The sequence below is a fragment of the Micromonospora sp. NPDC007220 genome (assembly GCF_040634035.1).
In the GTDB taxonomy this organism is placed as follows: domain Bacteria; phylum Actinomycetota; class Actinomycetes; order Mycobacteriales; family Micromonosporaceae; genus Micromonospora; species Micromonospora reichwaldensis.
Window position 1 is genome coordinate 1 of record NZ_JBEYEU010000026.1, and the last position, 57,671, is coordinate 57,671.

Here is a 57,671-nt window from a genome sequence, read left to right on the forward strand (position 1 = left end):
CGGCGCGCGGTGGGGCGCGGGGGGCCGCCCGGGGCCCGGGGGCGCCGCCCGGGGGGGGGCGGCCCCCCGCCGCCCGGCCCCCACCCGGGGTGCGGCGCCCTCCGAGGCATCGGCGGGCCGACCGCGATCGGGCCGACCACCATGCTCCGGGAGGGGCCTCATGATCTGCCTATACCTTCGGGTCGGAAGCAGCATAAGGCTCGACGCCCGCCCGCGAGGATCCGCGTGGCGGGCCGCCGCGACGGTGCGTGGGCGGTGGCGGGTGGCCGGTCAGGCGTCGTCGGGTCGGGGGATCGGTTGGGTCATGCCGTCGAAGTCCCGGGGCAGCCGGGCCACCATGTCGCGGAACTCGTCGACGGTGACCGCCTCCCGCAGGGTGGCGAAGACGGCACCGGTTCCCGCCCGGGCGGTGGCCTCGTCCGTCCCGGCCCGCTCCCCCACCCGACGCACGAAGTCCGCCGGACCGGGCGCGCCGGGCGGGCCGTCGCCGGCACCGGGGCCCGCGAGGTAGCCGTCGAGTTCGTCGGGGAGGTAACCGGCCGTACCGCCGCTCATCCGTTCCACCATGGTCTGCAACACGGCGCGGGCGATCGTGGCGGCCTGGGCGGTGGGTAGTCCGGCGCGGCGCGACACCGCGTCGACGAAGAGGGGGAACCGCACGGCAGCCTCCTGTCGTCAGCGGCCCCACGCTTACCCGCGCCCGGCACCGGCAAACGACCCCGCCGTCCGGCCGACCCCGGGCGCGGGGCGGTCGACGGACGTCGTACCCGCCGGCTGACCGGGGACGACCCGGCCGGTGTCAGCCGGCCGGGTCGTCGGCGAGGACGTCGAGCAGCAGCGCGGCCGTCCAGCCGAACGCCGGTGAGCCCAGCCCGGCCCCGGTGTCCGGGTGGAAGTACTCGTGGCAGCCGGAGCGGGCCACCAGCTCGATCATCGAGTCGCGCAGGCCGGCCGCCAGGTCCGGGCGGCCGTGGCGCAGCAGCCCCCGGCGCACCAGCCAGTTGACGTTCATCCAGCTCGGCCCGCGCCAGTAGCGCAGCGGCTCGAAGTCCGGCGCGGTGCGGTCGTGGCTGGGCAGCGGCCGGTCCATCCGGGCGGCCAGCCCGAAGCGCGGCGAGCAGGCCTCGGCGACCAGCGCCGACACCTGCCGCGCGGGCAGGTCGGGCAGGACCAGCGGGGCCAGCCCGAGCACCGTCCGGGCCGGCACGAGGCGGTCGGCGCGCAGGTCCCGAGGGTGGAAGGTGCCCGTCGTCGGCTCGTACAGCCGGCGCACCAGGGCCTCGGTGATCCGCGCGGCGCGCTCCCGGTGCGGGCCGGGGTCGGCGCCGACCAGCGGCGCGATCCGGGCGAGGGCGTGCTCGGCGGCGCCCATGGCGGCGTTGACCAGCGGACACTCCACCAGGAACGGGTGCCGGCCGGCGAGGTCGTCGTCGCGGTAGCGGCGCTCGCGGTAGGACGCCACGATCGCGACGTAGCGCGCGTAGTCGAGGTCCGTGGGCCGGTGCGCGGCGTCGGCGTGCGCGGTGTCGTGCCGGCGGTACGCGCGCATGACGGCCGCGTCGGCGGGCACCGCCGCCATCGGCGCGTCCCAGGCGGGGCTGTTGTCCAGCCCGGACTCCCACGGGTGGACGATGCAGGCCAGCCCGCCCCCGCCGACGTCCCGGCGGGTCGCGAGGTAGCGCTGCTGGGCCACCAGCCGGGGATAGAGCCGGCGCAGCGCGGCCCGCGCCTGCTCCGAGGGGCACCGCCGGTACGCGAGCCAGGCGGCGGGCGCGTGCACGGGCGGCTGGATCAGCCCGGAGGTGGCGGCCGCCGGGGCGCCCTCGGCGAGCCCCGACTCCCAGAACTCCGGCCCGGGGAAGTACGAGCCGACCCGCAGGGCCGGGTTGAACACGATGTGCGGCACCCGCCCGTCGACCCACTGGGCGCGGAACAGGCTGGCCAGCTCGCACCAGGCGCGCTCGGGGCGGACGTGGGACCAGCCGATCGCGATGAATGCCGAGTCCCAGCTCCACTGGTGCGGGTAGAGGGTGCGCGAGGGCACCGTGTGGTCGTGTTCCCAGTTGGCGTCGAGGGTGGCGACGGCGAGGCGGCGCAGGGCCCCCCGGTCGTGGGCGCCGGCGTCGACGGCGGTGGGCGGGCCGCCGGCGGTCCCGGTGCTCACGCCGCCGCCTGCCGGGGCTGGGCGTGACGCAGCACGGCGGCGGCCTGGTGCAGGGCGCGTACGGGGTCGCCGCGCAGCCGGCACTCCAGCGCCAGCCAGCCCCGGTAGTCGAGCTCCAGCAGGGTGCGGAGCAGCGCCGGCCAGTCGAGGTGCCCGGCGCCGGGCTGGTGGCGGTTGGAGTCGCTGACCTGCACGTGCCCGAGGTACGGGGCGGCGGCGCGCAGCGCCCGGTGCACGTCGTCCTCCTCGATGTTCATGTGGAAGGTGTCCGCCACCACCCGCACCGTGGGCAGCCCGACGGCCGCGCAGAGGGCGACCGCGTCGGCGAGCCGGTTGACCATGTGGTCCTCGTACCGGTTGAGCGGTTCCAGGAAGAGGGTGACCCCCTCGGCGCGGGCGTGCTCCCCCAGCTCGCCCAGGGCGTCGACGAGCACCTGCCGGTCGGCGGCGGGTGGGCGGGGCGGCTCGAACGGCGGCAGCCGCCGGGAGAACATCCCCCACGCGGCCGGGGTCATCGCGCCGACGCCGCCGAGCTCGGCCATCACGGAGAGCTGGGAGCGCAGGTTGTGTACGGCGTCGCGGGAGCGCTCGGGGTCGAAGTCGCCGATGAAGTGGTCCATCTCCACGCAGACGGTGGGCATGACCACCCCGGCGGCGCGGGCCCGGCGCAGCTCGGGCAGCCGGCGGGCGAGGCCGAGGTCGCCGGAGCCGCGCAGCTCGATCGCGTCGTAGCCGAGCGCGGTGGCGAGCGCGTACTTCTGGATCAGGTCGGTGCCCGGCAGGAGCTGCTCCTGGCAGGCCAGGGGAATCGTCATGGGAACCTCAGCACCACTTGGAGGGCGTCCGCGTCACCGCGGTCGAGCAGCGCCAGCGCGTCGGCCACCGCGCTCGCGTCGACGACGTGGCTCACGAGCGGCAGCGGGTCGACGCTGCCCTCGGCCACCAGGTCCATGAAGGTGTGTGCGACGCGGGCCCCGGTCCACCGGCCGGCCATGCCGGGCGCCGGGGTCGGCCCGCTGACCTGGGCCGCCACCAGCTGGATCCGGTTGTGGTGGAACTCCTCACCCAGGCCGAGCCCGTCGGCCTGTCCCTGGTAGAAGCCGGCGGCCACGACGCGACCGGCGTGAGCGGTGGAGCGGATCGCCTCGTGCAGCGCCGGGTACGCCCCGGACAGTTCCAGGCAGACGTCCGCGCCCCGGCCGCCGGTGGCCCGGCGCAGCACGGCCGCGGCGGACTCGGCACCCGCGTCGACGACGATCCGGGCGCCGAGTCGGCCGGCGTGCGCCAGCCGGGCGGGCACCCGGTCGACGGCGACCACGCGTGCGCCGGAGAGGGCGGCGAGCCGGGTGGCGAGCAGCCCGATGACGCCTTGGCCGAAGACCGCGACCCAGTCGCCCAGGTGCAGGTCGCCGGCGAGCACGGCGGTGAGGGCGATCGCCCCCGGGCGGGCGAAGACCGCCGCGAGGGGATCCAGCCCGGCGGGCAGCGGGTGCACCGTGTCGGCGGGCACGACGGCCTCGGCGCGGTGCCCCCAGATGCCCCAGACGACCTGCCCGGCGCGCCGGTCGGCCACGTCGGGCGCGACCTCGACGATCTCGCCGACCTCCTCGTAGCCGAAGCCCACCAGCGGGTACGGCACCGCGGTCTGCCGGGGCACGAACATCCGGCTGACGTCGTCCCAGTCCTTGCTCAGCCGGGGGTTGCTGCCCCGGTAGAGGGTGAGTTCCGTGCCGGCCGAGATGCCGGAGTAGCAGGTGCGGACGCGGACCCGACCGGGGCCGAGCGGATCCGGGGGGCAGGGCTCGAGGCTGATCCGTCGGGGCCCGGCGAGTGAGACAACCCAGTTGACCATGAGTCACATCCCGGTAGCACTGGGCTCCATCGTAGGCAATAAATCGGCATATGTCTTGTAATTGATCAATCGAAGGGGTTGAATCCCTTGTATACCCTTCGAGAGGAGTGCCACCGATGTCAGCACCTCCGATGCGGATACTCGCCGCCACCCTGATCATGGCAGTCACCGGGGCCGGTCTGCTGGGCTGCGGCGACGAAGAATCCGACAGCGACAGCAGGAAGATCACCGTGTGGAGCCTGGAGGACGTGGCCGACCGGGTCACCGCCACCAAGGCGATCATCGCGGACTTCACCGCCAGCACCGGCATCACCGTCGACCTCGTCACCGTCAACGAGGACCAGTTCCCCGCCCTGATCGCCACCAGCGCCGCCGCCGGCGAACTGCCCGACGTGGTCGGTTCGGTGTCGCTCGCCGGCGTGCGCACCCTCGCCGGCAACGAACTGCTGCACTCCTCGGCGAACGCGGAGGTCGTCGAGAAGCTCGGCAGGCAGACCTTCTCGCCGCGGGCCCTGGAGCTGACCGCGGACGACGGCACGCAGCTCGCCGTGCCCAGCGACGGCTGGGGCCAGCTGCTCGTCTACCGCAAGGACCTGTTCGCCGCCGCCGGGCTGCCCGCCCCCGACACGTACGAGAGGATCGCCGCCGCCGCGACGAGGCTCAACACCGGCGGCGTCGCGGGCGTCACCGCCGCCACCGCCCCCGGCGACGTGTTCACCCAGCAGACCTTCGAACACCTCGCGCTGGCCAACAACTGCCAGCTCACCGACGACTCCGGGGCCGTGAAGCTGGACTCCCCGGAGTGCGTCGAGGCGTTCCGGTTCTACGGCGACCTGATGCGCACCAGCTCGGTCAGGGGCGCGCAGGACGTCGACACCACCCGGGCCACCTACTTCGCCGGCAAGGCGGCCATGCTGGTCTGGTCGCCGTTCATCCTCGATGAGCTGGCCGGCCTGCGCGACGACGCCAGGCCGACCTGCCCGCAGTGCCAGGCCGACCCGGCGTTCCTCGCGAAGAACAGCGGCTTCGTCACCGCGATCAAGGGCCCGAACGGCGCCGAACCCGCCCAGTACGGCGAGATCAGCTCCTGGGCCGTGCTCGACGGCGCCGCCGCCGACCCGGCGAGGTCCTTCGTGGAGCACATGCTCGGCGACGGCTACCCGCGCTGGTTCGGCATGTCCCCCGAGGGGCGCTTCCCCGTCCGCAAGGGCACGCTTCAGGAGCCGGAGAAGTTCCTCACCGCCTGGAACACCAGCCAGGCCGGCGTCGACACCAGGAAGCCGCTCGCCGAGGTCTACGGCGAGGAGGTGCTCGCCAGCCTGCGCCGCAGCCCCGACACCTTCCAGCGGTGGGGGCTCACCCAGGGCCAGGGCAAGCTCGTCGGCGCGATCCTCGGCGAGCTGCCGGTGCCCAAGGCCCTGAACGACGTGGTCGCCGGCAAGACCGACGCCGCAGCGGCCGCCGGACGGGCGAAGAAGGACGTGGAGGCGATCAAGGCGGGCGTCAATTGACCACCGCCCCACCGGACACCGGCCGCTCCCCCGCCCGGGAGCGGCCGGCCCCGGCCCGCCGCCGCAGACCACTGACCCTGCGCCGCCGCGAGTCCCGCGCCGGGCTCGCGCTGGTCGCCCCGACCCTGCTCGTCGTGGTCGCCGTGATCGGCATCCCCATCGTCTGGACCGTCGTGCTGGCCTTCCAGCGGGTACGCCTGGCGACGCTGCGGCGTACCGGGCTGTTCGGCGAGTTCACGATGGACAACGTCCAGCGGGTGCTGAACACTCCCGGCTTCGCCGACACGCTGTGGACCACGCTGGTCTACGCCGTGGCCAGCACCGCCGGCTCGATCGTGCTCGGCCTGGTGGCGGCGCTGGTCGTCCGCCGGCCGTTCCGGGGTCGCACCCTGGTGCGCGCGTCGATGCTGCTGCCGTACGTGGCGCCGGTGGTCGCGGTCACCTTCGTCTGGCAGGTGATGCTCGACCCCCAGCTCGGCATCGTCAACGACTGGGGCCGGCGGTTCCTCGGCTGGGACACCCCGGTGCCGTTCCTGTCCCAGGAGTCGACGGCTCTGGCCACGGTCGTCGCCTTCGAGGCGTGGCGCTACTTCCCCTTCGCGTTCCTGTTCCTGCTCGCCCGGCTCCAGGCGGTGCCGGGCGAGTTGGAGGAGGCGGCCCGGGTCGACGGGGCCACGCCCACCCAGCGGTTCCGGCACATCCTGCTGCCGCAGCTGCTGCCGGTGATCGGCCTGCTGGGGGTGCTGCGCTTCATCATGACGTTCAACAAGTTCGACGACGTCTACCTGCTCACCGGCGGGGCCGCCGGCACCGAGGTGGTCAGCGTCCGGGTCTACGAGTTCCTGACCGCGCGTACGGACATCGGCGCGGCGGCGGCGCAGGCGGTCGTGCTCGCCGTGGTGCTCATCGTGTTCGTGGTGGTGTACCTGCGCTTCTTCGGCGGACGGAGGGACGGCTGATGGACCGGGACCGGATCGAGACGGTGGGCCTGCGCTGGCTGCGCCGGCTGGTGATCGCCGCGTTCCTGCTGGTCACCGTCTTTCCCTTCTACTACATGCTGGTGCTCTCGGTGCGCCCCATCGAGCGACTGCTGCTCGACCCCGGCTCGCTGGTCGTGGGGCTGGGCGAGCTGACCTTCGACACGTACGCCGAGGTGGTGAAGGCCGTCGACGACGGCGGCCAGGGATTCCTGACCTTCATGCGCAACAGCGGCCTGGTCGCCGTCGCGGCGACGCTGCTGACGCTGGCCGTGGCGATCCCCGGCGCGTACGCGGTCGCCCGGCTGCGGTTCTTCGGCCGGCGGCAGGTCGACTTCCTCTTCCTGGCGGTCTACCTGTTCCCGTCGATCGTCATCGCCATCCCGCTCTTCGTGGTCTTCACCCGGGCCGGGCTGCGCGGCTCGCTGCTCGGCCTGGTGCTGGTCTACATCTCGCAGACCCTGCCGGTCTCGGTCTACATGCTGCGCAACTACTTCGAGACGATCCCGGTCAGCCTGGAGGAGTCGGCCGCCATCGACGGCGCCGGGCGGCTCGGCATCATCCGCCGGGTAAGCCTCCCCCTGGCGGCGCCGTCCATCATGGCCGTCGCCCTGTACGACTTCATGATCGCCTGGAACGAGTTCCTCTTCGCCCTGCTGTTCCTGGTCGACAAGCCGCACCGGTGGACGGTGTCGCTGGGGCTGGCGCAGCTCGCGGACGGCGTCGAGGTGCCCAAGACGGTCCTGATGGCCGGCTCGGTGATCCTCACCCTGCCCATCGTGATCCTCTTCTTCGCCAGCGAGCGCCTGCTCACCGAGGGGCTCACCAGCGGGGCGGAGAAGGGCTGAGGCGGCGGGCGGGGTTGCCGCGCGGTGGGCGCTGACCGAGGATGGGCCGGGTGGATGCCTCCCCCGGCGCGGTCCCCGACGACGACGCGCCCACGGCTGCCCCGCCCGCGGTCGGGATGCGGCTGCGCGACGTGGAGCCGGGCGACCTCGACGCGTACGTGCGGATGCGCTGCGATCCGGCCGTGATGGCGGAGCTGGGCGGCCCGCAGCCGCGTGAGCGCGTGCCCGCCCAGCTCCGGCGTGACCTCGAGACCGTCCGGGACGGTAGCGCCTGGATCAAGATGATCATTACCGGCGACTCCGCGCAGGTGGCGGGGACGGTGACGCTGTACTCCCACGGGGGCGTCTCCGAGATCGGCTGGATGGTCGTGCCGGAGTTCCAGGGCAGGGGCCTGGCGGGCAGAGCCGTCCGCGCCGTGCTCGCCCTGGCCTGGGCGGACGGCCGGTGGGGCCTCGTCCACGCCTTCCCCGCCACGACCAACGCCGCGTCGAACGCGATCTGCCGGTCGGTCGGCTTCGCCCTCGTCGGCGAGGAGCAGACGGAGTTCGCCGGCCGCCTCTTCCGCACCAACCACTGGGTCGTCGATCCGTCGGCCGGCGCTGCCGGCTCGCCGGTGGGAGGCCCGGGCGGCGACGTCCCGCCGGCCTGAGCGGCCACGGTTTCCCCGGCCCACGGCACCGGCGGGGCATCGCCCCGTCCGCCCCGCCCCCCGGGGAGCACCGGGGACCCGGCTACGGTGGCGGCATGGCAAACCCGACCCGTTGGGAGACCGAGACCGGTCCGGAGCACTCGCAGTGGTACATCGACCGGTTCCGCCGGCTGGCCGCCGAGGGGGCCGACCTGGCCGGCGAGGCCCGCCTGCTGGACGCGCTGGTCGCACCCGGGTCCCGGATCCTCGACGCCGGCTGCGGCACCGGCCGGGTGGGCGCGGCGCTGGCCGCCCGGGGCCACACCGTGATCGGGGTGGACGCCGACCCGGCGCTGGTGGATGCCGCCCGCACCGACCACCCGGGCCCGCGCTGGCTGGTCGCCGACCTGGCCGAGCTGGACCTGGCGGCGGCCGGCGAGCCGGAGCCGTTCGACGCGGCGGTCGTGGCCGGGAACGTGCTGGCCTTCGTCGCCCCCGGCACCGAGCGGGAGGTGCTGCGCCGCGTCGCCGCCCACCTGCGCCCCGACGGCGTGCTGGCGGTCGGCTTCGGCACCGACCGGGGCTACCCGCTGACCGGCTTCGACGCCGACGCGGTGGCCGCCGGCCTGCGGCTGGAGCACCGCTTCGCCACCTGGGACCTGCGTCCGTGGCGCGACGACGCCGACTTCGCCGTCACCGTGCTGCGCCGCCCCGCCGACTGAGCCCCGCCCGGCCGAGCCCGACCGGTTCGCCCTCGCCGAGGCCACCCGAGGTCGCGGCGCGGCTCCGGCGGGGGGCACGGTGCCGGACCAGCCGGCGGCGCGACTCCGGCAGAGGCACGGCACCGGCCCAGCCGGCGGCGCGGCTCCGGCACTGGCACCGGCCCAGCCGGCGGCGCGCTCAGGCGGGGGCGGCGACGACCCGCGCGGCTGCCGGGTCGAGCGTGGCGCCGGCGGGCACCAGGGCGACCAGGCTGGCCGGCAGCCGCACCGGCCGCACGTCGCGGTAGCCGAGCGTGCCCAGCACCTCGCCGCCGGCAAGGACGTAGCGTCGGCCCAGGTCGGTGACCACGGAGACCGCGCCGCCGGTCGCACCGGGCGCCGCGACCGCCTCGACCACCGCGCCACGGCCCGGCTCCACCACGACGTGGTCGGCGCGCACCCCACCCCCGGCCGCCGGGACGGTGCGCGGCGCGGCGGCGAGGTCGGGCAGCCGTACGCCGAGCCGGACCTCCGTGACGCCACCGTCGTCGCCCACCCGGGCGCAGAGCCCCGCCCCGTCGGAGGCGGCCAGCCGGGGCGGCGCGGTCGGCGGTGCCGTGGGCCCCGTCGGGGCCAGGTCGGGCAGCTTGGGCAGCGCCGCGAACCGCCCGAGCGTGATCGGCTCCGGCTCGCCCTGGCCGGTGCGGGCCAGCAGCAGGCCAGCCTGCAACTCGGTGATGCCGGCCAGGCCGTCCCGCAGCGCGACGGCGTACTGCCGGCCACCCCCGGAGTTGCGCACCAGGTAGACGTCGCCGATCCGCGCCCCGGACACCCGCGCGGAGCGCTCCCCCTCGGCCGGCAGGGCGAGCGGGGCGAGGTCGACGCCGGCAGGCAGGCTGTTGAGCAGGGCCGGGGCCGCCGGGACCGCCCGGGCCCGGGTGGCCGCCAGGGCGGCCAGCACCCGGTTGGTGTCACGCACCAGGTAACGGCGCTGGTGCCAGACGAGGTGCAGCCCGCCGTCGGGGTGGCGCAGCAGCAGCGCGTCCTCGCCGAGGGCCCGGCCGCCACCGGCGGTCACGCCGATCAGCAGCGCGGAGCGGGGCGTCGTCCGGTCGGCCTCGCCGGCGGCGGAGCAGACCGTCCACGGCGCGGTGGAGAGCCGGCCCCTGGCGGGCAGCGAGTCGGGGGCGTCGGCGATGCCCAGCGGCAGCCCGCGCGGCACCCCGTCGATGGCGCGACGGGAGACGAGCACCGTCTTCGGCCGCTCGGCACCGATGATCAGCAGGGCCGAGGCGTAGTTGAGCACCGGGTGCAGCTTCTCCTCCCGGTAGACGAACCGGGCCCCGGACTCCTTCTCCACGATCACCGCGCCCGGGTCGCGCCACGTGCTGCCGCCCCCGGTGAAGAGGCCGTAGAGGGCGAAGCCGCCCAGGCCGATGGCCGCGACCAGCACGCTGGCCAGGCCGGCGCCGGCGAGCCGTCGGAACGGCGACTGCGCCGGGTCGGTCTCCCGCATCACCAGGGCGGCGACGGCCCGCTGGACGGTGAACTGGTACGAGTGCAGCTGGTCCTGCCGCGACGGCATCGCGTCCCTTCCGATGGGCGGTCGGGGCACAGGATAAGCGTTGCGTCGATGCCCCGAGGACCCTGCGTCGCGGCGGCGCCGGGATTCCCGGTGCCTGGGCCCCGCCGGAGCGACCAGGATCACCGCGCGGACGCGTACGCCTCTCGCTTAAGGGGATAGCATGGGCACGTACGGGTACCCCCGGGGGTATGCCGGAGAGAGGGAGGAGGCGCGCGGTGAAGCTGCGACCCGAGATGACGAGCGACGCCCTGACCCGCCTGAAGCGGGCCCGGGGCCAGCTCAACGCGGTCATCGAGATGATGGAGACCGGCCAGGACTGCCGCGAGGCGCTGACCCAGCTCGCGGCGGTGTCGAAGGCGATCGACCGGGCCGGCTTCAAGATCATCGCCTCCGGCATGCGCCACTGCACCGCCGCCCGCGAGCGGGGTGACTCCCCGGAGATGACCGAGGAGGAGCTGGAGAAGCTCTTCCTCGCCCTCGCCTGACCACCACCGGAAGAAACGCACCGCACACGTTGCGTGACAGCGCCGTGTGCGGGTAGACAGATTGCACACGTCAACACCCCCGACGTGTGTCCGCCGCATACCCCCCGGGGTATTTGATCCCACAAGGAGCACGGCAATGGCAGTTGAGGTGTCCGTCATCGCGACGTCCTCGCTCGGCGACCGCAGCTACCTGGCCTCCGACGGCACGGTGGCGATCGTGGTCGACCCGCAGCGCGACATCGACCGGATCCTGTACCTCGCGGGCGAGAAGGGCGTACGCGTCACCCACGTGGTGGAGACCCACATCCACAACGACTACGTCTCCGGCGGCCTGGAGCTGGCCCGGCTGACCGGCGCCCGCTACCTCGTCGCCGCGGACGACGAGGTCGACTTCGACCGGACGCCGGTCGCCGACGGCGACACCGTGCCCGTCTCCGGCGCGCTGCGGCTGCGGGTGCTCGCCACGCCGGGACACACGTTCCACCACCTGTCGTACGTGCTCGACGAGGCCGACGACTCCGGCTGGCGCCCGGTCGGCGTCTTCACCGGCGGCTCGCTGCTCTTCGGCACCACCGGGCGCACCGACCTGCTCGGCGGGGAGCACGCCCACGAACTCGCCCACCACCAGCACGCCTCGGCCCGGCGCCTGGCCGACCTGCTGCCCGACGGCGCCGAGGTGTGGCCCACCCACGGCTTCGGCAGCTTCTGCTCCGCCAGCCAGGCCGACGCGCCCGAGTCGACAATCGGCCGGGAGAAGCGGGCGAACCCCGTGCTGCGACTCGCCGCCGACGAGTTCGTCACCGAGACCCTCGCCGGGCTCGACGCCTACCCGGCGTACTACGCCCACATGGGGGTGGCGAACCTCGCCGGCCCGGCGCTGGTGGACCTCACCCCGGTCGCCAGGGCCGACGCCGCCGAGCTGCGGGAGCGGATCGCCGCCGGCCAGTGGGTCGTCGACCTGCGCCACCGCAAGGCGTACGCCACGTCGCACCTGGCGGGCACGGTCGCCCTCGGACTCGACGGCCCGATGTCGACCTGGCTCGGCTGGCTCATCGACTGGGGCGCGCCGCTCACCCTGCTGGCGGAGACCGAGGAGCAGGTCGCCGACGCCCAGCGCGAACTGGTCCGCATCGGCATCGACCGGCCGGCCGCCCAGGCCACCGGCGACCCCGACCGGTGGACCACCGGGCCGGGACAGCTCCGCGAGCTGCGGATGGCCGACTTTCCCGCGCTGGCCGCCGCCCGGGCCGGTGACACCCCGGCGGGGCTGCCCACCCCGGACGTGGTGCTCGACGTCCGGATGACCAACGAGTGGACCGCCGGTCACGTCGAGGGCGCCGTGCACATCCCCCTGCCCGACCTGCCCGGGCGCCTCGCCGAGGTGCCCGCCGGCACCGTCTGGGTGCACTGCGGCTCCGGGTACCGGGCCACGGTCGCCGCGTCCCTGCTGGCCAACGCGGGCCGCGAGGTCGTCGTGATCGACGACAAGTTCGGCCGGGCCGGAGCCGCCGGAGTCGCCATGAGCCCCGGCGACGCCTGACCGACCCCGCACCGCCGACCCCGCCCCCTGCGTACGCCACCGGTCGTCCGCGCGGCGACGCGCGCCCGCCGCCGAGCGGCGCCGGTCCGGCTCACCCTGCCCTTCCACGGGCGATCGACCCCTGAACGAGGAGCGATGACCACCTCACCGAGCGCCCTGCCCACCCTCGACGCCGCCACGCTGCGCGAGCTGATCGACTCCGGCCGCGCTCCGCGCATGCTGGACGTGCGCACCCCCGCGGAGTTCGGGACGGCCCACGTCCCCGGCGCCCACAACGTGCCGCTCGACGTGCTCAGGGAGCACCGCGAGGAGCTGCGGCGGCACCTCGACGAGACGGTGGTGCTCATCTGCCGCTCCGGGGCCCGCGCCACCCGGGCCGGGCAGGCTCTCGCGGGCGTCGGGCTGCCCGACCTCAGGATCCTCGACGGCGGGATGACCGCGTGGCAGGCCGCCCGGGGACCGGTCCGACGGGGCACGCCCCGCTGGGAGCTGGAGCGGCAGGTCCGCCTCGTCGCCGGCTCGATCGTCCTGCTCAGCGTCCTCGGTTCGGTGTTCGTACCCGGCCTGAAGTGGGTCGCCGGCCTCATCGGCGCCGGCCTCACCTTCGCCGCCGTCACCGACACCTGCGCGATGGGCATGCTGCTCGGCAGGCTCCCCTACAACCGCGGCGCGAGCTGCGACGTGGAGACCGTCGTCGGTCGGCTCGGAGACCACCCGACGCCCCGGCCCCTGCCGTGACCGGCAGCCTCGCGCTGACCGTCGGGCTGGCCGTCCTCATCGGGACGAGCCTCGGCCTGCTCGGCGGCGGCGGGTCCATCCTCGCCGTGCCGCTACTGGTCTACGTGGCGGACCTGCCGGCCCGCGAGGCGATCGCCACCTCACTGCTCGTCGTCGGGGTGACCAGTGCCGTCGGCGCGCTGCCGCACGCCCGGGCCGGCCGGGTCCGGTGGCGCACCGGCCTGCTCTTCGGGGCCGCGGGCATGGCCGGCGCGTACGGCGGCGGACGCCTCGCCGCGTTCGTCCCGCCCGCCGTCCTGCTCGCCGGCTTCGCCGTCATGATGATCGCCACCGCGACGGCCATGCTGCGGGGCCGACACGACGGCCCCGGGCGGCAGCGGCGCGAGCTGCCCGTGGCGCGGGTGCTCCTCGACGGCGTCGTGGTCGGACTGGTCACCGGGCTGGTCGGCGCGGGCGGCGGGTTCCTGGTGGTGCCGGCCCTCGCGCTGCTGGGCGGCCTGCCGATGCCGGTCGCGGTCGGCACCTCGCTCGTGGTCATCGCGATGAAGTCGTTCGCCGGGCTGGCCGGCTACCTGTCCACCGTCGACATCGACCCGGGCCTGGCCACCGCCGTCACCGCCGCGGCCGTGCTCGGCAGCCTGGCCGGCGGCCGACTGGCCGGACGCGTCCGCGAGGACGTGCTGCGCCGGGCGTTCGGCTGGTTCGTGGCGGCGATGGGCGTGTTCGTCCTGGCCGGGCAACTGCCCGCACACCTGCGGACGGACCCCCTGCTGTGGACCGTCGCCCTGGTGACGGCGGCTACGGCGGTCGCGGTCGTGCGGTGCCGCCGCTTCGGCCGACCCGGCCACCGGGACCGGCCCGACCATCGGAGCCCACCCGACCGGCGGGACCGGCCCGACCGTCAGAGCCCACCCGACCATCGGGACCGGCCCGACCGGACGTAGCGGAATTGCACGTCCGACAGGCAGACCTCCGCCGCCTCGACCCTGACGCGCACCTGACCGTTCTGCGGCCCGGGCACCGGCACCGACTCCATCCGCAGCGCCCGTTCCGTCAGGTGCAGCCGTCCGGCCAGCGTGTCCGCCACCGCGCGCCCCCTGCCCGGCCCCCGGTCGGGTGGCCCTCGACGGGTGGGCATACCCGGCCGGGCGGGAGGAATGGCGTGCCGGCCGCCGGCGCCCGGGGCGGCGGCGGGTAGCATCCGGGCCCGTGGGCGTGCGATTCGAGGAACTGGCCTGGCGGGAGACCCCGATCGGCCTTATCAGCCTGCGCCGGCGCCGCGACCCGTCGCTCGACGTCGAGGTGTACGAGGTCAAGCTCGACGACGAGTACCTGATGTCCAGCCTCTTTCCCGTCGCGGAGATCGAGCTGGCCCGGCTGGGCCTGGCTCCCCTGTCCGGGCAGGGGCTCGACGTGGTCGTCGGCGGCCTCGGCCTCGGCTACACCGCCCGCACCGCGCTCTCCGACGACCGGGTCGGCTCGCTGGTGGTGGTGGAGGCGATCGAGGACGTCATCGACTGGCACCGCCGGGGGCTGCTGCCCTTCGCCGCCGGGCTGGCCGCCGACCCGCGTACCCGGTTCGTGCGGGCCGACTTCTTCGCCGCGGTGGCCGACGGCACCGGCTTCGACCCGCGGGAGCCGGGGCGGCGGTTCCACGCCGTGCTGCTCGACGTGGACCACTCGCCGCGCAACGTGCTGCACCCCGGCCACGCCCCCTTCTACACCCCCGACGGCCTGCGCCGGCTCGCCGCCCACCTGCACCCGGACGGGGTGTTCGCCCTCTGGTCGGACGATCCGCCCGATGCCGACTTCGAGGCCGTCCTCGCCGAGGTGTTCCGCACCGCGCGGGCGCACGTCGTCCCGTTCGCCAACCCGCTGACCGGCGGGCAGTCGGCCAACACCGTCTACGTCGCCCAGCGCTGACGCGGTCACGGGCGCCCCGCCGAGCGGCGCCCGGAACGCTGCGCCGCTTGGACGAGAGCCGCGGAAACGGGACGGCCCCGCTGCCCCACAGGGCGAGGTACACCGACCTGAACAGCGGACGCCGCGCCTGATCGGGACGGACGCTTGCCGCCCGCACCGCCACATCCATTCGTGATCTTGGACAGTTGTCGTTACCTGAGGACGACAACTGTCCAAGATCCATCCTGTCGGCCGGCGGCGGAGCGGCCGGCCGACACACGTCCGCCGGCACCGACGAGCCAGGTAGCCGGATGGTCGGCGGACCGCCGAGGCCTTCCGGCGCGGAGGAGGTCGGCGGACCGCCGAGGCCTTCCGGCGCGGAGGAGGTCGGCGGACCGTCGCGGCCCTGCGGGCGTGCGCGGCGTACTCCCGTACCGCCGGTCTCCGGGCGGCGCTGGACGCGGTGCTGGCCGACGCGGCGGCCCGGACCACGACGGTGATGTCAGCGAAATGTGCGCCACCGGCGTGCCGCGCGAGGACTTCGCCGGTCGTGGCGGCATGGCCGGGTGCGGGCCGGGAAGGCAGACGGCCAGGCCGCGCCGCGCGGCCGGAGTCACGGGAGGTGGACATGCGAGCCATGCTCTGGGCCGTCGGCGTCGTCGCCGGCGCGCTCATCCTGCTCGGGCTGCTGCTGGAGGCGGTCCGCTGGCTGGTGATCATCGGCGTGGTGGCGCTGGTCGCGGTCGTCGTCATGGGGGTGGTCAAGGGCCGGCGGGCGGTGCGCCATTCCGCCGGGCACCGCTGACGGCGAGCGCGGCGGCCAACTCCTCGTCGTAGGTCGCGATCGGGCGCCCGTCGGCCGCGTAGGCGACCAGCCGGCCGTGGGTCATGGTCGCCGACCGGAACGAGAACGTCCGGGGGCCCGGGTAGGGCGCGAGCAGTGGAATGGCCCGGGGCGCGCCCCCGGGGGCGGAGTGGTATTCCAGCCGGGCGACGGCGGGCGACACCACCCCGTTGACGCGGACCTTGGTCTTCTCCCTGCGGGTGCCGAAGGTGACCGGCGCGTCCGTGCCGTATGCGGCGCACTCCGCCGGGCCCCGGCAGACGAAGAAGTAGCGCGGGTTGGCGACGTCGGAGAGCGCGTACGCCTTGAAGGTCGGATCGGCGCCGGCGGGCAGCGGCTGCACGGCGAAGAACGCCACGGCCAACGCGGCGGTCGTGCCCACCCGCAGCCAGCCGCGGGTCGCCGGGGTCCGTCGGCCCGCGCCGGCCGCGGCCAGCGCCGCCCCGCCGAACCCGGCGAGGCAGAGCACAGCGACGCCGAGGGCCCGGGCGTTCTCGAGGAGGAACTGCACCCCGGACGTGGTCGAGACCGGCCTGAGCGCCACCCCCAGCGAGACCACCATGGTCACCAGCAGGGCGCCGCCGGCGACCCGCCGGGCGACCCCGTCGGCCCCAATCAGCAGCATCGCCGCCAGCACCGGCCAGATCTGGTGGTGCGTCCAGGACACGGGGGACGCGGCGACGGTCGCGCAGCCGACGAGCACGGCGGCGTGGCCGGGGCGCCCGTGCGCGGCCAGGTGCCGGGCCCGCAGCAGGGCCACCGCGCAGACGGCGGCCACCAGGGCCGCCCAGAGCAGCGGGAGCGACGCCTGGTCGAGGCCGAGGCGCAGCAGCATGCCGTGCACCGACTGGTTGCCCAGCGAGGCCAGGTTGCCGATCCGGGACGTGTTGCGCACCGCCTCGGTCCAGTAGGTCCAGCTCTCCGCCGGGAGAACCACCGCGCCCAGCGCGGCGCAGGCCAGGAACGTGACGACGGCCCGCCCGGCGTCCCGGTAGCGGCCCGTGACGAGGAAGTAGACAACGAACAGCAGCGGGGTCAGTTTGATCGCGGCGGCCACCCCGACGAGGACGCCCCGCAGCCGGGCCGGGGGGACGCCCATGCCGTCGAGCAGCGCGAGCAGCACGATGAAGACGCTGACCTGGCCGAAGCGCAGATTGCTCTGCACCGGCGCGGAGAGCATCAGGGCGCAGGCGACGGCCGGCACGACCAGGTGCCGCCGAGGCCCGCCGGCCAGTACGCGGCCGACCGGCACCGCGATGGCGACCACCGCGAGGCAGATCAGCGCCAGCCAGACCCCCTGCACGACCCCCTCGGCGACGGCCGAGACCGGCCAGAGCACGAGCGCGGCGAACGGCGGGTAGGTGAAGGGGCCGCCGTTCTCGGCGGCGAACTCGTACAGCGGCCGGCCGGCCTGCAGGTGCAGCAGTGCGCCACGATAGATGTGCAGGTCGGAGAGGCGGTCGGGGCGGAGCGTGACGAGCGCCGACGACGCGGCGGCGAGCAGGGCGAACACGGACCAGAGCGCCACGACCCGTCGATCCCGCACCGTCGGAGTCTACGGCCGGGGCCGGTCGGACGGGGGGATCCACCAATACCTACGCAGCCGTAGGTTACCGTTAAGTAGGAAGCGGTCCGGCGCGGGCGGAGGAGAGACATGGACCTGAGTGCCGAGCGGCCCTGGCTGCGCAGCTACGCCCCGGGCGTGCCGGCGACCGTCGCGCCCTCCGACGAGTCGCTGGTCGACCTGCTGCGCGACGCCGCCCGCCGCTTCGGTCCCCGGATCGCCCTGGACTTCTTCGGCGCCACCACCACTTACGCCGACCTGGACGACCAGGTGGGCCGGGGGGCCGAGGCGCTGCGCCGGCTCGGCGTCGGCCGGGGCGACCGGGTGGCGCTGGTGCTGCCGAACTGCCCGCAGCACGTGGTCGCCTTCTACGCCGTGCTGCGGCTCGGCGCGGTGGTGGTCGAGCACAACCCGCTCTACACCGCGCAGGAGCTCACCCGGCAACTCGCCGACCACGGAGCCCGGGTCGCGGTGGTCTGGGACAAGGTGGCCCCTCTCGTCCGCGACAGCGCGGGCGCGACGGCCGTCGAGATCGTGGTCGCGGTGGACCTCACCCGGGCCCTGCCCCGGCGCAAGCGCTGGGCGCTGCGGCTGCCGCTGGCCCGGGCGCGGGCCACCCGCGCGGCGATGACCGGGCCCGCGCCCGGTGCGCTGTCCTGGGAAGGGCTGGTGGCCGCGGCCACCCCCCTCGACGCCGCGCATCCCGCCCCCGGGCCGGACGACACGGCGCTGTTGCAGTACACGGGCGGCACCACCGGCACGCCGAAGGGCGCCATCCTGAGCCACCGCAACCTGCGGACCAACGCGGCGCAGGGCCGCGCCTGGGTGCCGGGCCTGCGCGACGGCGAGGAGACGGTGTACGCGGTGCTGCCGCTGTTCCACGCGTACGGGCTGACGCTCTGCCTCACCTTCTCGGTGGGCATCGGCGCCACGCTGGTGCTGTTCCCCCGCTTCGACCTGGACCAGACGCTGGCGGCGGTGCGTCGCCGGCCGCCGACCTTCCTGCCCGCCGTCCCGCCGATCTACGAGAAGCTCGCCACGACCGCCCGGGAACGCGGGATCGACCTCTCCTCGGCCCGGTACGCCATCTCCGGCGCCATGGCGCTGCCCCCGGCGACGGTCGAGCTGTGGGAGTCGGTCACCGGCGGGCTGCTCGTCGAGGGCTACGGCATGACCGAGACCTCCCCCGTCGCGCTCGGCAACCCGGTCTCCCCCGCCCGCCGGCCGGGCACGGTCGGCGTGCCGTTCCCGTCCACCGACATCCGCATCGTCGACCCCGAGGACCCGTCGCGCGACCGCTCCCCGGGTGAGGCGGGCGAGCTGCTGATCCGGGGGCCGCAGGTGTTCGCCGGCTACTGGAACCGCCCGGCGGAGACGGCGGCGGCGCTGCTGCCCGACGGCTGGCTGCGCACCGGGGACGTCGTGGTGGCCGACGCCGACGGCTTCGTCCGCGTGGTCGACCGGATCAAGGAGCTGATCATCACCGGCGGGTTCAACGTCTACCCGTCGGAGGTGGAGGACGCGCTGCGCCGCGTTCCCGGCGTCCGCGACGCCGCGGTGGTCGGCCTGCCCGGCGAGCACGGCGGCGAGGAGGTGGTGGGGGCGGTCGTCCTGGACGAGGGCGCCGAGCCGCCTGACGAAGCGAGCCTGCGGGCGGCGTGCCGGCGGCACCTGGCCGGGTACAAGGTGCCCCGCCGCGTGGTCGTCGTCGAGGACCTGCCCCGCTCCCAGATCGGCAAGGTCCTGCGCCGCGAGGTCCGCGACCGGCTGCTCGTCGACGGCTGAGACCGCCGGGCCCGGCGCTCCGGTGGTGGGTGAGGCGGTGTCGTGGGCCGGGCGGTGCAGCCGCGGGTGGTGCGGATCGGGGCGGGCGGCCGGCAACCCGTCGGGCGGCACGGTCGCCCCGGCTGCCGCGCGGTCAGGCGACGGGTGGGCCGGCCCGCAGGACGCGCCGGGCCCGGCGGCGGTCGAGCCACCGTGGCTCGGGCGGGTCCGTCGGATCGACGCCGGTGACAAGATCCAGCAGGATCAGCGCCCAGAAGCCGGCCGCGCTGAGCATGTTGCGGGCCCGGCCCGGCTCCGGCGCTCCCGGCGGCAGCACGACCTGCGCCCACCGCCAGGCCACCCAGGCGGTCTCCCGGTCCGGGTGGTGCCGACCGGAGCGGCTGAGCAGCCGGACCTCGCGTCGCGCGGGAGCCGGCAGCCGCCACCAACGCCGCAGGGTCTCCAGCCGTTCCTCGGCTCCGTCTGCGGGCGGCGGAACGGTCACGTCACCGGGGTTCATGGCTGGCAAGGATAGGCGGGCCGCGCACCGACCAACCCGGCGGGACCGCGCTCCCTGCGGGGGCCGGTGGGACAGCGCTGCCTGCGGGGCGGCGGGACCGGCCGGGGGCGGCGGGACCGGCGAGGGCGGGTCAGAACCAGTCGTCGCGCATCTCCAGCGTGGTCCGGTCGAGGCTGTCCAGCAGGTCGAACTGCGGCCCGGTGCGGGGCAGCTCGTGCCGGAAGAAGTACCGGGCGGCCTGCCGCTTGCCGGCGTGCAGGTCGGCGTCCGGGCCGTCACCGGGGCCGCCGGCTGCCTCGACGACGAGAAGCTGCTCCAGCCACATCCACGCGATCACCACGTGGCCGACCGCCTCCAGGTAGACGCTGGCGTTGGCCAGCGCCACCTCCGGATCGCCGGTGCTCCACAGTCGCCGGGTGACCAGGGCGACCCGGTCGAGGGCGGCGCCGAGCGGGGCGGCCAGCTCGGCGGCCTCGCCCCCGGCCTTCCACGCGCGGCTGGTCGTGGCCCGGACCGTCTCCACCAGCAGCGCCAGCCCGGCCCCGTCGCGCATGGTGACCTTGCGCCCCAGCAGGTCCAGCGCCTGGATGCCGTGGGTGCCCTCGTGGATCGGGTTGAGCCGGTTGTCGCGCCAGTGCTGCTCGACGTCGTAGTCGCGGGTGTAGCCGGAGCCGCCGTGCACCTGGATGGCCAGGTCGTTGGCGGCCAGGCACCACTGCGACGGCCAGCTCTTCGCGATCGGGGTGAGCACGTCCAGCAGCAGCCGCGCCCGCTCCCGGTCCGCCGCGTCCGGCGCGGTCTTCTCCTCGTCGAGCAACCGACCGCAGTACAGGACGAGCGCCAGGGCGCCCTCCACGTAGCTCTTCTGCGCCAGCAGCATCCGGCGCACGTCCGGGTGGGCGACGATGGGCACCTGCGGCGTGGCCGGGTCCTTGTCGGCCAGCGGTCGGCCCTGTGGCCGCTGGCGGGCGTACGCGAGGGACTTGAGGTAGCCGGTGTAGCCGAGGGCGGTGGCGCCGGCACCCACCCCGACGCGCGCCTCGTTCATCATGTGGAACATCTGCGCCAGGCCCTGGTGCGGCTCGCCGACCAGGTAGCCGACCGCGCCGGGGCGCCCGCCGGGCCGGTGCACGCCCTCGCCGAAGTTGAGCAGCGTGTTGGTGGTGCCCCGGTAGCCCATCTTGTGGTTGAGGCCGACCAGCACGACGTCGTTGCGGGGGCCGAGCGCGCCGTCGTCGCCCAGCAGCACCTTCGGGACGATGAACAGCGAGATCCCCTTGACCCCGGGCGGGCCGCCGGGGATCCGGGCGAGCACCAGGTGGACGATGTTCTCCGACAGCTCGTGGTCGCCGCCGGAGATCCACATCTTGGTGCCGTGCAGCCGGTACGTCCCGTCGTCCTGCGGCTCGGCGCGGGTGGTGATGTCGGCCAGCGAGCTGCCGGCCTGCGGCTCGGACAGGCACATCGTGCCGAAGAAGCGCCCCTGCACCATCGGGCGGACCCAGGTGTCGATCTGCTCGGGGCTGCCGTGCGCCAGCAGCAGATTGGCGTTGCCGAGGGTCAGTAACGGGTACGCCGAGGTGCCGGCGTTGGCGGCCTGGAGCCAGGCGAAGCAGGCGGCCCGTACGACGTGCGGCAGTTGCATGCCGCCGACGGACGCGTCCATGCCAGCGCCCAGCAGCCCGGTCTCGGCGAAGACGTCGAGAGCCTCCTTGACCTGCGCGATGGTGTGCACCCGGCGGCCGTCGAAGGTGGGCTCGGCGAGGTCGGCTGCCCGGTTGTGCGGGGCGAACCGCTCGACCGCGACCCGCTCGGCGAGCTCCAGCACGGCGTCGAAGGTCTCCCGGGAGTGCTCGGCGTAGCGGTGCCGCTCGGTCAGCCGGGTCACGTCCAGCCAGTCGTGCAACAGGAAGCGCAGGTCGCGACGGGAGAGCAGGGTGGACGACACGGGTCTCCTTCCGTCGACGGGCGGGCCGTCGGCCGCGGCGCGGCCCGGCGATGCCCTCGCGCAGGTCATCCTGTCTGATCCGGCCGGCCACCGCATCACCCGACGCCCATGCCCCCGCTACCGGCGGCGGCGCGGACGGCGGCTGTCGTGATGGGCGGAGCAGGGCATCACACCGCAATCCGGACAGGTTCTTGCCATATCGATAGACAGGTCCCTATCCTCGCTGGAAAGCGCTTTCCGGGCACGGGCGACGGCATCACGACAGGCGGAACGGGCGGAGCACGATCACGGCGGCCTCGCGGCCGACGACCTCGACGGTCGAGGCCGGGCGGAACCGCCGACCCGCTCCACATCGAAAAGAAACACCCCCACAGCCGGGTCGACGAGCGACCCGTCCGGCGGCCGGCGGCACGGCGGGAGCCTCGACGGCCCCGCCGGCCGGACGACGGCACGTGGCAGCAACACCCGGCATTTCATACGAAGGTGAGGCAAGGATGAGACGACCAGTCGCACTGCGACTCCAGGTGGCACTGGCCACGACAGCCGTCGGGGCCGCGCTCGGCGTGGCGGTCCTGCCGATGCAGCAGGCGTCGGCAGCCGCCGGTGCCGCCACCGGCTATGCGACCCAGAACGGCGGCACGACCGGCGGCGCGGGCGGGCAGACGGTACGGGTCAGCACGGGCACCGGGATCCACACGGCCCTGTGCACCCGGGCCAGCAGCAGCACCCCGATCATCATCGAGGTGCAGGGGACCATCAACCACGGCAACACCGCCAAGGTGTCGGGCGACAGCTGCAACACCGCCGCCGGCGTGATCGAGCTCAAGCAGATCAGCAACGTGACGATCATCGGGGTCGGCAGCGGAGCCGTCTTCGACCAGCTGGGCATCCACATCCGTGACTCCAGCAACATCATCATCCGGAACGTGACGGTCCGGAACGTCAAGAAGTCGGGCTCGCCCACGTCCAACGGCGGTGACGCCATCGGCATGGAGAGCACCGTCCGCAACGTCTGGGTCGACCACGCCACCCTGGAGGCCTCGGGCGGGGAGTCGGAGGGGTACGACGGCCTCTTCGACATGAAGGACAACGTCCAGTACGTGACGCTGTCGTACAGCATCCTGCGCAACTCCGGCCGTGGCGGCCTCATCGGGTCCAGCGAGAGCGACCGCTCGAACGGCTTCGTCACGTTCCACCACAACCTGTACGAGAACATCGACTCCCGTACGCCCCTGCTGCGCGGCGGCATCGCGCACATCTACAACAACCACTACGTGAGCCTCCACGAGTCCGGCATCAACTCGCGGGCCGGGGCCAGGGCCAAGGTGGAGAACAACTACTTCCGGAACTCCAAGGACGTCCTGGGCACCTTCTACACCAGCGAGGCCGGCTACTGGCAGGTCGCCGGCAACGTCTTCGACAACGTGACCTGGTCCAGCCGCAGCGGCGACCACAACCCGGCCGGCCCGAACCCGGTGTCCAACACCAGCGTCAGCATCCCGTACTCCTACAGCCTGGACGGGGCCGCCTGCGTGCCGGACGTCGTCCGCCAGACGGCGGGCGCCAACACCGGCCTGCGGGAGTCGAACGGCAGCTGCTCGCCGCAGACGCCGGCACCGACGCCGACCACCCCCACCCCGGGGCCGACCACCAGCCCGACGCCCGGGCCGACCAGCAGCCCCACCCCTGGGCCGACGAACCCGCCCAGCGGGAGCAACCTCAGCATCGGCGCCGGCTCCGACGGCTCCAGCAAGGCCGACGGCACGAGCTACGGCAACGTGCGCGACGGCAGCCTGAGCACCCACTGGTCGCCGTCGGGCGCGACCGGCGACATCTCGATCAAGTGGGGTTCCGCCACCAGGGTCGCCCGGGTCGTCATCCGTGAGCCGTCGGGCACCCAGGGCAGCATCGGGTCCTGGCAGCTCGTCAACAACGGCACCGGCGCCGTCCTGGCCTCCGGCAGCGGGGCGGGCGTCATCACCTTCACCGCGACGTCCCTGACCAAGATCACCTTCAGGATCACCGGTTCGAGCGGCGCGCCGAAGGTCGCCGAGTTCGAGACCTACGCCAGCTAGTTGCCAGCTCCCGCTGCCGTCCGGGACCGGCGACCCGGGCCCGGACGGCAGCGGCGACCCAGTCCCCGGACGGCAGCGACGGCCCGGGCCCGGACGGCAGCGGCGACCCCTCCGGCGTCGGCGCGGCGAGCGCCGCCGCCACCTGTCCCCCGGGCAACGGGCGACGGGCAACGGGCGAGGAGGTCAGGCCACCTCGGCGAGCAGATTGTCGACGAGGTCGCGCGGCAGCCCGTGGGTGTCGTGCAGATCGCGGTAGTCCGCCTCGGTCAGCGGTCCCCGGGACCGGCGCCGGGAGACCACCGGCCGCCCGCGTCGCAGCAGCTCCCGGAACCGCCGTTCCTCGACGGAGAACACGTCCCGCACCTCGGCCACGCCGACGGACTGGCGGAACCCGTCGAGGGTGTGCCGTACCGGCCCGGTCGGCAGGTCGGACAGGGTCCTGGACGCGTCGTCGCGCCACAGCGTGGTGAGCGTCCGGCGCAACAGCCGGCGCAGCACGTAGCCGCGGCCGGTGTTCGAGGGCCGTACGCCGTCGCCGACCATCGCCACGCCCGTGCGCAGGTGGTCGCCGACGAGGCGCAGCGACGCGTCGCGCAGGCCCCACACGTCGGACACGTCGTGAACCCACGGCACGAGGCCCTCGCCCTCGTGGACCGAGCGGTGCCCGCGCAGCACCATCTCCAGCCGTTCGAGGCCCATCCCGGTGTCCACGTTGGGCTGCCGCAGCGGCGTCAGTCGGCCGTCGCCGTGCCGGTGGTAGCGCATCCCCACGTGGTTCCAGACCTCCATCCACCGCTCGTCGGTGCCGGGGGTGCCGTCAGGCGGGCCGTCGCCGGTCCAGACGAAGATCTCGGTGTCGGGTCCGCACGGCCCCGTCGGGCCGTTGGACCACCAGTTCTCCTCCCCCGTCAGCTCCACGGGCACACCCAGCTCACCCCACGTGCGCAGCGAGGGCTCGTCCGGGCCGACCCGGTCGTCGCCGCCGAAGACCGTCACGTGCATCCGGTCGTGCGGCACGCCGAAGCCGTCGCGCAGCAGCTCGTAGCCCCACCGCACGCTGCGGGGCAGGTCGTAGTCGCCGAGCGACCAGGAGCCCAGCATCCGGAACAGGGTCAGGTGGGTGGAGTCGCCCACCTCGTCCAGGTCGGTGGTGCGCAGGCAGCGCTGCACGTTCACCAGCCGCCGGCCCAGCGGGTGGGGCCGACCCTCCAGGTAGGGGGTCAGGGGGTGCATCCCGGAGGTGGTGAAGAGCACCGGGTCGCCCGGCGGCGGGATCAGGGAGCCGTCGGGCACGAGTTCGTGGCCGCGCTCGCGGAAGAAGTCGAGGAAGGTGCGGCTGATCGGGTCGTACGTCATGGTGGTGGCCTTTCCGGGTGGGACGACCGGAAAGGGTCCGCCGGGGACCGGCGGGCCGACGGGAACGAGAAGCCGGCGGACCGTTTCCGGTCGCCGGCGGGTGATGGTGAGGTCAGGCGGCAGCGACCGACGAGCGCGAAGCTCGCGCGGCCGCGGCGGCGAAGAAATGCCTGATCTCCATGCCCCGACTGTACGGGGACGCCGCGCCGCCGCCCAGCGCGTTTCGCGGCGGGCGGCGGCGTCGGGGGCGGGTCAGACGCCGGACGTGGCGAGCGCCGGCGCGGGGCGGTCGTCGACCCGGCGGGGCGCCTTCCGGTTCGGCAGCGACAGCCGGACGACCTTCTTCCACGCGGAGAAGACCTGCCGGGGCAGCGAGCCGGTGGTGTACTTCAGCCCGTAGCGGTCGAACAGGGCCCGCACCTCGGGGGCGATCTCCTGGTAGCGGTTGCTGGGCAGGTCCGGGAAGAGGTGGTGCTCGATCTGGAACGACAGGTTGCCGGTCATGATGTGCATCAGCCGGCTGCCGCTGATGTTGGCCGAGCCGAGCATCTGGCGCAGGTACCACTCGCCGCGGGTCTCGCCCTCGATCGAGCGCCGGGAGAAGGTCTCCACGCCCTCCGGGAAGTGCCCGCACATGATCACCGAGTGGCTCCACAGGTTGCGCAGGAGGTTGGCGGTGAAGGTGGCGGCCAGCGTGTGCAGGAACGAGGGCCCGGACAGCAGCGGGTGCAGCACGTAGTCCTTGAGCACCTGCCGGCGGATCTTGCGGCCCACCGCGCGGGCCCGGGCCCGGAACTCCGGCTTCTTGTGCCGGCCCTTGCGCAGGTTGCGCCCCAGCTCCAGGTCGTACGCGGCGATGCCGTACTCGAAGAAGCAGGCGTTGATGAAGTTCCACAGCGGCTGCCCCAGGTGGAACGGGTGCCACCGCTGGTCCTCGTCGACGCGCATGATGCCGTAGCCGAGGTCGTTGTCCTTGCCGAGGACGTTCGTGTACGTGTGGTGCAGCTCGTTGTGCGAGTGCTTCCACTGGTCGGCGGGCGAGACGTGGTCCCACTCCCAGGTGGTGGAGTGGATCTTCGGGTCGCGCATCCAGTCCCACTGGCCGTGCAGGACGTTGTGGCCGACCTCCATGTTCTCCAGGATCTTGGCCGCGGTCAGGCCGGCCGTGCCCACGATCCAGGCGGGCGGGAAGAGGGAGAACAGCAGCACGACCCGGCTGCCCAGTTCCAGCTTGCGCTGCGTCGAGATGACCCGGCGGATGTACGCGGCGTCCCGCTCGCCCCGGTCGGCGACCACCCGGGCGCGGATCGCGTCGAGTTCCCTGCCGATGGTCTCGATGTCCTCGGCGGTGAGGTGGGCGATCGGGTTGTCGGGCTTGTTCTGGATCACGGTCACGTCAGGTACTCCGGTCAGTGGTCGATGTCGCAGGGGCCGGCCGCCGCCGACACGCAGGTCTGGATGCGGACGCCGTCGCCGGGCACCGCCGTGGTCAGTTCCCCGTTGCGCAGGTCCCGGACCGCGCCCTGGCGCAGCGGCAGGACGCAGCCGAAGCAGATGCCCATCCGGCAGCCCGAGGGCATCAGCACCCCGGCGTTCTCGCCGGCGTCGAGCAGCGGGGTGGCGCCGTCGGCGTCGACGGTGACGCCCGAGCGGGCGAAGGTGACGGTGCCGCCCTCGCCGGGCGAGATGACGGTCGGCCGGAACCGCTCGGTGTGCAGCCGGTCGCCGCGCCCCCCGGCCGTCCAGTGCTCCTCGAGGGCGTCGAGCAGGCCGAGCGGGCCGCAGGCCCAGGTCTCCCGGTCGAGGTGGTCGGGCACGAGGCGGTCGAGGTCGGCCACGGTGAGCAGCCCGTCGGCGTCGGTGTGCCGCTCCACCAGCCGGATCGCGCCCCGCGCGGCCAGGTCCCGCAGCTCGGCGCCGAAGATCACGTCGGCGGGGGTCGGCGCCGAGTGCACCACGACGACGTCGGCGTCGCCCGCCACGCCGGCGCGCAGCATCCCCATCACGGGGGTGACGCCGCTGCCCGCGGTCACGAAGAGCACCCGGGCCGGCGGCCGGCCCGGCAGCACGAAGTCGCCCTGGGCCTGGTCGAGCTGCACCAGCGTCCCGGGCCGGGTCCGCCGGACGAGATGGTTGCTGACGACCCCGTCGGGGATGGCCTTCACGGTGACCGAGATCGGCCCGCCCCGGCGCGCGGGGGGCGAGGTGACCGAGTAGGCCCGCCACTGGCGTACGCCGTCGACGTCGACGCCGAGGCGGACGTACTGCCCGGGGGTGTGCCCGCGCCAGTCGCGGCCGGGCCGGATCACCAGCGTCGCCGCGTCGGCGGTCTCGGGCCGCACGGCGAGGATCCGGCCGCGCAGGTCGGCGCCGGAGCGCAGCGGGGCGACCAGGTCGAGGTAGTCGTCGGGCAGCAGCGGGGTGGTGACCGACGCGGCCAGCCGAAGGATCCGGCCCCGCAGGGCCGCCTTCCCGGAGGGGTTCGGGACGGTGGTGGTCATGATTCGATGGTCGCGGCAGAATGGCATAAAATCTTGACCTGCGAAGGTGAACCGGACGAGGCTTTTTGTGCGGAGGGAACAAACGTGTCCGAACGCTCGGAGGCCACGCGGCGCGCGGCCCGCCTCGAGTTGGACGTCCGGGTGGCCGGCGCGCTGCACGACCGGCTGCCCCTGCTCGCCGAACGCACGGTGACCGCCATCACCGCCGAGGTGCCCAGCTACTCCGGCGCCCTGACCGGTCAGATGCGCGAGAAGATCGAGACTGCGGTGCAGATCGCGCTCGGCACGTTCCTCCAGCTCATCGGCCGTTCCCACGGCGGCGACCCGAGCACCCCGCTGGTCGGCGCACTGGAGGCCGCGTACGCCCTCGGCAGCGGCGAGGCGCGCTCCGGCCGGAGCATGGACGCCCTGCTCGCCGCGTACCGCGTCGGCGCCCGCGTCTCCTGGCGGGAGATGTCCACCACCACCGTGCAGGGCGGGTCGTCCGCCGCCACCGTCGCCGAGTTCGCCGAGCTGATGTTCGCGTACATCGACGAGCTCTCCGCCGCCAGTGTGGCCGGGCACGCTGACGAGCTGGCCAGCGCCGGCCGGGCCCGGCGACGCAACCTGGAGCGGCTCACCCAGCGGCTGCTCGCCGGGGAGCCCGAGGAGGCGCTGCTGCGCAGCGCCGAGCGGGCCGACTGGCCGCCGCCGCAGACCCTCACCGTCGTCCTGCTGCCCCGGGCCAACCTCCGCGCGGCGCTCGCCCGGCTGCACCCGCACACCCTGGAGAGCGGCGACGACCTCCCGGCGGGCGGGGCGGGCGAGGACCTGGCGGTGCTGCTGGTGCCCGACACGCACGGTGAGCGGCGGCGGCAGCTCGCCCGGGTGCTGCACGGCCGCCGCGCCCTGCTCGGCCCCGCCCGGCCCTGGGCCCTGGTCGCCTCCTCCTACCAGCGGGCGGTCCGGGCCCTGTCGCTCGGCCTGCGTCCGGCCGACGACGGGCCGGCGCTGGACACCGAGGAGCACCTGGCCGAGCTGGTGCTGAGCACCGACCCGGAAGGGCTCGCCGACCTGCGCGCCCGGGTCCTGGCGCCGCTCGCGTCGCTGCCGCCCGGCACCGCCGACCGGCTCGCCGAGACCCTGCGCTCCTGGCTGCTGCACCAGGGCCGGCGCGACGACGTGGCCGCCGACCTCTTCGTGCACGCGCAGACCGTCCGCTACCGGATGGGCAAGCTCCGCGAGCTGTACGGCGAGCGCCTGACCGACCCGGCGACCGTCCTCGACCTCACCCTCGCCCTGGCCTTCCCACCCCGGGCCGAGGCCGACGACCCAGCCCCCTGACCGGACCGGCCGCTCCCCTGCGTGGCCGACCGGTGACGCTCAGGTCAGATACCGGACAAACGCGTGCCACCCGTGCAGCCGCGGTGCCACCCTGGTCCTCCCCCGCCCGCGATCACCCACCTGCTATCGGACTCCGCCGCAGGCCACCCGGGTGACCGCCCGGCGGGGCGGACGGGGCCGCCTCCGGTACCGCGACGCCTTCCGCCAGGAGGCCGCCGGAGGCCCCGGCGAGCGGGAGGACGGGCATGGCGTCGCACACGGGGGACGAGCCCGGGGCCGACCGGCCCGCCCCGGCCAGCGGGCCGACCCGCTCCGTCGGCACCGGCCGGCTCCGCGACGCGCTCCGGACGACCCCGGCGCTGATCGTGCTCAGCGGCGCCGTACTGGTCGCCGCGCTGGCCGCCACCGCCGCCGTCGCCGTGCAGTCCCGCGCGTCGGCCACCACGCTGGGCGAGCGGTCCGCGGCGACCGCCGTGGGCACCAGCACGACCGCCCGGCAGATCTACCAGGGCCTCGCCGACGCGGACGTCGCGGCCAGCGCCGTCTTCCTGCTGCCGCCGGCCGAGGACCGACGGGCCCCGCTGGTGGCCGCCTACGACGCGTCCGTCCACGAGGTGGAGCGCACGCTGACCGACTCGATGGGCAACGCCGTCGGCGACCCGGACCGGCTCACCCGGCTGGCGACCATCGCCGCCCGGTTGAAGGTCTACCGCGACGTGGTGTGCGCCGCCCTGCGGGTCGCCGGTCCGCTCTCCGCGACGGCCACGGGCAACCGGCAGCCCTGCCCGCCGGCCGGGGCGGCGGAGCAGGCCGGGACGGGCAGTCCGGCGGCCCGCGCGGTGCTCGCCTCGGCCTACGCGCGGGAGGCGTCGCACTACATGTCCACCGAGCTGCTCACCGCGGCCCAGGGCCTGTGGAACTACGACACCAGGCTCCTGCTCGACGCCCGCGCCGACGCCCGGCCCTGGCTGGCCGCGTCCGTGCTGGTGCCGCTGGGCGCCCTCGCCGCCCTGGTGGTGGTGCAGGTGTGGCTGCGCCGGCGGACCCGGCGCCGGCTGAACGCGGGCCTGCTGCTGGCCTCGGTGGCCACCACGGCCGTGCTGGCCATGCTGGTCTCCTCGTGGTGGCACTGGCCGGACGCCGACCGGGGGTTTCCGGAACTGGAACGGGCGATCGACGCGCAGAGCGCCACCCAGCAGCGGCTCGGCGCCCTGCTGGCCGGCCGGGCCGACGTCTACCTGGGGCTCGGCGCGAGCGTCGATCCGGCCGGGCACAAGGCGGACTTCGACAGCCGGGACCTCTGCCTCGAGCCCGCCGGGGGGCGGGAACCACCGAAGGACCGGATCGACTGCACCGCCCTGGCGCGGGACGTCTGGCCGGCCCGGCAGATCAAGACGCCCGACGCGTTCCGCGACGCGGTCGACACCGTGCTCGCCGAGGGATCGGCGGGCCGGGCGTTCGTCGCGGCGGAGGGCCACCTGCTGACCGAACTGACCACCCGCAACGAGGAGGTCACCCGGATGGTCGACGGGCTGCCCGAGGCACGCCACCACCTGGGCGGCCCAGCCGCCTGGGTCACCCTGCTCGCCGCCGCCGGTGTGGTGGCCGGGCTGCGCCAGCGCCACCTGGAGTACCAGTGACCACACCCCGGCGGACCCCGACGCGGCCCCGGCGCCGGGCCGCGTCGCTCGCGCTCCTGGCGGCGCTGGCCGGGTGCGCCGCGCCGGCGGCACCCGCTCCCGCGCCCCCCGCGCGGCCACCGGGGGTGGCCACGACGCCGACCACCGACGCGACCGGCGGGGTCTGCCCGGTACGCCGCAGCCTCCCGCCCGACCCGACGCCCCCGCGCCAGATCCTCGACAGGGGCGAACTGGTCGCCGGCGTGGACCCGTCCGACGCCACCATGAGCCACTGGGACGCCAGCACCCAGCGGTTCGAGGGTTTCAACATCGAGCTGATGCTGGCGGTGGCCCGCGCCCTCTGGCCGGCCGACGACCCGCGCAACCGGCTGACCTTCAAGGCCGTGCCGCCCGGCCAGGGCGCCTTCGCCATGCTCGACAAGGGGGAGATCGACGTCGTCGCCACGTCGCTGACCGCGTCCTGCGAGCGGGCCCGGCGGGTGCTGTTCTCCAACGACTACCTCGACTCCGGGCAGACGGTGCTGGTCCGCAGGAACGCCGACGGCACGCCCGAGTTCGCGGGCATGGAACAGCTCGGCGGCCGGCGGGTCTGCGCCGCCACGGACACCACCTCGCTGGCGATGATCGCCGGCTACCGCACCGCGGGCGGCCTGCGGCCGGTCCCGGTGCACGCCCCGCACCCGGTCGACTGCCTGGTCATGCTGCGTCAGAAGCAGGTCGACGGGGTCAGCACCGACGACAACATCCTGCTGGGCTTCGCCCGGATGGCCCCGGACACGACGTTGGTGACCGAGGCGCCCCGGCCGGAGAGGCGGTCCTGTGACCAGCACCGGGACGAGGAATGCACCTGGTTCACCGACGAGCCGCACGCCTTCGCGTTCCGCCTGACCGACGGCCGGGAGCTGGTCGCGTTCGTCAACCACGTGCTGGCGCAGCCGCGTACGGCGGTGGTGTGGCAGCAGGCCCACGACCGGTGGCTCGCCGGGCACCGGGACCGGGGCATGCCCTCGCCCGGGCCGGTCGCCACCGGGTGGCCGCCCCCCGACCCCGCGCCGGCCACCCCCCGGCCGGCCGACTGATGGACGGTGGGCGGATGGCCGTGCGGGAACGCCTCGACGCCACCCTGGCCGCGCACGCCTGGGTCTGCGAGCACCTGCTCGACGTGCAGCAGTTGGTCACGGACGCCTTCCGGCAGCCCGACGGCCCGGCCGCCGCGCCCGCGCAGGAGGCCCGGGACCTGCTGCACCGGCTCGGCTGCCTGTCGCTGGCCCTCGACCGGCTGGTCGACGACCTCGACGGGATCGACCGGTCGACGGACGCGGGCGAGGAGGCCCTGGCCCGGCTGCTGACCGGCCCGTGCGAGGTCCGGTTCACCGCCGCCACCGGCGAGCCGGTGCAGGTGCAGGCGATGGACGTCCAGGAGATCCTGGTCGCGGCCCGCGAGCACGTGGCCCGGATCCGCCGGATCGTCGACGCGTACGGCCGGGACCGACTGGCGGTCCGGGCGCAGCGGCTGCGCTCCTCGGTCGAGCGGCTCCGGCAGCTCGCGACGGAGGCCGCCGGCGAGGGGCTGGGCGACGGGACGGATCCCCTGGCGGCGCTCGCGCTCGACGGGCTGCTGGACCGGCTCACCGCCGCCGAGGCGGCGGGCCGTGGCCAGTGGTGGCGGGGGGACGTCCAGCCGGAACGCGACGACGGCTCGCTGCGGGCCGCCGTCGACCGCGCGGTCGAGCGGACCGACACCGCGCGGCGCCGGCTGCGCCGGGGCTGCCACGTGGAGCTGACCGGCCGGCTGGAGGCGTACCGGCAGAAGGCCGCCGACGAGGGCCGGGCCGAGCACCCGCAGGTCGAGCTGGCCTACCGGGAGGCGCTGGCCGCGCTGCGCCCCGACGCCTTCACCGTGACCGCCGCGAGCCGCGCGGTGCGGGCCTACCAGCAGGCCGTGAACGGGGGTACGCGATGACGGCGAGCCGCGGCTGCGCGGAACGCAACTGCCCCGGCACCGTCGACCAGGACGGGTTCTGCCGGCTCTGGGGGCACGAGTGCGTCGGGGCCGGCGCCGGGTCCGCAGCCGCCGGCGGGCCGGTACCGGCTGCGGAGGTCGGCCCACGGCCGCTGCGTACGACGTCCCGGCCCTGGGAGCGACCGGCCGTGCTGCCGACCGCCCGGCCGCACGACCCCCTGACGGCGGTGGTGTCGCAGGCGGTCGTGCCCGAGCACTCCCGCTACTGCGGCAACACGAGCTGCCCCCGCCACCGCGGTCCCCGGCTGCCCCGGGTAGCCGGCTTCTGCCCCGACTGCGGCACCCGGTACTCCTTCACCCCGCCCCTGGCCGACGGCGACCTGCGCGCCGGGCGGTACCGGATCGAGGGCTGTCTCGGCAACGGCGGCGTCGGCTGGGTGTTCCTCGCCCGGGACGAGGACATGGACGGCGCCTGGCGGGTGCTGAAGGGGCAACGCAACCCGGAGGACCGGGAGGCCATCGCGGCGTTCGTCGCCGAGCGGCAGGCGCTGATCGCGCTGAACCACCCGAGGATCGTCACCATCACCCACGCGCTGCGGCCCGAGTCCGACCGGGACGCCGGCTACCTGGTGATGGAGTACGTCAACGGCGGCACCCTGGAGGAGGCCCGCAGCGCGGCCGGCCCGGGCGGCGGTTCCACCGCCGTGGACGTGGCGCAGGCGCTGGGATACGCCGTGCAGATCCTCGACGCCTTCGAGTACCTGCACGACCAGGGTTGGCTCTACTGCGACCTGAAGCCCGAGAACGTGATGCGGGTCGGCGGCCAGGGCACCAACGACCCGATCAAGCTGGTCGACTTCGGCGCGGCCCGCCGCATCGACAACACGGTGAGCCCGGCGTGGGGCACCGCGGGCTACACCGCGCCGGAGGTGGAACGGCTGGGGCCCGCCGGCCCGAGCGTGCGGTCGGACCTCTACACCGTCGGCCGGACCCTCGCCGCGCTGACCCTGGTGCCCCGGTCCACCGAGGTGACCCGGATCCCGCCGGGGCAGGACGTGCTGCGGCTGCCCGTGCCCGCGCGGCTCGACCCGTTCCTGCGGCTGCTCGCCCGGGCCACCGCCGCCGCGCCGGAGGACCGGTTCGCCGCCGCCGCCGAGATGCGCGAACAGGTCCGGGGCGTACGACGGCAGGTCAGCTCGGCGGCCGACGGCGTGCCCCGGCCGACCCGGTCCACCCTGTTCAGCCCGTCCGCGTGCGCCTTCGCCCTGCACACCGACCGCGACGCCCTGGACGTCGTGGAGATCATGCTCGGCCTGCCCGTACCCCTGGTCGACGGCGCCGACCCGGCCGCCGGGTTCCTCGCCTCGCTCGGCGCCGCCGACCCGGCCGAGCTCATCGAGCTGTTGCGGACCGCCCCGGAGCAGACCGCGCAGGTGACCTACCGCGCCGTCCGGGCCCACCTCGCCACCGGGCGGGTGGACGAGGCCGGCCCGCTGCTCGCCGACTTCCCCGAGGAGTCGCGGGACTGGGCGCTGTGGTGGCACCGCGCCCTGGTGGCCCTGGTGGGGCGGGACGCCGGCACCGCCCGGCGCTGGTTCGCGCAGGTCTACGGCTGGCTGCCCGGCGAGGTGTCCACGCGGCTCGCGTACGCGGTGGCCTGCGAACTCGACGGTGACCCGCGCACGGCGGCCGACCACTACCAGGGGGTGTGGGACGCCGACCCGGGCGTGGTGGGCGCGGCGTTCGGGCTGGCCCGCTGCCTGCTGGCGACGGCGGACGCGCGCAGCGCGGCGGACGCCCTGCTGCGGGTGCCGGAGTCCTCCCGCGCCTCGACGGCGGCGGTGACCTGTGCGGTGCGCATCCTGCTCGACGCGCCGGACGACGGGCACCGGCTCGACACGGCGCTCGACGCCGCCGCGATCGTCGACAAGCTGCCCCCGTTCGGCGAACGCGAGGAGGTGGAGGCGCACATCCTGCGGATCGCGCTGCACTGCGACCTGACCGAGGAGCGCCACGGCGGCCGGCGGCTGTTCGGTCACCGGCTCGACGAGGACGCCCTCCGTCGCGCCTTCGAGCGCCGCTGCCGCTCCCGCGCCCGGCGCACCGCCGACCGGCGCGAGCGGATCGCGCTCGTCGAGCTGGCCAACGCGTACCGGCCGGTGACGTGGTGGTGATCCCGGCCGCCGGCCCCGACGGAAAGAGGTCACCCGTGTCCCCCGCCAACGATCTGCCGCTGCGGCTGCGCGCGCACCACACCGAGTGCGTCTCCGCCGACGGGGCGGTCCTCGACGTGGTCGCCACCGTCCGGGGCGAGGAACCCGTCCATGCCGACGTCCGGCACGACGACCTCGCGGAGGTGATCCTGCTCGACTCCTCAGGCTCGATGGGCGCGCCCCAGGCCAAGATGCGCGCCGCCCGGCGGGCCACCGCCGCGGCCATCGACGCCCTGCCCGACGGGGTCGCGTTCGCTGTGGTGGCCGGCACCGCCCGCGCCACGATGGTCTACCCGAGCGACCGGCGGCTGGCGGTCGCCGACGAGACCACCCGGGCCGCCGCCCGCAACGCGTTGCGGCACGTGACGCCGCACGGCGGCACCGCCATCGGCACGTGGCTGCTGCTGGCCCGCCACCTGCTGGCCACACGACCGGACGCGATCGGGCACGTCATCCTGCTCACCGACGGACGCAACGAGTCCCAGCTCCCCGCCGACCTGCGGGCAGCGGTGGACGACTGCGTCGGCCGGTTCACCGTCGACTGCCGCGCCATCGGCTCCGCCGACGGCGTGCACGACTGGGACGCGGCGGAACTGCTCGGCATCGCGGAGGCGTTGGGCGCCAACCCCGTCGTGCCGGTCGAGGACCTCACGGGGCTCGCCGACGACTTCCGGGCGGTGCTGACCCGCGCGATGTCCCGGCGGGTCCCCGACGTCCGGCTCCGGGTGCGCACCACCGGACTGGCCCGGGTCCGCTTCGTCAAGCAGGTGCACCCGGCGCTGGCCGACCTGAGCGGGCGCGGCGAGCCGGCCGGCGAGCTGGGCACCGACTACCCGGTCGGCGCGTGGAGCCCGCACGACCAGCGGGACTACCACGTCGCCCTGGAGGTCGACGCGATGGCGCCCGGGGTGAGCCGGCGCATCGGCTGGTTGAGCGTCCACGCGGGCGCGGCCACCACGCCGGTCGAGGTGCCACTCGACGTGGAGTGGACCGAGGACGCACTGCGGTACTCGGAGATCAACGAGAGCGTCGCGTACTACACCCGCCAGCAGGACTACGCGGCGGCGGTCCAGCGGGGGCTGGCCGCCGCCCGGGCGGGCCGGGTCGTCGAGGCGGAGGAGCAGCTCGGGCGCGCGGTGGCGCTCGCCCACGCCACGGGCCGCGACGACGACGTCGCCCTGCTCGCCCGCGTCGTGGACGTCCTGGACGCCGCCGACGGCCGGGTCCGCCTCAAGCCCGACGTCGACGTCCGACTCACGCAGTCCTCCCTGGTCGTGGCGCACCACACGTCCCGGTGGGGACCGCAGGAGCCGCCGGCGCAGCGGGTCGCGCCGGCCGGACCGCCCGCGCCGTGGCGGCACTGCCGCGAGGAGCAGACCGGCGCGTACTGCCAGGGATGCGGCACCCACCACCTGTCGGCGGACCGGCCGGGCGCGGGCCGGTCCTGACCGCCGATGGACCTGGACGTCTCGGACAAGGTCGCCAGCGTCGTCAGCGGCACGCTGGCGCTCGTCACCGCGGTCGTCGCCGTCCGCCGCCACTCCCGGGGCCGGCGCGGCTGGTGGGCCGCGCTGCGCCCGGTCTGGCGCGGCGAGGCCGACGCCGGCATCGTCCACCCGCACCGCTTCGGCGGCTACGTCAAGCCGCTGTCCGAGGTGTACGTGCCGCGCCGCGCGGTGCCACGGCTCGCCGCGTCCGGCGACGGCGACGGCGTCGACGTGGCGGACCTGCTCACCGGCGCCGGCAACGTGCTGCTGATCGGGGAGCCGGGCAGCGGGAAGACGGCGCTCGTGCGCTACGAGAGCGCCCGCTCGGCGCAGCGGTGGCTCGCCGGGCGCGGGCGGCGACGGCGCTGCCCGCCCGGGCCGGTGCTGGTGAGCCTGCCGGCCGCCGCCCTGGTGCGCCAGCCGCTGTCCGCGGCGCTCGCCGAGGCGTACCCGCGCGACGGCGCCCCGCTCGACGTCGAACAGGCCCCCGCCCCCGGCCGGCGGTGGCTGGTCTGCGTCGACGCGCTCGACGCAGTGGCCGACCCGGACGAACGGGCCGTCGTCCTGAACCGCCTCGCGGAGCTGGCCCGCTCCCCCGGCCCGGCCGGCCCGTCGAGGCCCTGGCGGGTCATGGTGACCACGCGGCACCTGGCGGAGGACGAGCTGGCCGTGCTGGGCGACGGTTATCCGGCGTACCACCTGGCGCACTTCACCGACGCGGACGTGGCGCTGCTGGCGGCCCGCTGGTTCCCCGACGCCGGCACGGCCCGCAGGTTCCTGGACTGGACCCACGCCCAGCGCATCACCGGGCCGGTGCACAACCCGCTCACCGCCACCGTCGCGGTGCTGGTCTGGGAGGGCGGGCAGGCGGAGGCGGCCACGCCGGCGGGCCCGGCCGCCCTGCTCGACGAGTTCGTCCGCGCCCTGCTGCGCGGCGGCCGGGCCAGCCTCGACGCCGCCTGCGCGGCGCTGCGGCACCGCCCGCCCGACGGCGAGGCGGTCGCCGCCTGGCTGGACACCCGGCACACCGACCTCGTCGAGGTGGCGGCGACCGCCGCCGTCGCTGGCGCCGACCCGGTGGCGGCGGTCGTCGACTGGTCGGCGGCCCACGCCCCGGCTGTCCCGGCGACGGTGCTGCCCGACTGGCCCGCGCGGGTACGGCAGATCCTGCTCGCCACCGACCTCTTCCGGGCCGACCGCCACGCCCTGGCCTCGGTCTGGCCCAGCCTGGTGGAGTACCTGGCGGCCGGGCCGCTCGCCCGCGACTGGCGGCCGGACGAGTGGGTGACGCTGATGAACACCGGCTCGGCGCGGTTCGTCGCGTTGCAGGCGATCAGCCGGGCCGCCGTCACGCCGGCCTTCCTGCGCGCCCGGCTGACCGAGCCGGTCGGGGCGATCGCCGCGGGTCACCTGCTCGCCGGCCGGGGCACGGCCGCCGCTGGCGCGCCGGCGTTCCGGGCGGACGTGCTGGCGGCGCTGCTCACCCACTGGTCCGGCGGCGCGGACGGTCCCGGCGGCCGGGACGCCGCCCGGGAGTGCTTCTCGCTGCTGACGACGCTGGCGGCGGACCGCGCCGACCGGGACCTGCTGCACGAGATCGCCGCGGATCCCCGGCGGTCGGGTGAGGTCCGCCGGGCGGCGGCGCTCTTCTTCGCCCTGCGCACCCGCAACGCCCACCGCTCCCGCGCGGTGCGATGACCGACGCAGCGGTGGGCGTCGCGGGTGTTCGCCTACGCCGCCCGCTGCGGGCCGACGACGGTCCAGCACAGGCCGGCGGGATCGCGCAGCGTCACCTGGCGCGACGGATCCGCCGGCGTCTCGACGCGGGCACCGGCGGCCACCGCCCGCCGCAGCACCGACTCGGGGTCGGTCCGCTCGATGGTCAGCACGTCGTCGCGGCTCTCCACCGCCGACGGCGCGCCCGCCTCGTACCACTCGCTGACGGTCAGGCGGTGGCCGCCGACGGCCAGTTCCGCGTGCAGGACGTGCCCGTCGAGCAGACACTCCCGTACGATCGCGACGGCGTCGAAGACATCCGTGTAGAAGGCGATGGCCTCGTTCGTGTCGCTGACCGTCAGGTGGGGACCCGGCCGGTGGTTCTGTGCCCTCATGTGACTGGTGCCGCCCTTCCCCTACTCGGCGATCCGGGTCCGACCGGTCCAGCGGAAGACCACCGGAAGGTCGACCGCCGGCGGGGTGGCGCCCCGTTCGAAGTGCTCGTACCCGCCGTAGTGCAGGACCTTGATCTTCTCCTCCACCCGCGCCACCTGGCGGCTGCGCAGGTCGGTCGGCAGATCGACCGGACCGCCCTCCAGGACGACGTCGATGACGCCGACTGCGTCCCGGGTGACCGGATCAGCTTGCGAAACGTCCTTCATGGCACGACCTCCGTCGCATTCCGCACACCTCGGACGAGCCGCCGCACGGCGGCAGACACGTCCACACAGGCCTGACGACACCCGTTGCCGGGTGAACGGACGCTTCGCGGTCGAACGTCCTTGTCCGGTGACCGGGCGCCCGTTCTGCTCCGAACGTAATCCAGATCACATTCGGCGGACACCCTTAGGCCACCCCTAGGAACGGCCCTGGGCAGCGACGACGTCCCCCGCACCGGCCACGCGGGTGCGGAGGATCACTCCCAGCGGAAGAACCGGGTGGCCGCCGCGGAGCCGACCACGGCCGTCACCGCCAGGGCGATCAGCTGCGGCAACTCCGGGTTGGCACCCGCCCACGCCGCACCGAGGGTGTCCACCGTGGCGCCCAGCGGCGAGTAGTCGGCGATGGCGGCCAGCGCGCTCGGCATCCGGTCGCGGGGCAGCCAGGCGCCCGCCAGGAAGAGCAGCGGGAAGAACAGCGCGGGGCCGATCGACTGCGCCGCCCGGGCGGACGGCGCCAGCGCCGCGATCAGCAGACCGACGGCGAAGAGGCACGCCACCCCGAGCAGGAAGGCCAGCACGAACCCGGGAACGTTGGCCGGCGCCGGCTGGTCCAGCAGGAACCGTACGGCGATCGCGGTGACCACCGCGCCGAGGACGCCCATCACGAGGTTGACCACCACCTGCGCCACCAGCAGAAGGGCGGGCTGCACCGGAGTCGTCGCCAGGCGGCGCAGCACCCGGCGTTCCCGGTAGATGCCGAGCGCCATCGGCAGGGTGAAGAGCGCGAGCATGCCGATGGTGAGGGCAAGCGCCAGGGACGGCAGGAAGGTCTGCTCGGCGTGCTGCCCGGTGTCGGCGGCCGTGCCGGCGCGCTGCGGCAACCCGAAGACGAGCATCAGGCCGATCGGCAGGGCGAACACGAAGAACAACGACACCGGTTCCCGCAGGAACAGCTTCGTCTCGACGGCGATCAGCTTGGACAGGGCGCTCACGACGACCTCCCGTCGGTCGGGGACTGCGCGGCGGTCCGGCCCGAACGGCCGGTGAGGGAGACGAACGCGTCGTCGAGGGTGGGCTGCTCGACCCGCAGCCCGTCGTAGCGGATCCCGCGCCCGTTGAGCACGGACATGACCGACTGGAGCACGTCCTTCGTGCCGGTCACCGTCACCTCGTCGCGGTAACGGGACACCCCCGTCACGTCGGGCGCCGCGAGCAGCAGGGCGTCCTCGACCGGCTCGGCGGGACGGAAGTGCACCCGGTGCTCGCTGCCGACCCAGGTCAGCAGGCCGGCGGGGCTGTCGATGGCCACCACCCGCCCCTTGTCGATGATCGCGAGCCGGTCGCAGAGGCGTTGCGCCTCCTCCATGAAGTGGGTGACCAGCACGACGGTGACGCCCCGGTCGCGAATCCGCTCGACCAGGTCCCAGGTGTCCCGGCGGCCCTGCGGGTCGAGGCCGGTGGTCAGCTCGTCGAGGATGGCGACCTCCGGCCTGCCGACCAGTGCCAGAGCCACCGACAACCGCTGCTTCTGCCCGCCGGAGAGCTTCTGGAAGTAGGTGTTGCGCTGCTCGGCCAGGCCGAGGTCGGTCAACAGCTCGTCGATGTCGGCCCGGTTGCGGTAGAAGGACCGGTACAGGTCCAGCGCCTCCCACACCCGCACCTTGTCCGGCAGCTGGCTCTCCTGGAGCTGGGCGCCGACGCGCTGCCGCACCTCGGTGCGGTCGCGGATCGGGTCGAGCCCGAGCACCCGGATGGTGCCGCCGTCGGGACGACGCAACCCCTGCACGCACTCGACCGTGGTGGTCTTGCCGGCCCCGTTCGGGCCGAGCACGCCGAAGATCTCGCCCTGTTCCACGGTGAAGGAGACGTCGTCGACCGCGATCTTCTCGCCGTACCGTTTCTGCAGATGATCGACTTCGATGACCGGCATTGGGGGTGGTCCTCCTTCACGTGCGGGTTGCCGTCGAGAAGGGCGGGACCCCTCGGCTGATCGCGGCGTCGGCTTGCGGGAACGGGCCGGGTCGGCCGGAGCCGGCCGACCGACGCCCGACATCATCCGGCCAACCGATGCGCCGATCAACTGATCGGCTGACAAATCGGGGGTATCGAACCGGGAATCGGCCCCGGACAGGGGTGCCGACCGCGAACGTGGCGCGGGGGCAGGGGTGCCGGCCGGTCACCGCAGGTGTCCGTCCACGCGGGTCGGTCACCGGCGGGCCGGGCAGAACGGCAGCAGCTCGTCGAGTCGGGTCAGGACGACGTCCGGGCCGGCGGCGCGCAGGGTCTCCTCGTCGGACTCGCCCCACAGCGCGGCCACCGCCAGCACCCCGGCCGCCCGCGCGCTGGCCAGGTCGCTGGGGGCGTCGCCGACCATCAGCGCCTCCCCGGGGCGGGCCCCGAGCAGGCGCAGCGCCCGCCGCACGATGTCCGGAGCGGGCTTCGGCCGGGGCACCTCGTCCGAGCCCACCACGTGGTCGACCAGCGGCAGCAGACCGAGCCGGCCGAGCAGGTCGCGGGCGCGGACCCCGCTGCGGCCGGTGGCCACGGCCAGCCCGATCCCCCGCCGGCGCAGGGTGCGGAGCAGCTCCGGCGCCCCGTCGACGGGGGCGACCCGGTGCGCGAGGCGGTTGCTCTCCCGCACGAACGGTCCGGCCAGCGTCGCCGGCAGGCCCATCAGCTCCAGCACCTCCGGCAGATACCGGCCCGGGTGGCGGCAGTACTCCTCGACCGGGGCGACGCCGTCGCCGACCACCTCGGCGTACGCCAGGGCGAACGCCTCCCTGGCCACGGCGAGGCTGTCGACCAGCACCCCGTCGAGGTCGAGCACCACGGCCCGGACACCGCCCGGCACCGCCGTCCACGCCGTCGCGTCCGCGACCACCGACGTCACCTCCCGCCCGTCCGACCCGGCGCGCCGCCCGGTAGGGGTGGCAGGCCGGGGTGCCCCCGACTACGGTCAGGACCGTCGTTCCGGGCCCGCCGGCGCGGCGCACCGCGCCCACCTGGATCCGCCGGCGCCCCACCGACCCTACCGGCGTCCCGGGTGCCGCCGTCCGGCCGCCGCGGCACGCCCGGCCGGACCGGCCCGGGCCCGAGCCGCTGGAGAGGGGTCGCACCATGCCGCTGCTGAGCTGGCTCGCGGGAGGCACCGACGAGCGTCCGGACGCCATCCGCGTCGACGACCGCGCGGTGTCCTGGGTGGAGCTGCGTCGCCTGGCCGCGGCGGTGGCCGACGAGCTGCACGGCGTCGACCGGGTCGCCATCGAGGCCACCGCGACCCTGGAGACAGTGGTCGGGGTGGTCGGCGCCCTCACCGCCGGAGCGGCGGTCGTGCCGGTCCCGCCGGACGCCGGGCCGATGGAGCGCGACCACATCCTGCGCGACTCGCAGGCGACGGCGCTGCTGGTCCCGACCGGCGCGGAGCGCACCGCCGAGGGCGCGGGCCGGGCCGTCGTGCCCGTCGACCTGAGCCGGCGCTCGGACACCGTCCACCCCGAGCCGGACCCGGCCAGCACCGCGGTGATCCTCTACACCAGCGGCACCACCGGCGCCCCGAAGGGCGCCGTGATCTCCCGCCGTGCCATCGCCGCCTGCCTGGACGGGCTGGCCGACGCCTGGGCGTGGACGCCGGACGACCTGCTGGTGCACGGCCTGCCGCTGTTCCACGTGCACGGGCTGGTGCTCGGCGTGCTCGGGCCGCTGCGGCTGGGTGGCCGGCTGCACCACGTGGGCCGGCCGCGACCCGAACGGTACGCCGCCGCCAAGGGCTCGGTGTACTTCGGCGTGCCGACCGTGTGGTCCCGGATCGCCGCCGACCCGGACGCGGCACGGGCACTGCGTCCGGCGCGCCTGCTCGTCTCGGGCAGCGCGGCGCTGCCGGCGGCGGTCTTCGCGGACCTCGCCACCCTCACCGGGCACCGGCCCGTCGAGCGGTACGGGATGACCGAGACCCTGATCACGGTGAGCGCCCGGGCGGACGGGCCGCGCCGGCCGGGCACCGTCGGGCTGCCGCTGCCCGGGGTGCGTACGCGGCTGGTCGACGAGAACGGCGCCACGCTCCCCGCCGACGGGGTGGCGATGGGCGAGCTCCAGGTCGACGGCCCCACCCTGTTCGACGGCTACCTGAACCGTCCGGACGCCGACGCGGCGAGCCGCACCCCGGACGGCTGGTTCCGCACCGGGGACGTCGCCACCGTCGACCCGGACGGCTGGCACCGGATCGTCGGGCGGGCGTCCACCGACCTGATCAAGAGCGGCGGCTACCGGATCGGCGCCGGCGAGGTGGAGGACGCCCTGCTGGCGCACCCGGGGGTCCGCGAGGCCGCCGTGGTGGGCACCCCGCACCCCGACCTCGGCCAGCAGGTCACCGCGTACGTGGTGGGCGACGGGGTGGACGGGGCCGAACTGATCGAATTCGTGGCCCGGCACCTGTCGGCGCACAAACGGCCACGCGAGGTACGCCTGGTCGACGCGCTGCCCCGCAACGCCCTCGGCAAGGTGCAGAAGACCAGGCTGACGGCGGACTAGGAGCGGACGGCCGGGATGCTGATCGCGGTGGCGACCAGTCCCCGCTCGACCAGGAACCTGCCGGCGAAGGTCGTCACCGGGATCCCGCCGAGGACCGGGCCGGGCACCAGCAGCCGGGCCTCGAAGGTGCCGGCCGGATCGATCACGATGTCCGCCTCCGAGAAGTCCAGCCACCGGCCGGTGAGCGGGAACCACGCCTTGTACACCGACTCCTTCGCGCTGAACAGCAGGCGGTCCCAGCAGACGGCGGGGCGGGCCGCGCCCAGCGTGGCGGTGCGCGCCAGCTCGGCCGGCAGCGCGATCGCGTCGAGCACCCCGTCGGGCAGCGGCGCGTGCGGCTCGGCGTCCACGCCGAGGGTGGCGAACGCGGTCGTACGGCCGAGGACCGCCGCCCGGTAGCCGTCGCAGTGCGTCATGCTGCCGACCACGCCGGCCGGCCAGACCGGGGCGCCGCGGGCGCCGGAGACGATCGGCACCGGCGCGAGGCCCAGCTCGCCGAGGGCCGTGCGGGCGCAGTGCCGCACGGTGGTGAACTCCCGGCGACGCTTCTCCACCGACCGGGCCACCAGCGCCTCTTCCTCGGGGAACAGGGTCAGGTCGGCGGGGTCCGTGAAGGCCTCGGCCACCGCCACGGCGGGGGGCAGGATCTGCTCGATCACGTCCGCCGATGCTAGGCGCTGCGGCGAGCCGCGCCGCGCCGGCACCGACGGTACGGTGCACCATAGGGGTCGGGTACGGGTGCCGGGCCGCGCGGGCGGCTGCCAGTCTGGGGGCGGGCCCCGGTTCCATGGGCGGGGCACGCGGATTTTGGTCGGATGGATGCGGGAAAGCGATGCTCACTGGCAAGGTGGTGCGGTTCGACGAGGTGCGGGGCTACGGGTTCATCGCCCCGGACGACGGCAGCGACGACGTGTTCGTGCACGCGAACATGCTGGACGGCGACAAGTGGGCGCTGACGCCCGGTGTCCCGGTGGAGTACGAGGCGGTGGGGACCGACCGCGGCCCCAAGGCCGTGCTGGTGCGGGTGGTGGGCGCTGCCGTGGGCGCGGAGCGCAACGGGGCGGCCGGCACCGCGGCGCCCTCCCGGGCCGGCGTGGCGTTCACCGGCGGGCGCAGCAGGGACGGCGGGCCGGCCACGGGCGGTGCGGAGGACGACGAGGGCCTGTGCGACGTGCTCTCCGAGCGGGCCTTCTGCACGGAGACCACCGAGGCGCTGGTCACCTCCGTGTCGGACCTGACCGGGGCGCAGATCGTGGCGGTGCGTGCCCGGATGCTCGACCTGGCGCGACGGCACGGCTGGGTGGAGGGCTGACGGCGGGGCGGACGTCGGTGGACCGCCGCCCACGGCCCGGTCGGCTCAACCGGCGGCGATCAGCAGGGACTTCCTGATCCGGCCGAGCGCGCTGCGCGGCAGCTCGTCCACGAAGTGCACCCGCCGGGGCCGTTGACCCGCGGAGAGGTACCGGCCGACGTGGTCGATGAGCACCTGCGCGGTCAACCCCTCGGCGACGACGTACGCGGTGACCTGCTCGCCGAGCGCGTCGTGCGGCGTGCCGACGACGGCGGCCTCCCGGACGCCGGGATGACTCAGCAACGCCTCCTCGATCTGCCCGGCGTGCATTCGCCGGCCCCGGCAGTGCAGCACGTCGAGCCCGCGCCGACCGATGATCCGGTACGAGCCGTCGGCGGCCACGGTGGCCAGGTCGCCGGTGGCGTGCCAGTGACCGGCGGCATGGCCCCGCCCGCCCTCGACGTAGCCGCTGAACAGCGTCGGCCCGCAGATGCTCAACTCGCCGACCGACTCGCCGTCGGCCGGCACCGGTCGGGCCTCGCGGTCCAGCACCCGGGTCTCCACGCCGGGCAGGGGGGTGCCGACGGCACCGGCGACCGGGTGGTCGTCGGCCCGCCCGGTCAGCGCGATGAGCGTCTCGGTGGTGCCGTACGCCTGGACCGGCGTGTGCGAGGTGAGCAGCCGGAGGCGTTCGGCCACGGCGCAGGCCAGTGGGGCGTCTGCGGAGATCAGGATCCGCGCCGCCGACAGTGACCGGGCCCACCGGGCGTTCAGCGCGATCTTCGCCCACTGCTCGGGCAACCCCAGGTACATGGTGCCGACCGGTCCGGCGGCGGCGTTGCGGTCGAGGTGGACGAAGCGGCTGCCGACCCGCAACGCACCGAGCAGGCCGACGACCAGGCCGTACGCCCGGAACAGCGGCGCGCCCTGGACCACGACGTCCTCCTCGCTCCACCGCCACGCGTCGGCCAGCAGGTCGAGGTCGGCGGCGATGGCGCGACGCGAGATGCGTACCCCGCGCGATGGCCCGCCGGCGCCACCGGTGTAGAGGATGACCGCGTCGGTGCCCGGCGTCGGCTCGGGGTGCGGTGTCGAGGAGCGCTCCCGCAGGTCGACCGGGACGGTGGGCAGCCGGTGGGTGTCGGACCGGTTGCGGCCGAGGAGCACCGTCGCCCCGGACTGGCGCAGGATGCGGCCCCGTTCGCACTCGTCCGCGTCGGGGGGCAGTGGTACGAGCGGTACGCCCGCGTGGACGGCGCCGAGCATTCCCACCACCGTCTCCAGGGTCGGTGTGCCGTCGACGGCGACCGCGCCCGCGCCCCTGATCCGGTCGGCGACCGCGGTGACGCAGCCGAGCAGGGCCTCGCTGGAGAGCGTGCCGCCGGCCACCGTGACCGCATCGGCCCGGTCCGCGCCGAATCCCCGCAGCGCCGGCAGCAGTGTCATCTGCGCTATCCCCTGCGGAGGGCGGCAACGAGTCGCGGCAGCAGGTGGAACATCACGACGGCCACAGAACCCTTCAGGTCACGGGGCAGGGCCCCATATCCGACTATCCCGATGGTGGAAACGGGTGCCCCGAAATTAGGCCGGGCTATCGGCCCGGCACAACCCCTAGCTGCCCGGACCGGGTCCCCTGCGGGGGCGACAGGCCAGGTAGGACAGGATCTCGTCCGGTTTTCGACAGCGGCGGGCCGGACCGCCCTTTCCTGCGGCCGACACTATGGATGGACGGCCACTCGCCGACAGCGGCGGACATTGGAGTCGGCTTTTGACGGAAAATTGTCGATCAGCAGTAATGAGTCGCCGGGACATTGATGTCGGTTACACTTGTCCGACCGCATTCCGTCGGCCACGCAGCGACACCGGCGCCCGCCGGCAGACCCCTGGGCGCATAATTCTTTTTTAACAACATAATCGGTGAATTTCCCAAAGGTCCGAATCTGGTGGCGCATCGGCGGCGCGCGTCGAGTCCCGATCCCCGGGCGACCCGGCGGCCCGCAGTCGCACTTCGGGCAGGCGATGTCGCACGCCGCAACAATCGGGAACCTTTAACAATTGTCGAGCCGCCCGCCCGCACCCGGGAGCGGCTCGTCGCCGGTCCGGGCCGGCGGGCCGGCAGGCACCCCCGGCCCCCTTCCGACCGTCAGCGCTCCCACGCCGGGCCGCACCGCGACCATTGCCGCCGGACCGCCCGCCGGCCATGTTGACACTGAGTTGAGCTGCGCTTACCCGGGATGACGTCGAGGGTTTCCGGCCCACCCGGTGCGGAACCGCCGCCGACGGGAGGGCGGCTTCAGCCGCCGACGGTTCGACGACGGGAGCGCCGTCGCGGTGACCACCCGGACACGCACCGGACGCCTAGCACGCAAGAACGCGTCCGCCAATCGCCGAGTGGGCCGGAAAAGGCGCGCCCAATGGGCCACGGCGGCATGCTGTCACGTTACGGGATCACCCGGCGACTTTCCGCTGTCAACGTACGCACGAAGGCCCGCTCGGGCCGACGCGACACAGAACCGATGTTTGCCCATCCTTTACAAACCTCGGCTTGCCGCCCAATTGCCGAACTGCCATACTCCCACCATCACGGTGGTCGATAGGGGGAAGGCCGACCCGGAGAGGCTGGGGAATTATCACCGACGCTGGCGGGGGCGCGACCCGGAGTCGCCAGCCGGTCAAGTCGGTCGATGGTTCGCCGGCCATACTCGACGGTCGTCTATATTTGCTAATAATGGAATGGGTCAAGAATTGCCGGTCTCCGATTTCGTCGAGCTCCAGGGGCGCGCAGGGCGGGCGGCCCCTCCGGTGACCGCGGACCGCACGCTCCTCCGGGGGCCGCGTCGATGGAGCTGACCGAGCGGTCGTGCCTGCTCAGCATGCTGGAACGCCGGCTGACGGACCTGTCCCGCAGCGAGGCCTCCCCGACCAACCGGACCGTCGCCGTGCTGACCGGCCCGGTCGGCTCCGGCAAGACCACGCTGTTGCAGACCTTCGCCCGGCGGGCCTGCGACTCCGGGGCACGTGTCCTCGGCGCGAGTGCCTCCCGCGCCGAACGCTCCGTCCCGCTGGAGGTCGTCCGGCAGCTCGTGCGGGCGGCGCCGTTGAGTGGAGCCGGCAACCCCGACCTCTGGGCCCGCCTCGGGCGGCTGCTGGACGCGGGCGCCCTCACCTGGGCCGACGCCGAGGACACGGACCACGAGGACACCGCCCTGGCCACCGCCGCGATCGGTGGGGCCCTGCTGGAGATGACCGCGCAGGGGCCGCTGGTCATCGCGGTCGACGACATCCACCACGCCGACGTGCCGTCGCTGCGTTGCCTCGACTACGTGGCCCGACGGATCTCCGGGCTACCCGTGCTGATCATCCTGACGGAGGCGCCGCGCACCCGGCCGTGGCGGCCCGACGTGCACGCCGAGCTGCTGCAACCCGCGCGGCTGCAGCGCATCCGGCTCCCGCTGCTCACCGCCGAGGGGACGTTCCAACTACTCGCCCGGCGACTCGGCGTTCCGGTCGCCCGGACCATCGCCGAGGAGAGCCATCGGATCAGCGGCGGCAACCCGCTGCTGGTGCAGGCGCTCGCCGAGGACCAGGCGGCCGCGCCCCGGCCCGCCGACCGTCCCGTGGCCGGGGAGTCGTTCCGGGAGGCCGTGCTGAGCTGCCTGTACCGCTGCGACCAGCTGGTGCTCAACGCCGCCCGGGTGCTGGCCGTGACCGGCGAGCCGCTGCACGGCAACCTGCTGCCCCACCTCGTCGACGCACGGTCACGGGCCGCGCTCGGTGCCATCGACGACTCGACCAGCGCGGGACTGATCACCGAGCAGGGGCTGCGCCATCCGGCGGTGAGGCAGGCCGTCATCGACGGCATGACCGCCGAGGAACGCGCACGGCTGCATCTGGAGGCGGCCTGCCTACTGCACGACGACGGCGCGGACCCGGCTCGGATCGCGCCGCATCTGGTCGGGATCGACGAGCTGGCCGAGCCCTGGATGGCGCAGACCCTGCTCGACGCGGGCGAGCAGGCGTTGCGCGACGGCGAGATGGAGACCGCGCTGCGTTACCTGCGCCGCGCGCACCGGAGCTGCGCAGGCGAGTGCCTGCGGGCGCGGATCCGTTCCGCGCTGGCCCGCGCCGAGTGGCGTCTCGACCCGCAGGCCGCGATCCCCCACCTGGTCGGCGTCGTCAGCGCCATCCGCGCCGGGCACCTCGGCAGCCAGCAGGCCGCCGGCGCCATCCACTACCTGCTCTGGCACGGCGAGATCGACAAGGCCGTCGATCTCGTCAACCACCTGAGCGAACGGGCGGACAGCGTCGACCCGAGATCCGCCGCCGAACTGCTCGTCACCACGGGCTGGATGTCGACCCTCTACCCCGGCGTGATGGTCGACCGCCCCGCACCCGCCGTGGCCGCCCGGGACCCGCTCACTCTGGCCAAGGTCAAGCGCGGGATCGAGGGTGCCACCCTGCTGTCCGCCGTGCTCCACCGCGGTGACGCCAGCGCGGTCGAGCAGGCCGAGCGGGCGCTGTCGACCACCGGGCTGGACGACGAACCGAACATGTGGACCGCCGTCTGCGCACTCATCGCCATGATCTACGCCGACCGGCTGGACCTGGCCGGCGACTGGTGCGACCGGCTGGGCCGCAATCCCGCCACCCCGCGCTACCCCACCCCGTCGGCGACGCTCGCGGCCCTCCGGGCAGCCGTCGCCGGACGGCTCGGCGACCTGCCCCGAGCCGAGAAGCTGGCCGACGAGGCGCTCGGTCAGCTCTCGCAGAAGGGCTGGGGAGTGGTGATCGGGATACCGCTCGCCGTCCGGGTACGGGCCCTCACCTTCATGGACCAGCTCGACGCGGCGGCAGCCTCCCTCCAGGTCCCGGTTCCCCCGGCGATGTTCGAGACCCCGATCGGGCTGCACTACCTGCAGGCTCGCGGGATGCACGCCCTCGCCGCGGGAAGCCCGGAGGCCGCCCTGGCCGACTTCCAGCTCTGCGGGCAGCTGATGAATCGCTGGCGGCTGGACTTCTCAGGCCTCGTCCCGTGGCGGACCGAGTCGGCGCGGGCGTTGCTCCGGATGGGCCGCCGCCAGCAGGCCGGCAGGTTGGTCCGCGAAGAGCTGGCCCGGCTGCGGCCCGTGCACGTGCGGCACCGGGCCGCCGCCCTGCGGGTCCTGGCCGCCACGGAGGACGGGCCGGACCGGATCCCGCACCTGCGAAGCGCCGTCCGACTGCTGCGGCAGTGCGGTGACCGGATGGAGCTCGCGCACAACCTGGCCGACCTCGGTCAGGCCTACCAGCAGGTCGGCGACCGGCGGCAGGCCCGCGTCGCGGCGCGGTCGGCCCGGGTCCTCGCCGAGGAGTGCGGGATCCCGATGCTGCGGCCCGGCCTCTCCGCCAGGAGCGGCGGCGCCGAGGGCGCCGGCGCGACGGCCGTCGTCCGGGGACTGACCGACGCGGAGTGCAATGTGGCCACCCTGGCCGCCCAGGGCCACACCAACCGCGAGATCGCCGAAAAGCTCTTCCTGACCGTCAGCGCCATCGAGCAGCGGCTGACCCGGATCTACCGGAAGCTGGACGTCAACTCGCGCAGCGAGCTGGCCGCCCGGCTGCGCATGAACCGACCCGGCGCGACGGTCCTGGACCCACCGCCGCGAGGCAGGGACGACCCGGGCCACCGGCCCGCGGGGCCCCGGCCGCGCTGACCTTCGCGGCCGACCGCCGCTCCTGCACCGCCGACCGTCCCGGCCGCAGCTCACCGCCGGCCGTGGCCTCCTGGGCCTGTCCACGGACCGGTTCGACCTGCCGTCGCGCGAGGTCCGCACGACCACGTCGAGCGGCACCCGCGGCCACCTTCGGCGTGGACCGTCGCCGGCCGTCCGCCGCCGTTCGCTCCGGCTTCCGCCGCCCGCCATCGTTCGCCGCCGTCCGCTCCGGCTCGCGCCGGTCGTCGGAGGTCGTTGGGGGTCGACTGTGGAGGATGGGCTCGGGCCGCCACCTGCGCCGACCGTCGCCGGGTGTCCACACCCCAGCACTGAGCGTGCTATCGGGCGTGCGTGGCGAAGCCCGATGTGACACCATCAAGCCGCACACCCGACACCAGCCCCTCACCGTGTCGCCATCTCCCCCGCCGGGTCGAGTCCGACACCCCTTCATGGCACTTCGCGCAACCCCTAAATGCGTTTCAGGGCCGCAGGTTTGTGCGCGAAACGATGGGGTCTCGCGCCCGTTGTCGCACACCCACGCCGGTGCCAGACTCCCCTGAGCACCCGGACCGTACGGCGAGAACCCCGGTCCGGCGAAAGATTTCCAGGTCCACCCGGCACGGCGGCCCGGTGCGCTCCACCCCTACCCGGAAGACGCGGGTGGAGGGGCGGCTGTCCGGCAAGGGGGAGGCGGCGTCGGCAACACCGGGGTTCCCGGTCCCGCGCCGCGTAGGAGAAGGGCTGACACGTTGGTGTTGGTGCAGCAAGAGGAGCAGACGACCCGTCTCCGGCACGCGTTCCGGGCTTGTGAGGACCAGCAGCGCGGACACGTCGCGCTGGTCACCGGCGCCGTGGGCAGCGGCAAGACGAGCCTGCTGGAGTCGTTCAGCGAGTGGGCGGCGGGCACCGGCGGGCAGGTGCTGAGCGCCGCCGGCTCCCGGGCCGAGCGCGGGCTCCACCTGGGAGTGGTCGGGCAGCTGTTCCACAGTGCACGGCTCACGCCGGAGGCCGCGGCCCGGGTCGAGAAGCTGATGCGGGACGCCACCTTCGCCGTACCGCTGCCCGAGCCCGGCGCTGAGGCGGCCGACGGTGACCGGGCCTGGGCCCCCCTGCTGCACGGTCTCTTCGCCGCCCTGCTCGACCTGACCGCCGCCGGCCCCCTGGTCCTCGCCGTCGACGACGTGCACCACGCGGACCCGGCCTCGCTGCACTGCCTGCTCTACGTGACCCGCCGGCTGCGCCACGCCCGGATCATGGTCGTGCTCGCGGAGGCCTCGACGCTGCGCCCGCCGCACCCGCTGTTCCGCGCCGAGCTGCTCAGCCAGCCGCACTTCTCCCGGATCGGCCTGCCGCCGCTGACCGTGGACGCCGTCGCCCGGCTGGTCGGCGGCGAGGCCGACAACGCCGACGCCCGACGGACGGCGGAACGCTGCGTCCGCATGACCGGCGGCAATCCGCTGCTCACCCGGGCGCTGCTCGAGGAACGGGCCAGCGCGGAGACGAACGACGAGTACGGTCCGCCGGTCGGCGACGCGTTCGACCAGGCGGTGCTCGGTTGCCTCTACCGGCACGAGCCGGGCGTGCGCCGGGTGGCGCAGGCGCTGGCGGTGCTCAACCGGCCCGCGACGACCGACCTGCTCGGCCACCTCCTCGACGTGGTGCCCGAGTCGACGGCCCCGGCGGTACGGGTGCTGCGCACCTCGGGCCTGATGGAGGGCGACCAGCTGCGCCACCCGCGCATCCTGCGGTCGATCCTGGGCGACATGTCGGCCGACGAACGGCGGAGCCTGCACCAGCGTGCCGCCGAGGTGCTGCACGACCACGGCGCCGAGCCGAGCGTGGTCGCCGAGCACCTGGTGGCCGCCGGCTCGGCGAGCGCGCCCTGGGTGGTGCCGGTGCTCCAGGACGCCGCCGGCCACGCGCTGGCGTCGGGCCGGCCCGACGTGGCCGCCGCGTGCCTGCGCCTGGTCTCCCGCGCCCCGGTGGACGCGCAGCAGCGGACCGCCACCACCGAGATGCTGGTGAACGCCCGCTGGCAGATCAACCCGTTGACCGTGAACGGGCAGCTGACCGAGCTGGTGGAGACGGCGCGGGCCGCCGGTTGGTCCACCGACGCGGGCCTGTCCGCCGTGCCCTACCTGCTCTGGCAGGGCCGGGTGGACGAGGCCACCGAGGCGGTCAGCGCCTTCCCGACGGACGAGGAGCACGGCTCGGCCGGCACGGCCGGTCGCCTGCGGATGATGCAGCTGCTGGTCTCCCTCTCCCACCCGGAGCACCTGGCCACCGTGCGGGAGACCCCGAGCACCTGGAGCCGGGCGGCGAGCGCGCCGACCACGATCAGCCCGCTGCTCCAGGCGGTCACGGTGCTCGGCACCGCGCTGACGCCGGCCGCGGACAACGACACCGTGGCAACCGCCGAGCAGCTTCTCCAGCGCCACCACACGGACGACGGCGCGCTGGGTCTGCTGACCGCTCCCCTGCTGGCGCTGCTCTGGGCGGGTCGGTCCGACCGGGCCACGGTCTGGGGGGACGTGCTGCTCGGCCGGCCGGTGACCCAGCACGCCCCGGTGTGGCGGGCCGTCATCCGGGCGGTCCGGGCGGAGGCGGCGTTGCGCGTCGGCGACCTGCCCGGCGCGGAGCACCACGCGCGGGCGGCCCTGGAGGACATGCCCGCCCCGGCCTGGGGGGTGGCCATCGCCGGTCCCCTGGCCACGTTGGTCGCCTGCGCGACCGAGTCGGGCCGGTTCTCCGAGGCCGAACGGTGGCTCGCCCACCCCGTCCCGCCCGGCATGTTCCGCACCCCGCTGGGCCTGCACTACCTGGCCGCCCGGGCCCGGCACCACCTGGCCGTACGCCGGCCGCACGCCGCCACCACCGACCTGCGCCGGTGCGGCGAGCTGATGCGCGCCTGGGGCATCGACGCGGCCGGGCTGGTGCCGTGGCGGCTGGAGCTGGCCCGGGTGCAGCTCAGCGTCGGCAACAAGACGCAGGCCACGCAGCTTCTCCAGGAGCAGCTGCGGGTGCCGCACGGGGTCGACGACCGCACCCGGGGCCGGACGCTCCGGCTGCTCGCCACCACCGCCGCCCAGGACCACCGGCGCAAGCTGCTCTCCGAAGCGGTCAACCTGCTCCAGTCCAGCGGCGACCGGCTGGAACTCGTCCGGGCCCTCGGCGACACCGGCCAGACGCTCCAACGTGCCGGGGACTCCGCCCGCGCCCGACTGCTCGTCCGCCGGGCCTACCAGCTCGCCCAGGACTGCGGCGCATCGGTGCTGGCCCAGCGGCTGATCCGCCGGGAGCCGGGCAGCGGGCTGCCGGCGTACCCGGCCGCCGCCGAGTTGCAGGAGCCGGACGACGGGCTGAGCGACGCCGAGCGCCGGGTCGCCGCGCTGGCCGCCCAGGGGCACACCAACCGGCAGATCTCCAGCAAGCTCTTCATCACCGTGAGCACGGTGGAGCAGCACCTGACCCGGGTCTACCGCAAGCTCGACGTCAAGCGGCGCACGGACCTGCCGTCCCGGCTCGTCGCGTACGCGGAGGCGCTGGCCGACGAGACCCAGGGCGCCGCGTCCTGACGGGCGTCGCAGGGGCACGGTGGGGGTGTCCCACCGCGCCCCTGCGACGCGTACGGCGACCGGAAGGTCAGCCGACGGCCAGCCCGACGGTACGACGGGCCGCCGCCTCGTCGCGGTGTTCCAGCACGAGGTCGGCGGCGGCGGTGACCCCGCCGGCCTGCCGCATCCGCCGGCTCCACAGCTGCGCCCGCGCCCGGAACGTCTCCTCGCCCAGCAGCCGCGCGAGCTTGGCGAGGACGTCCTCGACGTTCGGCGAGTCGGCGCGCTCGACGGCCAGGGCCACCCCGCTGTCGACCGCGCGTACCGCCCCGTCGGGGCAGTCCAGCCAGAACGGCATCACCAGCTGCGGCACGGCGAAGTGGACCGCCTCGTGGATGGCGTTGGCGGCGCCGTGGTTGAAGAAGACCCGCACGTGCGGGTGGGCCAGCACCCGGTGCTGCGACGGCACCCACGCCTCCACCCGCAGGTTGCCCGGCAGCCGCTGCGCCGGCGGGAGGAGGTGCTGCTGGCGCGCGGGCACCTTCCACAGCACGGCGTGCTCGGGCCCGAGCCGGTCGGCGATCTCGACGATCGCGTCCACCTGGCCGCGCGACAGACGCATGATGGTGCCGAAGCCGACGTAGACCACCGAGGGGTGCGCGTCGAGCCATCGGGTCAGCTCGTCGTCGCCGTCGGCCGGCGGCAGTTCCCGGGGCACGACGGGACCGAGCATCCGCAGCTTCTCCGGGGCGGTCGCGAACGGGTACTCGAAGCCGAAGACCGTGTACGCCATGAGCGCCTCGGCGGCCTCGACGTAGCCGGCCGGGCGCATCTCCGGGTTGTGGATGCCGGCCGCCTTCCGGGCGGCCACGGCCGCGAGGCTGCGCCGCAGCCGCTCCGGCTCCATCAGTGCCCGCACCAGCCGGTTGCGGAAGCCGACGTTGGCCGCCTGCTGCCGGGGCGTCATCCGCTCCGGCAGCCCCGAGAACGGGGCGGGGTAGCGCGTCGGCAGCTGCTCCTGGAAGAAGTTGGACGGCGGCAGCGAGATGCTGACCACGTAGGGCAGCTGCCGGGTCTGCGCCGCGTCCATCGCCCAGCTGGCGAGGCTGTCGATCACGGCCACCACCGGCCCGACCTCGTCGATGACCTGGAGGCAGCGCCGGTGGAGCTGCCGCACGTGGTCGTAGTCGGTGCTGACGTCGAGGTACCGGGCGAAGCTGGTCGCCCGGTCGCCGGTGGTCAGCAGCCGGTACGTCGCGTCGTCCCAGGTGTCCGGTGACGACTGCGGCCGGGCCGGGCCGAGCGAGACGAACGAGACCTCGCCCGGCCCGCGCAGTCCCTCGACGTCCCCCCGGCGATCCTCGGTCGATGCGAACCAGACGTTCCCGACGCCCCGGGCCTTCAACTCGCCCACGATGCTGAGCAGCGGGTTGAACATCCCCGCGCTGTTGTAGGCGACGACGAGTACCGCCCGGCCACGGTCGTTTCCGGTCATGTCCACAGTCCGTCACTCCTTCCCGCCTGTGCGGCGACCCGCGCCGTCCGACCCTTGGAGTACGCCGCACCGGTGGCTGTTCGTGGAGCCGTTCGGTCTGCGGCCGGGCCGGCACCGACGTTCGTCGGTGTGGCGACGTTCGGCGGAGCCCGGATGGGATGGTTGCCACTCCAAGACAGCCGAAAGGGTGAACTGCCGCCGTCCGTACAGCCTGCCACGGCTGACCTGGCGACGCCCAGCGGAGAGGTGAATTGTTTTCTCCATCCTCCCCGATGGAGTGACCTGATCTGCATTTGCGCTGGTAAATGGCGTGTATTCGGGTGACTACGGAATGGGGCGACCGGGACGCCCCGTCCCGGCCGGCTGGGTTCGACTCGCGCGATCCGGCGGGCGGGACGGGCCGAGGTGTCACCGGCGACACCGACGCCGATGGCCCGGGCCGCAGGAGCGGCTCGGGCCATCGGCGGTTCGGATCCTGTCGAGCTAGTCCATGGCGCGGCGCATGAAGCCACGCATGCCGATCATCGAGAACACCACGAAGACCCCGGCGAGGACGCACATGCACAGCCAGAGCGGCAGCGACTCGACCCCCGGCGGACCGACGAGCGACCGGGTCCCCTCGCTGATGTAGGTGAGCGGGTTCAGCGAGCAGATCACCTGGTACCAGCGCAGCGAGTCCAGGCCGAGCAGCGGGAACTGGGTCGCGCCGGTGAACATGATCGGGGTCATCACCACGGTGAACATGATCTGGATGTGCTGCGTCGGCACCAGCGTGCCGAAGGCGAGGCCGACCGCCGCGCCGACCAGCGCGCCGATCGCCAACACCCCGATCACCTTGAGCACGACAGCCCAGGGCCAGGTGACACCGAGCATGAGCATGCCGACCGGGATCAGCACCACGCCGGCGATCAGGCCGCGGATGCCGCCGAAGACGATCTTCTCCAGGGCCACCAGCGGGATCGCCATGGGCGACAGGAGGCGGTCCTCGATCTCCCGGGTGAAGGAGAAGTCCATCATCATCGGCAGCGCGGTGTTCTCCAGCCCGATCAGGAAGGCGTTCAGCGCGATGACGCCGGGCAGCAGCACGTTGGAGAAGTCGTCGCTGGCGTAGCCCAGGTCGCTGAGCACCTTGCCGAAGATCAGCAGCATGAACAGCGGCTGGATGAAGACCTGGAGCAGGAAGCCGACCAGCTCCCGGCCGGTGACGAACAGGTCCCGCGAGAGCACCGCGCGGAACGTGGCGAACTGGTCCAGCGCGCTCACCGGCGGCGGCGCCGCGGCCGTCGAGGGCGCGGACGGGGGGGCGGGGGCGGCGACGCTCACCGAAGTTCCCTTCCGGTCAGGTGGATGAAGACATCTTCCAGGCTGGGCTGGCCGATGTTCAGGTCACGAACCTCGCAGCCCAGGTCGGCGAGGATCTTCATCGCCATCGGGATGGCGTTGGCCGGCTGGCCGCTGGTGTAGACCCGGAAGGAGAGCGGGGCGTCCGGGTCGACGGGCGCGTCGGGGGCCGGCGCGGGCACCGGCATCGCCGGCATGCCGGGGAACGCCGGCGCGGCGACGGGCGCCGGGGCGGCCACCTTGAAGTGTTCCACCTGCTCCACGTCCGGGATCGCGTCGAGCGCGGCCCGCACCTCCTCGGCGGGGGCGCCGGGGGTCACCACGAGGGTCAGGGTGCTGCTGCCCGGCAGCGTACGGGTCAGCGCGGACGGGGTGTCCATGGTGAGCAGCTTGCCGTGGTCGACGATGCCGACGCGGTCGCAGAGCTTCTCCGCCTCGTCCATGTCGTGCGTGGTGACCACCACGGTCACTCCGGCCCGCTTCAGCTCGGCGATCCGGTCGTGCACGAAGAGCCGGGACTGCGGGTCGAGGCCCGCGGACGGCTCGTCGAGGAAGAGCACCCGGGGCGAGTGCATCAGCGCGCGGGCGATCATCGTGCGCTGGGCGAGGCCGCCGGACAGGAAGTCGGTGCGGTGGTTCGCGAAGTCCTTGAGCCCCATCTGGTCCAGCAGCTCGTCCGCCCGCCGGATGCGCTCCGCCCGGGGCACGCGGTGGTACGCCGCGTGGAACAGCAGGTTCTGCCGGACGGTCAGCGCCCGGTCCAGGTTCACCCGCTGCGGTACGACCGCCAGCAACTGCCGCGCGACAGCGGGCGCGCCGATCACGTCCGCGCCGCACACCCGGGCCCGGCCCGAGGTGGCCCGCACCCGAGTGGTCAGCACCCCGATCGTCGTCGTCTTGCCCGCCCCGTTCGGCCCGAGCAGGCCGAAGACCTCACCGGCGGCGACGGAGAAACTCAGCCCGTCCACCGCCGGTGGCATGTTGGGCTGGTACCGCTTGACCAGCTCCGTGACCACCACTGCCTCGTCCACGTCGTCATGCTCCGTCCTGCAACGTCGGTTCGATAGATGTGTGTACGCCGATAGGGGGCGCTAGGGGCACGCCAGGGGCGGGAACGGTCACAGGCCCCGCGCGGCCAGCCACCGCTGGAGCGTGCCGGCGAGTTCCGGCCCCCGGTCGGCGACCATGCTGAAGTGGTCACCGGCCGCGTCCGCCACCTCGTGCGGGTAGGGCCAGCGGGACCGCCAGCCGCCCTCCTCGCC

47 protein-coding genes (1 of these 47 running past the window's edge) are annotated in these 57,671 nt (G+C 74.6%); 24 read left to right on the forward strand and 23 right to left on the reverse strand.

Features of this window, described 5'->3' with window-relative positions:
- Positions 1-270 precede the first annotated feature (270 nt).
- From ABZ573_RS27970 to ABZ573_RS27985, 4 genes are all read right to left on the reverse strand, one after another.
- On the reverse strand, positions 271-660 hold the full coding sequence (locus tag ABZ573_RS27970; protein WP_151454687.1) for a DUF2267 domain-containing protein: 390 nt from the start codon (positions 658-660) through the stop codon (positions 271-273).
- Between the two features lie 139 nt (positions 661-799).
- Positions 800-2,098 carry a hypothetical protein gene (locus ABZ573_RS27975; RefSeq protein WP_327031209.1) on the reverse strand — a complete coding sequence of 433 codons (1,299 nt, stop codon included), beginning with the start codon at positions 2,096-2,098 and terminating at the stop codon, positions 800-802.
- Positions 2,099-2,160: 62 nt separating this feature from the next.
- A complete protein-coding gene (locus ABZ573_RS27980) occupies positions 2,161-2,979 on the reverse strand; it encodes a sugar phosphate isomerase/epimerase family protein (protein WP_358122002.1) in 819 nt (272 codons plus the stop codon).
- Positions 2,976-4,016: a zinc-binding dehydrogenase gene (locus ABZ573_RS27985; RefSeq protein WP_358122004.1), complete on the reverse strand. Its 1,041-nt coding sequence runs from the start codon at positions 4,014-4,016 to the stop codon at positions 2,976-2,978. Before ABZ573_RS27985 ends, ABZ573_RS27980 begins: the two co-directional genes overlap by 4 nt.
- 116 nt (positions 4,017-4,132) lie before the next feature.
- Here ABZ573_RS27985 and ABZ573_RS27990 point away from each other — a divergent pair, with 116 nt between their 5' ends.
- From ABZ573_RS27990 to ABZ573_RS28010, 5 genes are all read left to right on the forward strand, one after another.
- Positions 4,133-5,527: an extracellular solute-binding protein gene (locus ABZ573_RS27990; protein WP_358122006.1), complete on the forward strand. Its 1,395-nt coding sequence runs from the start codon at positions 4,133-4,135 to the stop codon at positions 5,525-5,527.
- A complete protein-coding gene (locus tag ABZ573_RS27995; protein ID WP_358122008.1) occupies positions 5,524-6,486 on the forward strand; it encodes a sugar ABC transporter permease in 963 nt (320 codons plus the stop codon). Before ABZ573_RS27990 ends, ABZ573_RS27995 begins: the two co-directional genes overlap by 4 nt.
- Positions 6,486-7,352 carry a carbohydrate ABC transporter permease gene (locus tag ABZ573_RS28000; protein WP_132240245.1) on the forward strand — a complete coding sequence of 289 codons (867 nt, stop codon included), beginning with the start codon at positions 6,486-6,488 and terminating at the stop codon, positions 7,350-7,352. The genes ABZ573_RS27995 and ABZ573_RS28000 overlap by 1 nt, the downstream gene beginning before the upstream one ends.
- A gap of 50 nt (positions 7,353-7,402) precedes the next feature.
- On the forward strand, positions 7,403-8,002 hold the full coding sequence (locus ABZ573_RS28005; RefSeq protein WP_358122010.1) for a GNAT family N-acetyltransferase: 600 nt from the start codon (positions 7,403-7,405) through the stop codon (positions 8,000-8,002).
- A 95-nt stretch (positions 8,003-8,097) separates the two neighbouring features.
- Positions 8,098-8,703, forward strand: coding sequence for a class I SAM-dependent methyltransferase (locus tag ABZ573_RS28010; protein WP_358122012.1), 606 nt, complete (start codon positions 8,098-8,100; stop codon positions 8,701-8,703).
- A 178-nt stretch (positions 8,704-8,881) separates the two neighbouring features.
- On the opposite strand, the gene eccB is transcribed toward ABZ573_RS28010, so the two are convergent.
- Positions 8,882-10,267, reverse strand: a complete 1,386-nt coding sequence (eccB, locus tag ABZ573_RS28015; RefSeq protein WP_327028076.1) for a type VII secretion protein EccB — start codon at positions 10,265-10,267, stop codon at positions 8,882-8,884.
- 215 nt (positions 10,268-10,482) lie between these two features.
- Here eccB and ABZ573_RS28020 point away from each other — a divergent pair, with 215 nt between their 5' ends.
- From ABZ573_RS28020 to ABZ573_RS28035, 4 genes are all read left to right on the forward strand, one after another.
- A complete protein-coding gene (locus tag ABZ573_RS28020; protein ID WP_151454694.1) occupies positions 10,483-10,752 on the forward strand; it encodes a metal-sensitive transcriptional regulator in 270 nt (89 codons plus the stop codon).
- A gap of 136 nt (positions 10,753-10,888) precedes the next feature.
- Positions 10,889-12,292, forward strand: a complete 1,404-nt coding sequence (locus tag ABZ573_RS28025; RefSeq protein WP_151454695.1) for an MBL fold metallo-hydrolase — start codon at positions 10,889-10,891, stop codon at positions 12,290-12,292.
- 135 nt (positions 12,293-12,427) lie between these two features.
- On the forward strand, positions 12,428-13,030 hold the full coding sequence (locus ABZ573_RS28030) for a rhodanese-like domain-containing protein (protein WP_151454696.1): 603 nt from the start codon (positions 12,428-12,430) through the stop codon (positions 13,028-13,030).
- Entirely contained in the window at positions 13,027-13,974 is a 948-nt protein-coding gene (locus tag ABZ573_RS28035) for a sulfite exporter TauE/SafE family protein (RefSeq protein ID WP_358122015.1), read from the forward strand. Before ABZ573_RS28030 ends, ABZ573_RS28035 begins: the two co-directional genes overlap by 4 nt.
- On the opposite strand, the gene ABZ573_RS28040 is transcribed toward ABZ573_RS28035, so the two are convergent.
- Complete coding sequence (locus ABZ573_RS28040; protein WP_358122017.1) at positions 13,932-14,117, reverse strand: hypothetical protein; 186 nt, start codon at positions 14,115-14,117, stop codon at positions 13,932-13,934. The genes ABZ573_RS28035 and ABZ573_RS28040 overlap by 43 nt on opposite strands.
- 122 nt (positions 14,118-14,239) lie before the next feature.
- On the opposite strand from ABZ573_RS28040, the gene ABZ573_RS28045 reads away from it, so the two are divergent.
- Both ABZ573_RS28045 and ABZ573_RS28050 read left to right on the forward strand, forming a co-directional pair.
- A complete protein-coding gene (locus ABZ573_RS28045; RefSeq protein WP_151454698.1) occupies positions 14,240-14,953 on the forward strand; it encodes a spermidine synthase in 714 nt (237 codons plus the stop codon).
- Positions 14,954-15,560: 607 nt separating this feature from the next.
- Entirely contained in the window at positions 15,561-15,737 is a 177-nt protein-coding gene (locus ABZ573_RS28050) for a hypothetical protein (RefSeq protein ID WP_192581396.1), read from the forward strand.
- Here the strand turns inward: ABZ573_RS28050 and ABZ573_RS28055 are convergent.
- Positions 15,694-17,322 carry a glycosyltransferase 87 family protein gene (locus ABZ573_RS28055; RefSeq protein ID WP_358122020.1) on the reverse strand — a complete coding sequence of 543 codons (1,629 nt, stop codon included), beginning with the start codon at positions 17,320-17,322 and terminating at the stop codon, positions 15,694-15,696. The two genes, ABZ573_RS28050 and ABZ573_RS28055, sit on opposite strands and share 44 nt — an antisense overlap.
- Before the next feature lie 108 nt (positions 17,323-17,430).
- Here ABZ573_RS28055 and ABZ573_RS28060 point away from each other — a divergent pair, with 108 nt between their 5' ends.
- Entirely contained in the window at positions 17,431-19,125 is a 1,695-nt protein-coding gene (locus ABZ573_RS28060) for a long-chain-fatty-acid--CoA ligase (protein WP_358122022.1), read from the forward strand.
- Positions 19,126-19,258: 133 nt separating this feature from the next.
- On the opposite strand, the gene ABZ573_RS28065 is transcribed toward ABZ573_RS28060, so the two are convergent.
- Both ABZ573_RS28065 and ABZ573_RS28070 read right to left on the reverse strand, forming a co-directional pair.
- Positions 19,259-19,624: a hypothetical protein gene (locus ABZ573_RS28065; protein ID WP_358122024.1), complete on the reverse strand. Its 366-nt coding sequence runs from the start codon at positions 19,622-19,624 to the stop codon at positions 19,259-19,261.
- Positions 19,625-19,754: 130 nt separating this feature from the next.
- Positions 19,755-21,572 carry an acyl-CoA dehydrogenase gene (locus ABZ573_RS28070; protein ID WP_358122026.1) on the reverse strand — a complete coding sequence of 606 codons (1,818 nt, stop codon included), beginning with the start codon at positions 21,570-21,572 and terminating at the stop codon, positions 19,755-19,757.
- Between the two features lie 494 nt (positions 21,573-22,066).
- On the opposite strand from ABZ573_RS28070, the gene ABZ573_RS28075 reads away from it, so the two are divergent.
- A complete protein-coding gene (locus ABZ573_RS28075) occupies positions 22,067-23,647 on the forward strand; it encodes a pectate lyase (RefSeq protein ID WP_327028071.1) in 1,581 nt (526 codons plus the stop codon).
- 183 nt (positions 23,648-23,830) lie between these two features.
- Here the strand turns inward: ABZ573_RS28075 and ABZ573_RS28080 are convergent, their stop codons facing one another.
- From ABZ573_RS28080 to ABZ573_RS28090, 3 genes are all read right to left on the reverse strand, one after another.
- Positions 23,831-25,003, reverse strand: a complete 1,173-nt coding sequence (locus ABZ573_RS28080; RefSeq protein WP_358122028.1) for an alanine--tRNA ligase-related protein — start codon at positions 25,001-25,003, stop codon at positions 23,831-23,833.
- A 252-nt stretch (positions 25,004-25,255) separates the two neighbouring features.
- Complete coding sequence (locus ABZ573_RS28085) at positions 25,256-26,398, reverse strand: acyl-CoA desaturase (protein ID WP_327028069.1); 1,143 nt, start codon at positions 26,396-26,398, stop codon at positions 25,256-25,258.
- 14 nt (positions 26,399-26,412) lie between these two features.
- Positions 26,413-27,504 carry a ferredoxin reductase gene (locus ABZ573_RS28090; RefSeq protein WP_151457448.1) on the reverse strand — a complete coding sequence of 364 codons (1,092 nt, stop codon included), beginning with the start codon at positions 27,502-27,504 and terminating at the stop codon, positions 26,413-26,415.
- Between the two features lie 84 nt (positions 27,505-27,588).
- Here ABZ573_RS28090 and ABZ573_RS28095 point away from each other — a divergent pair, with 84 nt between their 5' ends.
- From ABZ573_RS28095 to ABZ573_RS28125, 7 genes are all read left to right on the forward strand, one after another.
- A complete protein-coding gene (locus tag ABZ573_RS28095) occupies positions 27,589-28,827 on the forward strand; it encodes a helix-turn-helix domain-containing protein (protein WP_327028067.1) in 1,239 nt (412 codons plus the stop codon).
- A 245-nt stretch (positions 28,828-29,072) separates the two neighbouring features.
- Positions 29,073-30,467 (forward strand): hypothetical protein, encoded by a 1,395-nt coding sequence (locus ABZ573_RS28100; RefSeq protein ID WP_151452386.1) that lies wholly within the window; start codon positions 29,073-29,075, stop codon positions 30,465-30,467.
- Positions 30,464-31,546: a transporter substrate-binding domain-containing protein gene (locus ABZ573_RS28105; RefSeq protein WP_358122031.1), complete on the forward strand. Its 1,083-nt coding sequence runs from the start codon at positions 30,464-30,466 to the stop codon at positions 31,544-31,546. Before ABZ573_RS28100 ends, ABZ573_RS28105 begins: the two co-directional genes overlap by 4 nt.
- Before the next feature lie 14 nt (positions 31,547-31,560).
- Positions 31,561-32,430, forward strand: coding sequence for a hypothetical protein (locus ABZ573_RS28110; protein ID WP_151452388.1), 870 nt, complete (start codon positions 31,561-31,563; stop codon positions 32,428-32,430).
- A complete protein-coding gene (locus ABZ573_RS28115) occupies positions 32,427-34,604 on the forward strand; it encodes a serine/threonine-protein kinase (protein ID WP_151452389.1) in 2,178 nt (725 codons plus the stop codon). Before ABZ573_RS28110 ends, ABZ573_RS28115 begins: the two co-directional genes overlap by 4 nt.
- Positions 34,605-34,639: 35 nt before the next feature.
- Positions 34,640-36,091, forward strand: coding sequence for a VWA domain-containing protein (locus ABZ573_RS28120; protein ID WP_151452390.1), 1,452 nt, complete (start codon positions 34,640-34,642; stop codon positions 36,089-36,091).
- Between the two features lie 6 nt (positions 36,092-36,097).
- Positions 36,098-37,828 carry a hypothetical protein gene (locus tag ABZ573_RS28125; protein WP_358122034.1) on the forward strand — a complete coding sequence of 577 codons (1,731 nt, stop codon included), beginning with the start codon at positions 36,098-36,100 and terminating at the stop codon, positions 37,826-37,828.
- A 32-nt stretch (positions 37,829-37,860) separates the two neighbouring features.
- Here the strand turns inward: ABZ573_RS28125 and ABZ573_RS28130 are convergent, their stop codons facing one another.
- From ABZ573_RS28130 to ABZ573_RS28150, 5 genes are all read right to left on the reverse strand, one after another.
- Positions 37,861-38,241 (reverse strand): VOC family protein, encoded by a 381-nt coding sequence (locus ABZ573_RS28130; RefSeq protein ID WP_151452392.1) that lies wholly within the window; start codon positions 38,239-38,241, stop codon positions 37,861-37,863.
- Positions 38,242-38,262: 21 nt separating this feature from the next.
- Positions 38,263-38,508: a DUF5988 family protein gene (locus ABZ573_RS28135; RefSeq protein ID WP_327028061.1), complete on the reverse strand. Its 246-nt coding sequence runs from the start codon at positions 38,506-38,508 to the stop codon at positions 38,263-38,265.
- A gap of 254 nt (positions 38,509-38,762) precedes the next feature.
- Positions 38,763-39,500, reverse strand: a complete 738-nt coding sequence (locus ABZ573_RS28140; protein WP_151452394.1) for an ABC transporter permease — start codon at positions 39,498-39,500, stop codon at positions 38,763-38,765.
- On the reverse strand, positions 39,497-40,438 hold the full coding sequence (locus ABZ573_RS28145; RefSeq protein WP_358122037.1) for an ABC transporter ATP-binding protein: 942 nt from the start codon (positions 40,436-40,438) through the stop codon (positions 39,497-39,499). The genes ABZ573_RS28140 and ABZ573_RS28145 overlap by 4 nt, the downstream gene beginning before the upstream one ends.
- Positions 40,439-40,714: 276 nt before the next feature.
- Entirely contained in the window at positions 40,715-41,389 is a 675-nt protein-coding gene (locus tag ABZ573_RS28150) for an HAD-IA family hydrolase (protein ID WP_358122039.1), read from the reverse strand.
- Between the two features lie 236 nt (positions 41,390-41,625).
- On the opposite strand from ABZ573_RS28150, the gene ABZ573_RS28155 reads away from it, so the two are divergent.
- The gene (locus ABZ573_RS28155; protein WP_327028059.1) at positions 41,626-43,035 is read left to right on the forward strand and encodes an acyl-CoA synthetase; all 1,410 of its coding nucleotides are present in this window, start codon (positions 41,626-41,628) and stop codon (positions 43,033-43,035) included.
- On the opposite strand, the gene ABZ573_RS28160 is transcribed toward ABZ573_RS28155, so the two are convergent.
- A complete protein-coding gene (locus tag ABZ573_RS28160) occupies positions 43,032-43,694 on the reverse strand; it encodes a 4'-phosphopantetheinyl transferase superfamily protein (RefSeq protein WP_151452398.1) in 663 nt (220 codons plus the stop codon). The genes ABZ573_RS28155 and ABZ573_RS28160 overlap by 4 nt on opposite strands.
- 173 nt (positions 43,695-43,867) lie before the next feature.
- On the opposite strand from ABZ573_RS28160, the gene ABZ573_RS28165 reads away from it, so the two are divergent.
- On the forward strand, positions 43,868-44,347 hold the full coding sequence (locus ABZ573_RS28165) for a cold shock domain-containing protein (RefSeq protein ID WP_151452399.1): 480 nt from the start codon (positions 43,868-43,870) through the stop codon (positions 44,345-44,347).
- A gap of 45 nt (positions 44,348-44,392) precedes the next feature.
- Here ABZ573_RS28165 and ABZ573_RS28170 read toward each other — a convergent pair whose 3' ends face one another.
- Positions 44,393-45,772 (reverse strand): AMP-binding protein, encoded by a 1,380-nt coding sequence (locus ABZ573_RS28170; RefSeq protein ID WP_151452400.1) that lies wholly within the window; start codon positions 45,770-45,772, stop codon positions 44,393-44,395.
- 1,394 nt (positions 45,773-47,166) lie between these two features.
- Between ABZ573_RS28170 and ABZ573_RS28175 the strand changes: the two genes are divergently transcribed.
- Positions 47,167-50,019 carry a LuxR family transcriptional regulator gene (locus ABZ573_RS28175; RefSeq protein ID WP_151452401.1) on the forward strand — a complete coding sequence of 951 codons (2,853 nt, stop codon included), beginning with the start codon at positions 47,167-47,169 and terminating at the stop codon, positions 50,017-50,019.
- Positions 50,020-50,777: 758 nt separating this feature from the next.
- Positions 50,778-53,594 (forward strand): AAA family ATPase, encoded by a 2,817-nt coding sequence (locus tag ABZ573_RS28180; protein WP_358122043.1) that lies wholly within the window; start codon positions 50,778-50,780, stop codon positions 53,592-53,594.
- Between the two features lie 67 nt (positions 53,595-53,661).
- Here ABZ573_RS28180 and ABZ573_RS28185 read toward each other — a convergent pair whose 3' ends face one another.
- From ABZ573_RS28185 to ABZ573_RS28200, 4 genes are all read right to left on the reverse strand, one after another.
- Positions 53,662-55,068 carry a glycosyltransferase gene (locus ABZ573_RS28185; protein WP_327028055.1) on the reverse strand — a complete coding sequence of 469 codons (1,407 nt, stop codon included), beginning with the start codon at positions 55,066-55,068 and terminating at the stop codon, positions 53,662-53,664.
- Between the two features lie 483 nt (positions 55,069-55,551).
- The gene (locus ABZ573_RS28190; protein WP_151452404.1) at positions 55,552-56,391 is read right to left on the reverse strand and encodes an ABC transporter permease; all 840 of its coding nucleotides are present in this window, start codon (positions 56,389-56,391) and stop codon (positions 55,552-55,554) included.
- Positions 56,388-57,440 carry an ABC transporter ATP-binding protein gene (locus ABZ573_RS28195; RefSeq protein WP_327028054.1) on the reverse strand — a complete coding sequence of 351 codons (1,053 nt, stop codon included), beginning with the start codon at positions 57,438-57,440 and terminating at the stop codon, positions 56,388-56,390. Before ABZ573_RS28195 ends, ABZ573_RS28190 begins: the two co-directional genes overlap by 4 nt.
- Before the next feature lie 87 nt (positions 57,441-57,527).
- On the reverse strand, positions 57,528-57,671 hold the final stretch of the coding sequence (locus tag ABZ573_RS28200; RefSeq protein WP_358122046.1) for a type I polyketide synthase. 5,334 nt of this gene lie beyond the right edge of the window; only the last 144 of its 5,478 coding nucleotides appear in the window; its start codon lies off the right edge, out of view — the gene reads right to left on this strand; it ends in the stop codon at positions 57,528-57,530.

What these genes read in the sequence shown, in the direction of transcription:
- ABZ573_RS28175 (WP_151452401.1), top strand. Translation starts at nt 47,167, where the DNA reads ATGGAGCTGACCGAGCGGTCGTGCCTGCTCAGCATGCTGGAACGCCGG.
- ABZ573_RS27985 (WP_358122004.1), bottom strand. Translation starts at nt 4,016, where the DNA reads ATGGTCAACTGGGTTGTCTCACTCGCCGGGCCCCGACGGATCAGCCTC.
- ABZ573_RS28170 (WP_151452400.1), bottom strand. Translation starts at nt 45,772, where the DNA reads ATGACACTGCTGCCGGCGCTGCGGGGATTCGGCGCGGACCGGGCCGAT.
- ABZ573_RS28025 (WP_151454695.1), top strand. Translation starts at nt 10,889, where the DNA reads ATGGCAGTTGAGGTGTCCGTCATCGCGACGTCCTCGCTCGGCGACCGC.
- ABZ573_RS28165 (WP_151452399.1), top strand. Translation starts at nt 43,868, where the DNA reads ATGCTCACTGGCAAGGTGGTGCGGTTCGACGAGGTGCGGGGCTACGGG.
- ABZ573_RS28110 (WP_151452388.1), top strand. Translation starts at nt 31,561, where the DNA reads ATGGCCGTGCGGGAACGCCTCGACGCCACCCTGGCCGCGCACGCCTGG.
- ABZ573_RS28155 (WP_327028059.1), top strand. Translation starts at nt 41,626, where the DNA reads ATGCCGCTGCTGAGCTGGCTCGCGGGAGGCACCGACGAGCGTCCGGAC.
- ABZ573_RS28065 (WP_358122024.1), bottom strand. Translation starts at nt 19,624, where the DNA reads ATGAACCCCGGTGACGTGACCGTTCCGCCGCCCGCAGACGGAGCCGAG.
- ABZ573_RS28135 (WP_327028061.1), bottom strand. Translation starts at nt 38,508, where the DNA reads ATGAAGGACGTTTCGCAAGCTGATCCGGTCACCCGGGACGCAGTCGGC.
- ABZ573_RS28125 (WP_358122034.1), top strand. Translation starts at nt 36,098, where the DNA reads ATGGACCTGGACGTCTCGGACAAGGTCGCCAGCGTCGTCAGCGGCACG.
- ABZ573_RS28075 (WP_327028071.1), top strand. Translation starts at nt 22,067, where the DNA reads ATGAGACGACCAGTCGCACTGCGACTCCAGGTGGCACTGGCCACGACA.
- ABZ573_RS28010 (WP_358122012.1), top strand. Translation starts at nt 8,098, where the DNA reads ATGGCAAACCCGACCCGTTGGGAGACCGAGACCGGTCCGGAGCACTCG.
- ABZ573_RS28115 (WP_151452389.1), top strand. Translation starts at nt 32,427, where the DNA reads ATGACGGCGAGCCGCGGCTGCGCGGAACGCAACTGCCCCGGCACCGTC.
- eccB (WP_327028076.1), bottom strand. Translation starts at nt 10,267, where the DNA reads ATGCCGTCGCGGCAGGACCAGCTGCACTCGTACCAGTTCACCGTCCAG.
- ABZ573_RS28030 (WP_151454696.1), top strand. Translation starts at nt 12,428, where the DNA reads ATGACCACCTCACCGAGCGCCCTGCCCACCCTCGACGCCGCCACGCTG.
- ABZ573_RS28000 (WP_132240245.1), top strand. Translation starts at nt 6,486, where the DNA reads ATGGACCGGGACCGGATCGAGACGGTGGGCCTGCGCTGGCTGCGCCGG.
- ABZ573_RS27990 (WP_358122006.1), top strand. Translation starts at nt 4,133, where the DNA reads ATGTCAGCACCTCCGATGCGGATACTCGCCGCCACCCTGATCATGGCA.
- ABZ573_RS28100 (WP_151452386.1), top strand. Translation starts at nt 29,073, where the DNA reads ATGGCGTCGCACACGGGGGACGAGCCCGGGGCCGACCGGCCCGCCCCG.
- ABZ573_RS28050 (WP_192581396.1), top strand. Translation starts at nt 15,561, where the DNA reads ATGCGAGCCATGCTCTGGGCCGTCGGCGTCGTCGCCGGCGCGCTCATC.
- ABZ573_RS28060 (WP_358122022.1), top strand. Translation starts at nt 17,431, where the DNA reads ATGGACCTGAGTGCCGAGCGGCCCTGGCTGCGCAGCTACGCCCCGGGC.
- ABZ573_RS27980 (WP_358122002.1), bottom strand. Translation starts at nt 2,979, where the DNA reads ATGACGATTCCCCTGGCCTGCCAGGAGCAGCTCCTGCCGGGCACCGAC.
- ABZ573_RS28130 (WP_151452392.1), bottom strand. Translation starts at nt 38,241, where the DNA reads ATGAGGGCACAGAACCACCGGCCGGGTCCCCACCTGACGGTCAGCGAC.
- ABZ573_RS28185 (WP_327028055.1), bottom strand. Translation starts at nt 55,068, where the DNA reads ATGACCGGAAACGACCGTGGCCGGGCGGTACTCGTCGTCGCCTACAAC.
- ABZ573_RS28090 (WP_151457448.1), bottom strand. Translation starts at nt 27,504, where the DNA reads ATGACCACCACCGTCCCGAACCCCTCCGGGAAGGCGGCCCTGCGGGGC.
- ABZ573_RS28080 (WP_358122028.1), bottom strand. Translation starts at nt 25,003, where the DNA reads ATGACGTACGACCCGATCAGCCGCACCTTCCTCGACTTCTTCCGCGAG.
- ABZ573_RS28145 (WP_358122037.1), bottom strand. Translation starts at nt 40,438, where the DNA reads ATGCCGGTCATCGAAGTCGATCATCTGCAGAAACGGTACGGCGAGAAG.